A 57671-nucleotide genomic window follows, 5' to 3' on the forward strand; every position below is an offset into this window, starting at 1 on the left:
GCAGGCTATCCATCTCACCTCTCCACCATTGAAGCCGAATCTGACATCGTGGCCGCCGTGCACCATTTTCGGCTCACCCATCGATTCGTACTGTTTCCCATTACCTTCAAATATGCCGGCCCCGATGAGTCGCGCTCCAAAATTCTTCGCAGGACAGTCGATTACCGCTGCTTGCACGGCACCAGAAACCAAGATAATTGCGAGCAACGCTGCCTTCATTTGGAAACCACCACGTAGAACTGGTCTGCGTTATCTAAGTCGGAATAGGGGCTTCCCTCGGCCTTACTTTTGCCCGCGCGACGATTTCCCGCTGCCTAACGGTATTTGGGATGCGCGTGCGCCACTGGTCCATGACCCGTGTATACAGCCGGGTGTAGAGCACGCTTTTAAATGTCAGACCTGATCCCGGCTTTTACTCTTGCATGAAGACGGTTCAGGTCTGGCCGAATTCAGGCCCCAACAAAGCGATCAATTTAGTGACCAGAACCAGATCGGCTTTACCGCCCAAAAGCAAGTGCGCGCGCAATCCTGGAATCTGCTTCCGGGTCGATGCACGATCAGGTCTATGTGACCTACCGCGCCCCCTCCGATGCGAAAAAAGGACACGACGCCGTTGCGATTGCCGATACCTGCGCGCGCCTCGTCTTCGTCGGTGTAGACCTCGGGCCACCCCCAGATCATCTTGAGAATTTCCGACAGCTTTTCCTGTCCAGGTTCGATGAGCTTGCCAGCAAGCACACCAGCCTTCGCTTTCATACGAGCACCAGGCAATGGCACCCCAGCCCGTAGCAGCCCGTAGCTCATACGCACTGCACATGTATTCATATAGCTCTGATTGTCAATCAGGTCGTTCCAGCCGATCTCGCCATGTAATTCCTCGCGTGAAGCTTGCGCCGGGTAGTGTTTGAGCAACTGTATAAATGCCGGCTTCATGGCTTGGATCCTGGCGTTGGGCATGGATAGATCTTGCTCACCATCGACAGGGCCAATTCAGCCGCGCTCCCTGTAAGTTGATGTGGGGGCAGACGCTTCATCTGTTCGGCAGCTTCATAGCTGAGCTCGTGCGCGACGGGCTGACCATTTGGGCACCACCGTACGCCGACGGTGCCGTCGAGCAGTCCATCCATATATCCCATCGCCCGCTCGCGGCGGAGCGACGCTAGATCGTTTTTTGGCATTGCCACCATGTCGCGCACGAACTGTTCGCCGGTCATGGCCGGTGGATGCGGCTCCGCTGACGCCCCTAAAGGCACTAGGGCTAACAACAGGATCAGAGGACATAAGCTGACCTCCATTGATTCGGTTGCGGCAGAGTGAATAGCGCGACATTGATACGCACTGCTGGTGTTCCATCGTCCCTGTAACTGCGCACACACCGGGCGCCTAATGCTTCGCCAGACTCTCTGTGACATCGTGTCACCCCACTGCCGTTCTTGCCTCATCGTGACCTCCGTATGTGAGAGGTCATACTGACAAAGTATGCATTACAGCAAGCGGACTCCTATCAAGGACTGGCACAGCCGTCACTAGTAAAGCCCATGGAAGCCAGAAAAGCCAGGGCAGGTCTGGAGTAGGGGGTATTCGGAAGCGAACTCAGGCTTCACGTAGCGTCAAGAGCCAAGGAAGTTTGCTGAGTAAAGAAATTCGATGCCGTGCAGGAATGATTACAGGCTTAATGTTGAGGACGTGTCCGAATGTCAGACCTCGTATATTGAAGATGCCAGCGCACCAGTAGATAATATTGTTGATGTGGCCGGTCGGGGTGACACTGTTCAGACTGAGTGCCATTGAGCACGTGGGTCAGATTGGTGCCCCCGCCCGTTTCATTTTATTAGTCCGAACGGTATCTTGGGCCATCGCTGTTCTTTGCGTAAGCCCGCATACGAGAGAGGTCAAAATGGAAGCGATGCGCGAGGTTTTGGGAATCGACGTTAGCAAATCAAAGCTCGACATCGAGTTGCTAAAGAACGGAAAAGTAAAAACGAAGGTGCTGCAGAACACGCCTGCAGGGCACAAGAGTTTGCTGGAATGGATCGACAAGTCGAAGGCGTCACGTTCTTCGCTGCACGTGTGCATGGAGGCGACAGGCGTGTACCACGAGGCCTTGGCGTTGACATTGTACGACGCTGGTATCAAGGTAAGCATCGTCAATCCTGCCTGCATCAAGGGCTTCGGACACGGTGAAAATATCCGCAATAAGAACGATGAAATCGATGCTGGTCTCATTGCTCGCTATTGCCTGGCCATGAATCCCGAACTGTGGACGCCACCGCCGCTGGAGCAGCGCCAGCTACGGGGATGGACATTGCGCGTTCAAGCACTGAAAGACATCCGGCAGCAGGAAGAGAATCGGCTGGAAGCTCACACAATCGGCGGAATGGAAGACGTTGCGACGCACGTGAAGACGCACATCATATGGCTCGACGTCGAAATCAAAAAGCTGGAGAAGGAGATCGACGATCACATCGATCGGCATCCTAATCTCAAAAATGACGCCCAGCTCATTGCCAGCATTCCTGGCTTGGGAATGACGACGATAGCCCGTGTCCTTGGCCACATTGGCGACATTCGCCGCTTCAAGAACGCCAAGGCCTTCGCTGCCTTCCTCGGCGTGACGCCAAAGCAGCGTACCTCCGGTAGTTCAGTGAGGGGACGAACGGTGATGAGCAAGACTGGAAGTTCGTCACTGCGAGCTGCGCTCTTCATGCCCAGCATGGTAGCGCGCCGCCATAACCCCATCTTGCGCCAATTTGCCGACCGCTTGCTTGCAACCGGCATGGCGAAAAAAGCCGTCATCGGCGCTGTCACGCACAAATTGGCGCATCTGATTTACGGCGTCATTCGAACAGGCAAGCCATTCGACGCAAATTTCTTATCGAATAGGCTTGCAATTCAAGACGGTATCTGACCCCGGCTTTTGTTCGGATGAGAACGCAAAAAGCCCAGTCCGAAGACTGGGCTTTTTACTTGCATTCTGTGGGGTGGCTGATGGGGCTCGAACCCACGACAACAGGAATCACAATCCTGGACTCTACCAACTGAGCTACAGCCACCACTGAACTACTACATCTGTCTCGTTGTTTCCGCGACAGAACAAGATTATATAAACTTTAGCCCATGCTTGCAAATTTAATTGCATGTCGAAGCAGAGGGCGCTTGCGGCTCGGCAATGTTGACCGCGTACACGGGCGGATCGATCCCCAGCAGGCTGCGAAACGCCGCCGTCAGCGCCACCGCACTGGCCGTCGTATAGCCCGTCAGGCTAGCTGGCAGCCCCTCAGTGCCCACAGTCCGCGCCAGCCCACCAGCCACTAGCAAGCGTGCCAACTGCCGCGCCACGGCATCCCCCGTATCTACCAGCGCCACGTCACCACGCCCCATACCCACCAGCAGCCGCTCGATCGCTCCACGCACCAGCGGATAGTGCGTGCAGCCCAGCACCAGCGTATCGGCTTCCTGCGCCAACAGTGGTGCAATGAAGTGGTCCAGCGTGGCCATCATGCCGCTGGAGTTCAGCTCACCCAGCTCGATCTGGTCCACCAGGCCAACACACGGCTGCAGCAGGAAATCCACGCCGGTCTCACGATGAATCTGGTCGCGCAGCAGCAAGAACTTTGCCCCTTGCAGCGTGCGCGCCGTCGCCAGCACGCCCACCTTGCCACTGCGGGTGAGTGCAGCAGCCGGCTTCAACCCCGGCTCCACCCCCACGACCGGCATCCCCGGATGCGTCTCGCGCAGCACGCGCACAGCCGCCACGGTGGCCGTATTGCACGCCACAACAATCGCCTTCGCACCTTGCGCAATCAGAAAATCAGCAATCGCCAGAACACGCGCAATGACGAGCGCCTCCGGCTTGTCGCCATACGGCGCATAGCCGGAATCGGCGACATACAACAGGTGTTCATGCGGCAGCTGCGCCTGGATGTGGCGCAGCACCGAGAGACCGCCGACGCCCGAGTCGAAAATGCCGACCGGGGCGTCGTGGGAAAGCGTGGTGGAAACCATGCTGAAGGGGAGAGGTGTTATGCGACGTTGATCGGCACGCCGCGCAGCGATTCGATCTTGGCCGACCATTCCTTCGGGCCGGTCGTGTGGACCGACGTGCCGGTCGAGTCGACGGCGACGGTCACTGGCATGTCGGTTACGTCGAACTCGTAGATCGCTTCCATGCCCAGGTCCGCAAAGCCGACCACGGTGGCCGACTTGATCGCTTTCGAGACCAGGTACGCCGAGCCGCCGACCGCCATCAGATAGGCCGACTGGTGCTTCTTGATCGACTCGATGGCAGCCGGGCCGCGCTCGGCCTTGCCGATCATCGAGATCAGGCCGGTCTGCTCGAGCATCATGTCGGTGAACTTGTCCATGCGCGTGGCGGTCGTCGGGCCAGCCGGGCCGACCACTTCGTCGCCGACCGGGTCGACCGGGCCGACGTAATAGATCACGCGGTTGGTGAAGTCCACTGGCAGCGATTCGCCCTTGGCCAGCATGTCCTGGATGCGCTTGTGCGCGGCGTCGCGGCCCGTCAGCATTTTGCCGTTGAGCAGCAGCGTCTGGCCCGGCTGCCACGAAGCGACTTCTTCTTTGGTGAGCGTGTTCAGGTCGACGCGCTTGGATTTCTGCGTGTCCGGCGTCCAGTTCACGTCAGGCCAGCTCGACAGTGCAGGCGGTTCGATGTAGACCGGGCCCGAGCCGTCGAGCACGAAGTGCGCGTGGCGCGTGGCGGCGCAGTTCGGGATCATCGCCACGGGCTTCGAGGCCGCGTGGGTCGGGTACATATTGATCTTCACGTCCAGCACCGTGGTCAGGCCGCCCAGGCCCTGCGCGCCGATGCCCAGCGCGTTGATCTTGTCGCACAGCTCGATGCGCAGCTCTTCGAGTTTGTTGTTCGGGCCGCGCTGGCGCAGCTCGTACATGTCGATGTCTTCCATCAGCGACTCTTTGGCCATCAGCATCGCCTTTTCGGCGGTGCCGCCGATGCCGATGCCGAGCATGCCCGGCGGGCACCAGCCCGCGCCCATCAGCGGCACGGTTTTCAGCACCCAGTCGACCAGCGAGTCGGACGGGTTGAGCATGACGAACTTGGTTTTATTTTCCGAACCACCGCCCTTGGCCGCGACTTTCACGTCGACGGTCTCGCCTTCGACCAGCTCCATGTGGACCACGGCCGGGGTGTTGTCCTTGGTGTTCTTGCGCTCGAAATGCGGGTCCGCGACGATCGAGGCGCGCAGCTTGTTGTCGGCGAAGTTGTAGGCGCGGCGCACGCCTTCATTGACGGCGTCCGTGACGGTGCCCGTGAAGCCCTCGAAGCGCACGCCCATGCCGATTTTCAGGAACACGTTGACGATGCCGGTGTCCTGGCAGATCGGGCGCTTGCCTTCGGCGCACATGCGCGAATTGGTCAGGATCTGGGCGATCGCGTCCTTGGCAGCCGGGCTTTGCTCGGCCTCGTAGGCGCGCGCCAGGTGCTGGATGTAATCCGCAGGGTGGTAGTAGCTGATGTACTGCAGTGCTGCCGCGACCGATTCGATCAGGTCGTCTTGGGTAATCACGGTTGCCATGTTCGCTCTTTCAGGGGTACCAGGAATGTTTGTTTTAAGCGTGCTTGTCGTTGTGCGTGCTCATCACGATGCGGTCGGTGTAGGCAATTGCCATGGCCGAGAGCAGGAACGCGAAGTGGATCAGGGTCTGGAAGAACAGCGTCTTCACATCGTATGACGACGCGTTGATGAAAGTCTTGAGCAGATGAATCGACGAAATGCCGATGATCGCCATCGCCAGCTTGGTCTTCAGGACCGACGCGTTCACGTGCGACAACCATTCTGGCTGGTCCGGGTGACCATCCAGATGCATGCGCGACACGAACGTCTCATAACCCCCGATGATCACCATGATCAACAGGTTCGAGATCATCACCACATCGATCAGGCCGAGCACGACCAGCATGATGATGGTTTCATTGAGCCGGGTAGGGCGCGCGGCGCCCGGAACGCTGACGGCATCGATGATGTGTTTGAGCGAATCGGCGTTGCCCATGGCGGCGCCGATCAGGTCGACGAGTTCGACCCAGAAGTGAAAGACGTAGACGCACTGGGCCAGGATCAGGCCCAGGTAGAGCGGCAGTTGCAGCCAGCGGCTCGAGAAAATCAGTGAATTGAGGGGCGACAGCTTGCGAAAAGGCTGGTTCGGGGGCAGAGACGACATCGGGATGGAACTCCAGGAAATGCGAGAAAATTCAGCACGGCATTTTACACCGGCGCTGACGTTACGGTGTCGTCGGAAGAGCACTTGCCCGCTTTGCAACGGACGGCGTTAGAATGAATCGGGCGGCGCAGGCTGGCCCAACGCCTGGTCGCCGGGGCGATGTGTAAGGGCTCAGTAAGCGAGCGCCCCTATGGTATCGGCATAACCCACTAACTAGAATGGAGACTGACATGTCCGAGAACGAGACGACGCAAGAGCAATCCCAGGGCCTGCAAGAACACCGCGTATTCCAGCCGCCGCACGACTTTGCCGCCAACGCCACCGTCAGCGGGATGGCCGCCTACGACAAGCTGTGCGCTGAAGCCGCCAGCGACTACGAAGGTTTCTGGGCCCGCCTGGCGCGCGAGAACCTCGACTGGCACAAGCCATTTACCAGCACCCTCGACGAGTCTGACGCGCCATTCTACAAATGGTTCGGCGACGGTCAGCTCAATGCGTCGTACAACTGCCTTGACCGCAATCTTGAAAACGGCAACGCCGACAAGACCGCGATCATCTTCGAAGCCGACGACGGCGCCGTCAACCGCGTGACCTACCGCGAGCTGCATGAGCGTGTCTGCAAGTTCGCCAACGCGCTCAAGTCGCGCGGCATCAAGAAGGGCGACCGCGTCATCATCTATATGTCGATGTCGGTCGAAGGCATCAGCGCGATGCAGGCCTGCGCCCGTATCGGCGCGACCCACTCGGTGGTGTTCGGCGGCTTCTCCGCCAAGTCGCTGCAGGAGCGCATCATCGACGCCGGCGCAGTTGCGGTCATCACGGCCGACGAGCAGCAGCGCGGCGGCAAGTCGCTGCCACTGAAAGCCATCGTCGACGAAGCCCTGGGCATGGGCGGCTGCGACACCGTCAAGGACGTCATCGTCTACCGCCGCACGGGCGGCGACGTCGCTTTCAAGGAAGGCCGCGACCTGTGGCTGCACGAGCTGGTCGAAGGCCAGTCGGCCGACTGCGAGCCGGAATGGGTCGACGCCGAGCACCCGCTGTTCATCCTCTACACGTCCGGCTCGACCGGCACCCCGAAAGGTGTGCAGCACTCGACCGGCGGCTACCTGCTGTGGGCCGCGCTGACCATGAAGTGGACGTTCGACCTGAAGCCCGACGACGTCTTCTGGTGCACCGCCGACATCGGCTGGATCACCGGCCACACCTACATCGCCTATGGCCCGCTGTCCGTCGGCGGCACACAGGTCGTGTTCGAGGGCGTGCCCACCTTCCCGAACGCCAGCCGCTTCTGGAAGACGATCGAAAAGCACAAGGTCAGCATCTTCTACACGGCGCCAACGGCGATCCGCTCGCTGATCAAGGCGTCGGACGTGGACGAAAAGGTCCATCCGAAGAATTCGGACCTGTCGAGCCTGCGCCTCTTGGGTTCGGTCGGCGAGCCGATCAATCCGGAAGCCTGGATGTGGTACTACAAGAACGTCGGCGGCGAACGCTGCCCGATCGTCGACACCTTCTGGCAGACCGAAACGGGTGGCCACATGATCACGCCGCTGCCGGGCGCGACGCCGATGGTGCCGGGTTCGTGCACGCTGCCGCTGCCGGGCATCATGGCCGCGATTGTCGATGAAGCCGGCGCCGACGTGCCGAACGGGCAGGGCGGCATTCTGGTCGTCAAGCGCCCATGGCCGTCGATGATCCGCACCATCTGGAATAACCCGGACCGATTCCGCACCAGTTACTTCCCGGACGAGCTGGGCGGCAAATACTATCTGGCGGGCGACGGCGCGATCCGCAACAAGGACACGGGTAACTTCACGATCACGGGCCGCATCGACGATGTGCTGAACGTGTCGGGGCACCGCATGGGCACGATGGAAATCGAATCGGCGCTGGTGGCCAATTCGCTGGTGGCCGAAGCGGCGGTGGTCGGGCGGCCGGACGACACGACGGGCGAATCGATCTGCGCCTTCGTCGTGCTCAAGGGCGCGCGACCAACCGGCGAGGAAGCAAAGAAAATCGCCAATGAACTGCGTGCGTGGGTGGGCAAGGAGATCGGCCCGATCGCCAAGCCGAAGGAAATCCGCTTCGGTGACAACCTGCCGAAAACCCGTTCGGGCAAGATCATGCGCCGCCTGCTGCGCGTGCTGGCCAAGGGCGAGAACATCACGCAGGATGTGTCCACGCTCGAAAATCCAGCAATCCTTGAGCAGCTAAAAGAATCGGCATAAACCGCACCCCGTCGTTCCCGCGAAGGCGGGAACCCAAGTTTCTCTGCGCAGCTACATCAGCAAAATCAGGTGGCCACGCAAGCATGCTTGGATTCCCGCCTCCGCGGGAATGACGTTTTTTTTAGGGCGCGGGCCACTGGTCCGCCGCCCCATCACAACTTCTGCAACTGCTCCTTCGCATACGCCGCACCCGCACCGGTCGGCGCCAATTCGAGATACGTGGTGAACGCCGCCCTGGCTTTCTGCGGCTGCTTCGACCTCACGTACGCATCGCCCAGATTGCGATACGCGATCGCCCGCGACGGATCGATCTTGACGGTGTTTTCAAACCAGCGCGCCGCCTCGACAAAACGATCCTGCTTGTAAAACACGAAGCCCAGGTTATTGGCCGCCAGCGCAAAGTCAGGCCGCAGCTTGAGCGCTTCGGTAAACTGCGCCTCGGCCTGCGCATACTGCTTCTCTTTATACAGCTGCAAACCCAAGTCGTTGGCCCGCTGCGCCTGCTGCCGGCTTGACACCGGCACCGCCGCCGGCGCCTTGAGCCGCGTCTCGCCACCCTGCAGATCCTTGACCACGACGGTGCCTGTTGCCTTCGATGCCTGCGCATCGAGCCGCGTATTGAGCGCAATCGCATCGTTTGACAACTGCACCGTACCGGCCGTGAGGAACTCCGTTTCTTCCGGCAGCTCGAACACGAAGTCGCCGCCTTCCGAGCCCGGCAAGCTGCCGAAGGCCGGCGTCTGCTGCGACACGCTCGACACGGCCGGGGCCACATACGCCGCCAGCTCGGTGGCGGTGATGAGGCCATCGCCATTCAGGTCGCCCTTGCCGCCCAGGCCCTGCATCAGCGTCCAGGTAAAGACCGAGTGGCCATTCGGCCCGCCATCGGCCACGAGCTGGTCGGTGCCGCCGGCCGTGAGCATCTGCCGGCCCATGCGGCGCGCGTTGTCGCGCAAGAACGACGCGTTGGCCGCGCCGCGTGTCAGGCCAAGGCCGCTGTAGCAGGCGTCCATCACGAACAGCGCGTGCTTGGCCGGCAGGCTCTCGGCGATGTTCTGGATTTCGGTCATCGGAATCGCATCGGTGGCCAGGTTGTTCGGGTCGGCGTCAAACGGCACGATGTAGCCGAGGTCGCGCCCCGAACTGAGTTTGCGCGTGGCGCCGTGCCCGGCAAAGAACACGAACACGCGATCGTTCGGCTGCAAGCCGCCGTGCGCCAGACGATCGTGGAACGCAGCCAGGATGCCTTGGCGCGTGGCCTGTTCATTCTTTAGCGTGATCACGCGCTCCTGCGCGAACCCGAATTTTTGCACCAGCAGCCGCTCGACGCCCTCGGCATCGCGCACCGCATATTCCAGGCGCGGCCACTTCGGATAATTGTCGATGCCCACCAGGATTGCCCACGAATTGGCGTAGCCAGTGGCCGCCGCGCGCGGTGCCGGCGCCGGCGCTGCCTTGTTGTCGGCCTTTAGCGTCGCGCCATCCCAGCCGGCAAATTGATACCCCTCGGCTGCCAGGCGTTCGAGAATCATCGGCAGCGCCTTGACGGTGCGCTCGTGGATATCGTGGAACAGGATGATGCCGCGGCCTTCCTTCTCGACGCTGCGCAGCACGCGGTCGGCGATCGACGACGGCACCGGATCGGCCCAGTCGAGCGAATCGATATTCCACATCATCGACGTGAGCTGCGCATCGGCCAGCAATTGCATGCCTTCGCGATTGCGCGCGCCATACGGAAAGCGAAACAGCGACGAGCGCTGCGGATCGACCGCCTTGAGCAACGTGTCGGTATCGAGGATTTCGGACTTGAGCTTCGCGCCCGTCTGCTTGGACAGCTGCGCATGCGTGAGGCTGTGATTGGCCAGCACGTAACCGGCGTCCTTGAGCTTGCGGCTCACCTGGGCATTGGCACTCAGTTTGGCGGCACCCTGCGCATCGAGCGCGCCCAGGTTGCGCCCGACGTTGAAGAAGATCGCCGGCGCGTTGTACTGCTTGAGGATCGCGGCGATTTCTTCGCTGTAGCGGCGGTGCGGACCGTCGTCGAAGGTCAGCAGTACGGTCTTTTTAGGAAGTGACTTGCCGAAGATTTCTGCGCCTTCGCGCCCGGCCTGCGCTGGGGCGCCCGGCTCAGGAGCAGCCGGTTCCGGTTCGGGCGCGGCGGGGTAGGGGAGCACGACGCCGTATTCCTTCAGGATGCGTTCGCGCGTGTAGAGTTTTTTCAGGTAGGCGATGTAGCTGTCCCACTTCTCGCGCTTCAGCTCGATCGCGCGGGTGTCGTAGCGCCCGAAGATCGCGCGGATCTCCTTCTCGTAGTTGCGCTCGATCTCGGCCAGCGCGTCGAGGTCTTCCGAAATCCGCTTGTGCAGCTTGATCGCCGCGAGCGACGAATCGCTGGCGATCTGCGCCTGCAGGCTGCGCAGGGTTTCGCGAAACGCCAGGCGGTCGGCGTCGTACAGGCCATCGCCCGACTCGATATAGTCGAGCAGGGAGCTGATGGCATCGAAGCGGCGTGGGTTGTTCGACGCGATCAGCGTGGCCAACGCCGTCTCGACGCGGCCGATGCGTTCCTGGTTTTCGTGGAACAGCTGCTGGCCGATGCGGTTTGCCTGGGCGCGCTCAGCGGCTGGCAGCGTAGCCTCGTCGTGGGTCAGCACGATGATCTTGCGGTAGGCGTCGAGCATGGCGCGCAGCTCGGTTGCGATGGCGCTGGCGTCCTGGGTGCTGGTGGCGGTTGCGGTTGCGGTTGCGGTTGCGGGGGCAGGCTTTGTCTCCGGCGCCCCGGTCGGGGTGCGGTTTACGAGCCAGGAGCCGGCGCCGGCGCCAGCGGCGGCCACGGCGAAGATGATGAGATAAAGTGATGTGCGTTTCACGACGTATCCGTTGCGGGTAGCGTGCCGGATGGGCAGGCCAGCCGGGAACGATACCATTCGCGGGTGGTTGGGGGGAAGGGGCTTGCCCGACCGTTGTCAGGTCGGTCTTGTACTACCAGGAATTGTTGTTATAATGAGCGGCTTCGTGGAATGCACACGTCGATCATCAGGAGAGATGGATGAGTGGTTTAAGTCGCACGCCTGGAAAGCGTGTGTAGGTTCATAGCCTACCGGGGGTTCGAATCCCCCTCTCTCCGCCAAAAATACTGAAAAGCCCCTGTGAAGGGGCTTTTTCAATTCTGCCTACCCACATCTTTACCCCCATACCTCACTGAGCCGATCATGGACCCCGGCGACACATCTCCGGCTTTTTCTACACCGCGTCCCTCGACGGCGGTTACTCGAATGCTTCAGATGAGCCTACCTGTCATGTCGCAACAAACAGGTGACGTGTCCGGTCTAAATTGACAGCCTTTACCCACTGACCAAGGCAAGCCAATGACCAAACTTGCACAGGTAGCCGCCACGCCCTCTGTCAATGCCGGGATGAAGATGAGCCCTGAAGTGCGGGTCCGAATGCGTCGGTTGGAGCGGGATGTATTCAAATACTACGACGATATGGGCACTGGAAAGGGAAACTGCACATGGGGTCCCGACATCCTTGCCCACAGAGGTCCTTGTAGCAAAGAGGAACTGGCGAGGCCGGTCAGCGCAGCTGCCGTCGAGGCTGAGTTCGCCCGCCGGGTCGTGGGAGCGGAAGGCGGCGTTATACGCATGGTCCGCGTGCAGAAGCTACCGCAAGACCAGTTCGATGCGCTGGTCAGTCTGACCTATAACGCGGGTGTCCACGGGTCACGCAACGTGTACACACTGGTAGACACTGGCCGTTTAGCTGAAGCCGCCCGTCAAATTCGCACGATGACATCAGCACGGGTCAACGGTAGAAGTGTGGTGGCGCGAGGCCTGATTGCGCGTCGAGCAGAAGAGAGTGCGCCGTTTGACGCAGCTGCCAAATCCGCCGCGATCGCAAAACAATAAACCAAGGAGCCGAATATGTCGCTTTTCCCCATCGTTGGAAGATTGGTCGCCATGACTACCCTGTTGGCATTGGTCGCCCATACAGGGCATGCCAAGAAGCCAGAAAAGGACGCCGACATTCTTGGGACATGGACGCTGACTAAAGTCCTGGATTCGGCTGACATCGCCTCGCTGACTGATCAGCAAGCTGCGGCACTGGTCGGCAAGGTCCTGGTTGTCCGGCGTGACGGCGTCACGATCAATGGAGAACCCTGCCGGGCACCAGAATTGACGCGTCGCCGCCATGACGCAGCCAAATACGTCCGTGAAGGCTATCACGCTCGAGTCGGCGGTCTCGGTTTGCCAGACATCGTCACGGTAGTAGACCTGGACTGTACTGAAGCGTTTTTAAAAGAGAGAGAAAAGATCGTCGTGTTTTGGCAAGGTTACTTCTATGACGCAGTGAGGCAACCGCAGGCAAAGCGCTGACGTTCACGGCCTGCATAAGCTTCAAGGGCTCCCATATGCTGACTTGACTCAGCGTGGCGCACAACGCGTCCGCGTTTTCCGGCATACCTTCGCGCGATACTGTGCCGAGACGGTGTTCTCCCCGCAAAGAGTGATCAACTGAAGGTCAGCGCAGGCTCGAGGTTCGCGCAAGATGGGGTGTAGGTCGAGGCGGGCGATCGCATCACGCCACCATATATAATTGCAAAGTAGCCAACTTTGCCAATTATATGAATATTTCTAATCCTGTCTTCGCTGTAGCTTTAACGCTGTTGGCATTCTTGGCGATAAAAGGTACGTTTCTATTCGAAAACAAGAGTCCTCCGCCGATGCGGTTTGCCACGATCAATGGTTTGCGTGGCTATCTCGCACTCTTCGTGATGTTGCACCATGCGTGCATGTGGTTCGTCTTGGTTCAGACAGGAAAATGGGATGTGCCTCGGCCAAATTTATACGGACCTCTCGGCCAGGCCAGCGTTCTCATGTTTTTCATGATTACGAGTTTTTTATTCTATGACAAACTACTGAATGCGCGAGGGCGCAGGTTTGACTGGAAAGCATTTTTCATCGGTCGTTTCTTCCGCATCGCACCGCTTTATTATGTGGTCCTGGTATTTGTTTTTCTAACCGTTGCCTACCTATCAGACTGGCGCATCGTCGACAGCCTGCAGGCGATTTTCGTCGCCGTCGGGAAATGGTTGCTGTTCACGATTCCCAATGCTGCACCGCTCAACGGCCAAACCGATGCCTGGATCATCATGGCTGGCGTGACGTGGTCACTCCGCTACGAGTGGTGTTTCTATCTGGCGCTGCCGTTGATTTCGCTGGCCGTGGGGCAACGTCCGGGTTGGCTCTTGCTGCTGGTCTCGGTCGCAGTGCTGATCATCGGTTGGCGGATCGGATTGAACAGTCGATTTGCAGCCGTATTTGCAGGTGGCATCCTGACCGCGTATCTGGTGCGTGATCCGAGATTCACCCGATTCTGTGAAAAAAAGATCGCATCGGTATTGGTGCTGCTTTGTTTTGCTGCAGCGCTTCAATTCGACAATCTTCTGCAGATTGCGCCGTGCATCGCGCTGATCGCTGCCTTTTGCGTGATTGCCGGCGGTGCCGATATGTTTGGCCTGTTCTCGTTGCCGACGTCTCACAGGCTCGGCGAACTCGCTTACGGCATCTATTTAATCCACGGCATCGTGCTGTTTGTGGCGATCAATTTCGTTGTCGGCAAAGATGTGGCGGCTGATATGTCGGTGTCGATCTACTGGATGTTCATTGCGATACTGGCGCTGGTTACTCTCGCGCTGTCTGGCATGGCGTACCACTACATCGAGAAGCCAGGAATCGCTCTGGGCAAGCGGCTTGGCAAGCGAAGCACATGATCCCTGGATGGCCCTAATGGTCTCGGGCCTTCGATTCATTCAAACAGACTGTGGATAGAACGGTGGCGCGCGTGAATCAATGATCGGCGCGCGCCAAAAACGTTATGACCGCTTGTAACGCAGCCACACGCCGCCGCCGTCCTGAACCTCGGCCGATTCGAGTTTCAGATAACTCGGCTGCTTCCAGGAATCTTCGGCAATTTCAAACGACGCAGGATGATGGCCACGCCCATCGACCAGCGGCAATATCAGCACGCTGACTTCATCGACCAGGCCGGCGTTGACGAAGGAGCCGCTGACGTGCGGGCCGCCTTCCACGATCAGTCGCTTCGTGCCCAGCTCATCGGCCAGGGTCTGCACGACCTGCGCCAGATCGATATCGGTTTTGCCTGCAAAAAAATACGACACTTCGATTGACTGCAGATAGGCCAGATAGTCGTCCGACACGGCTTCCGTCAGAACCGCGACGACGTGGGAGCCGAGTGCCTCATTGCTCTTCCACGCAACCTTGCCGTGACCATCGATGGCAATGGCGTAGGTCTTCGCATCACGCTTGGCGAAATAGGGTGTGCGCGGGATCGGCTCCTTCGCCAACCCTTTCGGATACCCTTCGCCATGCGCGATTTCTTCCATGGTCGTGCGGCCGCAAATCCAGCCATCGAAGTCAAACTTTGCGGCGAGCTTTTCATACAGCTCGCCCGCAGCGTTCTTGAAGGGCCGATCCCAGCCATCGGTCAGCGCGTGGCCGTCGATGGATGACATCATGTGGCAGATAACATAGGGTTTCATCAAATTCTCCAGAACGAGACATCAGCAAATTGCTCGTCAATTAAAAGGGTCATGCCTCGGCATCAAAGTCGGCAGACAAGCTCAGATCCCGTTGCATCGAAATGTCGCGAACACGTTCCTCCAGTCGCTCAACAACCGCGTTGAAGCCCCAGGCGCCGAGCACGAGATGCCGTGGTGCGTCGGCGCCATTCGCAATCGTGACCATGGCCTGCGCGGCCTCGACCGGGTCACCGGCCTGCGCGCCGCTGGTTTCTTTGGTGACGGCCAGGCGCTTTGCGGCCGTATCGGCGTAATCGGCAATCCCGCTCGTTGTCTGACGCAAGGAGCGGCCCGCCCAATCCGTGCGAAACGGGCCAGGCTCGACGCAGGTGACGCCAATCCCCAGCGGTAGCACTTCGGCGCGCAGCGCGTCCGACCAGCCCTCGACCGCATGCTTGGATGCGGCGTAATAGCCGGACCCCGGATAACCGATCAGGCCAGCGACTGAGGTGATATTGATGATGTTGCCCTTGCGCTGTTCGCGCATCAGCGGAAGGACCGCCCGCGTCATGGCAAACAGGCCGAAGACGTTCGTGTCGAACTGCGCACGAATTTCATCTTCTTCACCTTCTTCGACGGTGCTCTGGTAGCCATAGCCGGCGTTGTTGACCAGGGCATCGATGCGTCGGAAGCGTTCGCGCGTCGCGGCAATGGCTGCATCGATGTCTGCAGGGCGCGTCACATCGAGAGACAGCGCGAGTACGCGCCCCGGTGCGCTGCGTTCGATGTCTGCGATGGCGTGCTTGTCGCGCGCGGTGACGACCACGCGCCAACCGCGCTGAACGATCAGTTCAGCCAGAGCCCGACCCAAGCCGGTTGAACAGCCGGTGATGAACCAGACCGGCGTGTTGTCGTGCTCCGGAAAGCCCGGCATCACTTGTTCAAGTGCTCGCGCACCTTGGCCGCACTGTTGCCCACTTGGCCAACCACGCGCTCCAGCTCGTCTTTACTGATGCCCAGGGCTTCAGTCCAATAACGGACCTCATGCGCCTCGGTGAGGCTGATGAGGTTGCGGTCCGGGTTGCCTTTGTTCGAAAGATTATCTGACATGGGTATCTCCTCAAAACTGCAGGATGCGCGGCCAGAGAGTGGTGAGTCAGTGCGTGACTTCACGAACCGCTTAACAACTTCATCATGGCTTGACGTTGTCTTGTGCGGATAGGCCATGTAAAACACAGCCAAGGAATGCCGCCATCCGGGGGCACATCGCTGCCCATGTGTTGTTTTCGCTGCATGCTGTTCGTCTGATGTTTTATGCAATTCGTCCACCGTGGGTGCCCTGCGGCTGTGCTTTGCTGGGCGCATGGCCAAAAACCCCTCGGAAATGCATGGAAGACAACAACATTGCAATATAAATATTGATTTTGCACATGAAGAACCTGCTAGAATATTTACAGTAATAGAAATTGATCAAAATCCACAAAAGTTTCATTTTCCGGGCTGTGTCGGGCACAGGAAAATGCGGCTACCTGTCACTAATGTCCATATTCCACGGAGTCCGTCCCATGCGCATCAAGTCAGTTCTGCTGTTTCTGTCCGCCTTCATCACGTTCAGCGCGGGCATTGCCCACGCAGGCCCGATTCTGGTCAAGAACGGCGACTTCGAGTTGACTTCCAAGGGCGGCAACAAGAAGGTCAACGGTATGCATCTTGAATCCGACCGCACAACGCTGACCGGCTGGACCAGCAGTGAAAACGGGGGCAAGGGCGGTGGATATAACTTCGTGTTGGATAGCACGATCGCGAATACTCCCCGATCAGCGTTGTGGCTCGAAGGGAAGGGCAATGGCTACACGGCATCGCCAACCGGCGGCAATTTCTTTGCGTCGGATTCCCAGTACCATCCGGGCATGCTGTCGCAACTCATCAGTGGCCTGACGATCGGCACCAGCTACTTGCTGACGTTTGATTACGCGTTGGCGCAGCAGGTTGGTTTCTACGGCGCCAACTACGACAACTTCTGGGAAGTGGGTTTCGGCACTGCCGCCGCCAGCACCGCGCCTTTGACCATTGCCGACAATGCATTTAGTGGATGGAAAACGGCCACCATGGCGTTCACCGCGACCAACGCCAGCGAAATGCTGTCGTTCCTGGCCCGGGGCACCGCACCAGGCGCTCCACCATTCATGCTGCTGGATAATGTCGCGTTGAATGCAGAAGTACCGGAGCCGGCAACGTGGATGCTCATGATCGGTGGCCTGGGCCTGCTAGCCGTCAACGCACGCCGCCGCCGCAACGCACGGGTGTGATTTTGCAGCCCCGGTAGCATCAAGCTTGCCCGCAAGGGCACTTCCCGCTACCGGGTTGCTGTTGGTTGTTCCTTATTTCGTACGCTGCATTCGCCATGAACGTCTCTCCCGCCGAATTTGCCGCCACCGCCCTGCGCCTGTGCGTCTGGCTGATCCTGCTCACGGCCCTGTTCGTGCCGCTGGAGCGCTGGTTCGGCGTGCGCCACGACGGGCCAAACGGCGAGCTGCGGCACAACCTCGCGTATTACTTCCTCAGCAGCCTGGTGCCGATCGTGCTGCTCAGCGCGCTAATGGCACTGCTGGCCGCGCTGGCCGCCTGGGTGGTGCCGGATGCATTGACCGCCACGGTTGCCGGCTTGCCGCTCGCCGTGCGCATGGTGCTTGCCTTCGTGATCGCCGAAACCGGTTTCTACTGGGGCCACCGGCTCAGCCACGAGCTGCCGTGGTTATGGCGCTTCCACGCGCTGCATCACAGCACCGAGCGCATGCACTTTCTGGCCAATACGCGCAGCCATCCCGTCGACATGGTCATCACGCGCCTGTTCGGCATCGTGCCGCTGTATCTGCTGGGGCTGGCCAGCCCGACAGCGGCGGGCAGCGCCGCGCCCGCCGCACTGATCGTGCTGGGTACGTTGTGGGGCTTCTTCATCCACGCCAACCTGCGCTGGCGCTTCGGCCCGCTCGAATGGTTTGTTACGACGCCGGCCTTTCATCACTGGCACCACAGCCGGCACGAGCACATCAACCGCAACTACGCGTCCACGCTGCCGTTCCTGGACCGCCTGTTCGGCAGCCACTACCTGCCGCGCCACTGGCCGGCCGAAGTAGGGACGGACACACCGCTCGCGCCCACGTTGAGCCGCCAGTTGATCGAGCCGCTGCTGCCGGCGCCGCCAGTCAAACCGGCCGCCGAACAGTCATTTTGAAGGACGACGCCAATACAACGGCGGCCCCCCGAATCTGGTTGATTGACGGCGTGATCGCTTACAATGACTGGCCAATCACTACCAAACACACCTAATGGAATGGCTTTTTGACCCAAATATCTGGGTCGGCTTGTTCACCCTTGTCGTGCTCGAGATCGTCCTTGGCATCGACAACCTGATCTTCATCGCCATCTTGGCGGACAAACTCCCCCCGCACCAGCGTGACAAAGCCCGCCTTGTCGGCCTGTCGCTCGCCATGATCATGCGCCTTGGCCTGCTCACCGTCATCGCCTGGCTCGTCAAACTTACCGCGCCCCTGATTGTCCTCGGTCCGCTGACGTTCTCCGGGCGCGACCTGATTTTGCTGGTGGGCGGCTTCTTCCTGCTGGCCAAGGCCACGATGGAGCTGCACGAACGCGTCGAAGGCAAGCTGCACGTGGCCACCGGCAAGCGCGCCTACGCCAGCTTCGCCGCCGTCGTCGCGCAGATCATCGTGCTCGACGCCGTGTTCTCGCTCGACGCCGTGATCACTGCCGTCGGCATGGTGGACGAGCTGGGCGTCATGATGGCCGCCGTCGTGATCTCGATGGGCGTCATGCTGTTTGCGTCCAAACCGCTCACGCGCTTCGTCAACGCGCATCCGACTGTCGTCGTGCTGTGCCTGAGCTTCCTCTTGATGATCGGTCTGTCGCTGATCGCCGAAGGGCTGGGCTTCCACATTCCCAAGGGCTACCTGTACGCGGCGATCGGCTTCTCGGTCGTGATCGAGCTGCTCAACCAGCTGGCGCGCCGCAACTTCGTCAAGCAGGATGCGCACATCCCGCTGCGCGACCGCACGGCCGATGCGGTGCTGCGCCTGCTGGGCAGCACGCGCGGGATCGAGCCGGGCGACGAGCCGGATCCGGTGACGAGCAAGCAGCAGAAGCAAAAGCCCGACGAGCCGACCTTCGAGCTTGAAGAGCGCAATATGGTCAGCGGGGTCCTGAGCCTGTCGCAGCGCTCGGTGCGCTCGATCATGACCAACCGCTCGGACATCTCGTGGATCAATATCGAGGACGACGCCGACACGATCCGCGCCCAGCTCCTGGCCACGCCGCACGGCTTCTTCCCGGTCTGCCGGGGCGAGCTCGATGAAGTGATCGGCGTCGCACGCGCCAAGGATCTGATTGCCGACCTGACGCTGTCGGGCGCGATCGATGCGAACCATATCCGCGTGCCGATCATCGTGCCCGACGCCAGCGGCGTGCTCAAGGTGATGGACCGCCTGAAGCGCTCGCACGGCCAGCTGGTCCTTATCGCGGACGAATACGGCACCTTGCAGGGCCTGGTCACGCCGATCGACATCCTCGAAGCCATCGCCGGCGAGTTCCCCGACGAAGACGAGCAGCCCGTGGTGCAGGACCTCGGGGGCGGGCGCTGGCGCGTGGATGGCACGGCCGACCTGCACTACCTGGAGCAAGTGCTCGAAGTGGACGCCCTGGTGGGCGACACCGACGATTACACGTCGCTGGCCGGCCTGATGCTCGAGCGCTTCGGCACCTTGCCACTGGTCGGCGACGGCATCGAGATCGAGGGGCTGCGCATGGAAGTCGAAGAGGTGCTGGAACGGCGCATCGCCTCGGTGCTGGTTACCCGCATCGCCGATCCGCTTTGACGACAAGTTGAACGACCGTTTTTGACAGGGATACGATCATGCAAGCACTCTCCCGGGGCCAGCGCCTGCCCCTGTCCACCCTGGCGCCAGACGGCGTGCTGCAGACGGGCGTGTCGGCCCAGGGCCTGGCGCTCGATGTCGCGTGCTTTGCACTGGACGCCGGCGGCAAGCTGGCGGACGAACGCTACATGACCTTCTTCAACCAGCCTGCGACGCCGTGCGGCGGCGTCGCGCTGGATGCGGCCGGCCAGGATGCTGCGGGCTTCAGTTTTCAGCTTGCGCGGCTACCTGGCTGGGTCGAGCGCGTGAGCATCGTCGCCAGCACCGAGGGTGCCGCGACGATGGCGCAACTGCAGGCCGGCTACCTGCGCCTGGTTGGCCCGCAAGGTGAGTTCGCGCGCTTCACGTTCAGCGGCAGCGACTTTGCCGGCGAACGCGCCGTCATGTTGGGCGAGCTGTATCGCAAGAACGGCGGCTGGCGCTTCATGGCAGTGGGGCAGGGCTTCAACGGCGGGCTGGATGCGCTGGTGCGCCACTTCGGCGGCGCAGTGGCGCAGGAGACACCCCCGGCGCCTTCAACACCATCGGTCGACCTCGAAAAGCGCGTGGCCCAGGCTGCGCCGCAGCTGGTCAATCTGGTCAAGTCGGCTGCCGTGTCGCTCGAAAAAGCGGGGCTCGCGCAGCATCGTGCCAAGGTCTGCCTGGTGCTCGACATCTCCGGTTCGATGAGTGCCTTGTACAGCAAGGGTCTGGTGCAGAAATTCGCCGAGCGCATCCTGGCGCTGGGCTGCCGCTTCGATGACGACGGCGAGATCGACGTGTTTCTGTTTGGCCGCAACGTCCACCAGGGCGAGGCGATGGGCCTGTCGAACTGGTCGAACTACATCAAGGGCATCATCACCCGGCACCCGCTCGAAGGCGATACCCGCTACGGCGCCGCAATCGAAGCCGTGCGCCGCCACTACTTCCCGGATGCGCGTGGCGGCGAACGCCGTGCCGTCGCCAAGGCTGCGGTGCCCGTGTACGTGATGTTCGTTACCGACGGCTCGACATCCGACAAGCCGCTGACCGAACGGCAGCTGCGCTGGGCCAGCCGCGAGCCGATCTTCTGGCAGTTCATGGGCATCGGCAAAGGGCGCAAGTCGAAAGCCAAGGCGCTGGCCAGCTTCGCCGACTCGGATTTCCCGTTCCTCGAAAAACTCGACGAGCTCGATGGGCGCCTCGTCGACAACGCCGATTTCTTCTCGGTCGCCTCGCCCGACGAGCATCCCGACGCCGCGCTGTACGACCTGTTGATGAACGAGTACCCGCAGTGGGTGAAGCAGGTCAGGGCGCTTGGCATGATCGGCTGACGCGCGGTAGAAGAGGGCGAATTTGTCATGCAAACAGGCCCCGAAATACCGCTCTTCTCAGTCAATAGAAACCAGTAGTCGCACGTTACTCTTGTCGCATCGTCAGGACGTCAATACGTTCACAGACCGTGTACAACAGGGAGAAACAACGTGTTTGAAGGATTCATCCAGCTCACCCCAACGGGCGTCGCGCTCACCATGGCCGCGTCGTACATCATGACCGTGTTTGCCAGCGAACTGTATCTGCACCGTTCGCGCAGCCACCGCGCAATCACGTTCCACCCGCTGCTGTGCCACCTGTTTCGCCTGTGGATCTGGCTGACGACCTACGGCGTGACCGCCAAGGCCTGGGTGGCGGTGCACCGCAAACACCACGCCAAGTGCGACACGGTCGACGACCCGCACAGCCCGCACATCCACGGCCTGTGGACCATCCTGACCAAGGGCACGCTTCTGTACCGCAAGGCTGCGCGCAACGCGGACCTGATCAAGGCCTACGGCGTGGGCATCAAGGAAGACTGGATGGACGCGCACCTGTACACGAAGCACCGCTTCCGCGGCGCGTTCCTGTTCCTGGCGCTCGAGATGCTGGCGTTCGGCGTGACCAACGGCTTTTTGATCTGGCTGTTCCAGTTTTCGATCCTGCCATTCTGGGCCTCGGGCTTCATCAACGGCATCTTCCACGTGGTGGGCTACCGTAATTTCCAGACCAAGGAAGGGTCACGCAACTTCTTCCCGATCGGGATCATCTTCGGCGGCGCTGAACTGCACAACAACCACCACGCCAACCCGGCGTCGGCCAAGCTGTCGATGAAGTGGTGGGAGTTCGATGCGGGCTGGCTCGTCATCCGCATCCTCTCGTTCGTGCGCCTCGTGACCATCAACCATGTCGACCGGCTGCCGGCACCGGATGCGGCGCAGGCACGGCGGCACGCGGCGGGTTGACGCCCGCCGGGCGCAGCTTTCTGCCAAGCCGGCGCCACCCGATCACCACGCCCGTCACGCTGAGCAGCAGACCACCGAGGCTCAGCACGACGAGCACGATGTCCCACAACGGGCGCCGCTCGAGCAGCGGCAGCCAGTCCCACGAATGCAGCATCGCGAACAGCCAGCGGCTGGTGCGCTTGCCGCTGTCGATGTGGCCCAGCACCGCGCCGGTACGTGGGTCGAGATGGACCCAGGTCGCGTGCGGATCGGCGAACACGAGGCGCAGCACGGGCAGCGGCTTGTCGGCGCCGCCCATCATCGTGTGCGCATCGCGGGCGTAGTAATACAGGTCGTAATCAACCAGTTGCTCGACCCGCGCGACGGGTGCGTCGACCAGGTGCGCGGCGGCAGCCTGCAGCGCAGCCGCGTCGAGCGTCAGCGGCCGCGCGGCGTGACTATCCAGCACCTGCGGCGCGCCGCCCGCGCGGTAGGCCAGCACGCGGTTCTGGCCCAGCACGCGCACCCAGCGCAGCTCGCGCACGGCGCCCGTGCTGGCGGCCAGCAGCGCTGGCGGCGCGGCGTCCTGGCCCGTCAGTGTCAACGGCCCACCCTGCAACGCCTCCATGCGCAGCTTTGGGGCGCCCGTGTCGAAGATATGCCACGGGTTCATCGACATCAGGCCGCTGAAGATCCATGCGATCGTCACCAGTGCAAACAGCAGGCCCGTCACGTGGTGCCAGCGCATCATCGCAGTCGGGTAGGGCGTGCGCGCGCCACTGCGGTAGGGCGTGCGAAAACGCCAGCGCAGGATGCCGGCCACGGTGCCCGACAGTGCAGCAGCGATGCCGGCGATGGCCAGGTAATTGACGATATTGGTCCAGTAAGACTGGAACATATTGCCGCGAAACGGATACAGCCAGTGGATCCAGGCGCCAGCGTAATTCCACAACTGTTCGCTGCGCGTTGCGTCGCGCACGACTTCGCCGGTTTTCCCGGACACGTACAGCAGCGTTCGATCTGCGTCATCCACCTCGACCCGGTGCAGCGGGCGCTGCGCATCGAGCCCGCGCGAATGGGTGAAGGCATCTTCGTCGATGACGTCCTGGTAATGCACGTTCACGCCGGGGCCGGCCCAGGCGCCAGCGCTGGCCAGCGCATCGGCCGCGTTCACGGTCTCCACGCGCGCGCCGCTGATGGCGTCGACGACGATGGCGCCGCGCTTGCCGCTGGCAATCGGCGTCGCCACATACACGGCGCGCCCGCCACTGGACGCCGCCAGGCGCAACCCGTCCAGCGGCTTGGTGACGCCGGCCCTGGCCAGCGCCACGTCTGGTGCCAGCAGCGGCGCTGTTTGCGAGAGCGCCGGCAGATGCGCCAGCCGTTCGGCATCGGTCAGCTTCGGGTAGCCGACATACATCATGACGATGCCCGATGCGAACCACATCGCAAACAGCACGCAGCCACCGATGCCCAGCCAGCGGTGGGTCAGGAACAGCCAGCGTTTGAGTTGTGCCTTCATGTCGGTCTCCCCGTCAGAACGCCACGCGCAGCGACACGTCCGCCGTGCGCGCGGCGCCCAGGTACGCCATCGTGCTGTTCACGTTGGCCGCGTAGATCCGGTCGGTCAGATTGCGCACGCGCCCGACCAGCGTGACGTCGCGGTTGATCTGGTAGGCCAGGCCAAGGTCGACGAACGTATACGCCGGCCAGTACAGCGTGTTGGCGGCGTCCGCATATACCTTGCCGACGCGGCGCACGCCGATGTTCGTCTGCAGCGCCGGCGTGATGGCGTATGACAGCCACACGTTAGCCACGGTCGCTGGCGTGTTGACCGGCGTCTTCCCGGCCAGCGACACGTTGCCCTGGCGGTAGTTCTGGTATTCGGCATCCACGTAGGTGACGTTGCCCTGCAGGCCAAGGCGGCGCGTCGGCTGCAGGCCGATGGCCAGCTCGACGCCTTGCGATGTCTGCTCGCCCACGAGCAGGGTCAGGGCGCTGTTGTTCGGGTCTTGCGTCGCGATATTCTTGCGCGTGATGTGGTACGCGGCCAGCGTCGCCGTGCCCTTGCCATCCCAGAATCCCAGCTTGCTGCCCACCTCGAACTGGCGCCCGGTGGTCAGCTCGCTGTTGGTGCGCACGTCCGCAAACGAAGCGGTCGACAGCACGCCGGACGGTGGATCGGCCGCTGTCGCGTATTGCGCATACAGGTTCATGTCGGGCGTGACGTCCCATACCAGGCCTAGGCGGCCTGTCGTCGGCGTGTAGCTGCGTGCGAAGCTGGCCGGGTTGGCGCTCGTCACCTCGCGGCGGTTGGTCAGGTCGAGTTCAATGCGCTCGTGGCGCAGCGCGGTCACCAGGTTCAGGGTGGGCACCAGCGCCGTGCGGTTCTCGATATACAGGGCCGTCGTCGTGACCTTGTTGTCGCGGTCCGGCCGGAAGCCAGGGCTCATGCCCGGCACCGCAAAGAACCGTTCGGTGACGAAGTCGTACGGGTCGACCGTGCTGACCGTGGCGGGCAGGCTGTTCGGGAAGCGCGTCTGCTTGTTGACGCTGACGTCCAGGCCAAAAGCCCAGTCGCTGCGGCTTGCGCCGATGCGGCTCTTGTACACGCCATCAAGGCGATCGCCCACCATGCGCTGGTCGTGGCGCTGGAGCAGGGCGGCCGAGCGGATCACGGCCGTGTTGGACGGGTTGAAGCGGTAGGTCTCGACGTTGCGGTAGTCGCGCAGCGCATCGTACAGATACAGCGTGTTGGTGAACTGCAGCGCGTCGCTGACCTGCCACTTGCCGATCGAGCGCAGCCAGTGCACGCGCTGATCGTAGACGCCGTCGGCGCTGTTGTAGTTCTTGAAGCGCGTGGCCTCGAGAATGCGCGCCTGGCCAGCGATCGGGTTGGCCAGCGGCGTACCCCAGTACGGCCGGTCCACGTCTTCCTGCTGGAATTCATAGGCCAGCGTGTGCGTCACGCCGCGCCCGAACTGCGACAGCAGGGAAGCCGCCAATTGGGTCGAGCGGCTGTCGACGCCGTCGATCGGGCTGCCGGTGTCGCGGTGGTTGATGTCGATCCGCGCGTACTGGCCATCGCTCAGTTGGCGATTCAGACCGGCCGACACTTCTTTCAAGCCATGCGCGCCAAGCCGTGCCTGGGCTTCTGAAAATTCGCGCGCCTCGGCCAGTTTGGTGATGTAGTTGATCGAGCCGCCCACGGCGCCCGAGCCGAACAGGAAGCTCGACGGCCCGCCGATGGCTTCGACCCGGTCGATGATCCAGCTGTCGACAGGGCGCGCGGCGATCGCATACTGGACGTTGATACCGTTGAACAGCTGGCTGATCGAGCCGCTGCCAAAGCCCCGGTAGCTCACGCCGATATTGCCCGGCGCATTGTGGGCGGTCACGCCGGGGATCGCGCGCAGGATTTCCTGCGTGTCCTGGGCGCCGCGCACGTCGATCAGTGCGCGGTCGACAACGGTGACGGTGGCCGGGGTTTCGCGTGCGCTCAGGCCAAGGCGGCTGGCGGTATCGAGTGGCGTGTCGAGGTCGAGCAGGCTGCCAGCGCGTGGTGCATCGGCCGTGATCTCGACGGTGGGGATGGCCTGGGCGTGCACCTGCCAGGGTGCGACGAAGGTAAAGCCCAGAGCGAGCGCGATCGTGCGCGGCCGGGCGTGAAGACATGGGGTCATTGCATTTCCTGTGCGCGCGACGAACGGCGATGGCGCGTCGCGCATGGTCCGCCGGTGCTGCACGGGGATGCAGCGCCGGAATCAAGGGGTATGACGGATCAGGAAAGGGCGGCAGGTGGCCCGCGCGATTGCGCAGGCGTCCAGGCAAATTGCGGGCGTGGTGCGTGGTAAAACAGTGGCGGATAGGGATCGCGCTCCAGGCTGACGACTTGCAGCGTGCCGGCATACGGCGGCGGCGCGATGGCCGCATGCTGGTGCGAGCAGCACAGGTCACAGTGCGACATGTCCGGCACCGGCGGCGCCGTTGTCTGGCCCGCGTCGTCCACGACCAGGATGTGGCGGGTGCCGGTGGCGCTGCAAATCTCGGACAGATAGGCATTGGCTGGCTGCGCGGTGGCCAGGGCCATCGCATGCGACAGCACGGGCGTGAACAGGCCAAACAGGAACGCCACGAGGACGGTCCAGCCATACAGCGCGCGGGTTGTGCGGAGCCTGTGCATATGAAAATTATAGTCGGGGCAGCGCGCCGCGGCGCACGGGTGGTCAATTTGTCCATCTTACCGGCCGACGCGTGGTTGGGGTATCAGCGATACCGCGTGCGATTGATATAATCGCGGTCTACCATTCCCGCTACCGACGACCAACACGATGCAGCGCACCCTTGTGATTTCCCCCAACTGGATCGGCGACGCCGTCATGGCCCAGCCCTTGCTGCGCCGGCTGCGGGAGCGTCATCCCGACCGGCCGATCGATATCGTCGCGCCCACCTGGGTAGCCCCGGTCTGGCGCGCAATGCGCGAAGTCGATACGGTGCTCGAGTCGCCGTTCAAGCATGGCGCGCTGCAGTGGAAAGAGCGCAAGGCGTTCGCAAAAATGCTCAAGGCGCGCGGCTATGCCGACTCGTACGTCTTGCCCAACACGCTCAAGTTCGCGCTGATCCCGTGGCTGGCCGGCATCCCGCGCCGCGTGGGCTACAAGGGTGAGATGCGCTATGGCCTGGTCAATGTCATGCACCACGACGACAAGACCGCGCCGCGACCGATGGCCCAGTTCTATCAGGCGCTAGCCGACGCGCCGGTGCGCGACCTGGCGCGGCCCGAGCGCCTGCCCGAACCCGTGATGGCGGTGGCACCTGAGGAAGCACAGGCCGCGCTGGCGCGCCTGCAGCTGCCGGGCGGTGCGCATGTGGTATTTGCGCCGGGCGCCGAATTCGGCCCGGCCAAGCGCTGGCCGTCCGCGTACTTTGCCGAGCTGGCGCAGACGATCCTGGCCCATCGCCCGGATGTGCAGATCCTGCTGCTCGGCTCACCGAAAGACCGCGCGGTCTGCGACGAGATCACTGCAATCGCGCCGCAGGCGCACAACCTGGCCGGCTCGACCTCGCTGGCCGAAGCCATCGCGCTGATCTCGCGCGCCGCCGCCGTGGTCACGAACGACTCGGGCCTGATGCACATCGGCGCAGCGCTGGGGCGGCCCGTCGTGGCCATCTACGGCCCGACCGATCCGCGCCACACGCCGCCGCTGTCGCAACTGGCGCAGATCCTGTGGCTGCACATCGAATGCTCGCCCTGCCAGCAGCGCGAATGCCCGCTGGGCCACCAACACTGCATGAAGCAGATCCTGCCGCAGGCTGTCTGGCAGCCCTTGCAATCCATGCTTGCCGCCGCGTGATGCGGGCAAGCCAAACGATTTAACAGAGGACCCCATCATGATTCTGGTTACCGGCGCCGCAGGTTTTATTGGCGCGAACCTCGTACATGCACTGTCAGCGCGCCAGCCGTTTAGCGTGTTCGCCGTCGACAATATGTCGCGGCCCGAAAAATTCAATAACATCGTCGACGCCGAAATCGCGGACTACGCCGACAAGGAAGACTTCCTGGTGCGCTTGAAGGCCGGTGAATTCGACAACAAGTTCACGGCAGTGCTGCATCAGGGCGCGTGCTCGAACACGATGGAGACCGATGGCCGCTACATGATGAAGAATAACTACGACTACACGGTCGCGTTGTTCGAATTCTGCCAGCGCCAGGACATCCCGTTCATCTACGCGTCGTCGGCCGCCGTGTATGGCGCTGGCACCGTGTTTCGCGAAGAGCGGCCGCTCGAGCGGCCACTGAACGTGTATGGCTACTCGAAATTCCTGTTCGATCAGTACCTGCGCCGTTACTGGGCCACCAAGGGCAAGGATGCGGGCAGCCAGGTCGTCGGCCTGCGCTACTTCAATGTCTACGGGCCGCTCGAAGGGCACAAGGGCACAATGGCATCGGTGCCGTTCCACCAGTACCACCAGTTCCTGAAGGACGGCAAGGTGCGGCTGTTCGGCGCCAACGATGGCTACGAAGCCGGCGCGCAGATGCGCGACTTCGTCTATATCGACGACGTCGTCAAGGTCAACCTGTTCTTCCTGGACCATCCCGAGCAGCGCGGCATCTTCAACCTGGGCACCGGGCGCGCGCAGCCGTTCAACGACCTGGCGGTGGCCACGGCCAACGCATTGGCCAACGAAGGCAAGCCGGCCTTGACGCTGCAGGAGATCGTCGACCAGGGCCTGCTCGAGTACCTGCCGTTCCCGGACAAATTGAAAGGCAAGTACCAGAGCTTCACGCAGGCCGACATCTCGGCGCTGCGCGCGGCCGGCTACAACGAACCGTTCACGGACGTGGCCACCGGCGTGGCCAGATACATGGACTGGCTGCGCGCGCAGCCGGCGCGCTGAAGGTCAGGGGCGCGTGAACTGCATGCCCTGTGCGGTTTCACCTGCCACCTGCGCCTTGTTTTCCGGGCTTTCGCTGAATTCGATCAGCAGTCGCTCGATCGGCAGGCCGTTGTTCAGCTGCTGCAACCAATACGCTGCACCGACCTCGTCCGGCGCCCGATGCAGCACATTGCGGTACATGGCAGTGATAAGCTGTGTGGGCGTTGGCGCCGCCCCATACAAGGCGGCGAACTCGCCGGAGCGCGCGAATTCGCGCCCCATGTCGTCAAGTGACGAACCACCATCCATCGCGCGAATCCAGAATCCAAGCCCCCGGTCATCCGGCTGGCGATTGAAGGCAGCGCGGTACAGCCGGTAGGTCTTGCCGGCGCTGCCTTCGATGTCGAAGGCCAGCGTCACATCGGCAAATTCCAGACGATACGAGTCGCGTACGGTCTGCGTACCGTCCCGGCCAGTGTTATCGACGATGGTCAGGACATTGTCGCTGCGCGTGAGCGTATAGGCCGAGCGTGGTCCGTTAAGCACAGCACCACGCACGGTCACGAATGCTGGCGCGCCGGGATCGGAATCGTACAGGTGCGCCAGTTCTACCCGCGGAATCAGCAGATAGGCGCCCGGCCTGGCGTGACTGAGCGTGAAGGCCCCATCCGCGCTGCGGTAATTGCCCGCATCACTCGGCGTCAGCGCATCGAGCCCTTCGACGGTGACGGCGCTCACACGCCACCCCGTGTCCGGTCCGAGGTAGGCAGGACCCGTGGCATCCATGACCAGTCGCAGCCGGATGATCTGCCCGCGATAGGCGCTCAGTGCAACCGGCAGCGTACCTGTCAGCGGTGCCATCGAGCCCGTGCCAGCCTCGCTGTAGGCATCCTTCCAGCTCGCACCGTCGTCGCCGGATACCTGCACCCGGAATCGCTGTCCGCTCGATGCCAGTTGCATGGTACGGCTGACCAGCACCCGGGCGCTGTCGCTCGCGACGAACAACGGTTTGCCGAGCGTGGCGCTTTGCAGACCCCAGTCGTTTTCGCCGACATGAAAGCGCAGCGCGCCAGCGGCAATGATGTCGTGGTGCCCGGCGTTCGCGCTCATCCAGTTGGCGGTATCGAGTGGTGCCCGGGTGGTGCCGGTGGCGGCGCGCAGCATGGCCGTCACGCTGTAGCCGGTGGCACCGGGCAGCGCCCCGATGCGGACCTGGTACGGTGTGTCTGGCCGAGTGTCTGCTGGTGCGGTGAGCACGGGCTGCAACCGGTTGATGCTGGCAACGGCCGGATCGATGACCGTGACGTCGTAGTCGAAGCTGCGCACCCCCTTCGCGGTCATGACGTTGGTGATGCTGACGCGGTAGCGCACATCGGTCGCCGGCTGCGCATGGTGGCCAGCGGGGTCGATGTCCGCCATTTTCCAGACAAGGGTGTTTTCGCCATAACCGTTTTTCACCGGTTCGAGCGTGACCCTGACCGGCGCGCCGTCGCGCGTGACGTTCACCATGGCCTGTGTGAAGTCGGCGTCGGGATACGACAACGACCAGCGTTCGTACACGGTCGCGTAAGGCACGTAGCCCTTCGCCGGCCATGCGACGAAATCGTCGCGTACGGCCGACCTGGCGCCGAAATAATCGGTATCGGTCACCCACAGCGCATTCGCTCCCCACACGGTCTTGCCGTCGATTGCGCCTGCTGGCACGTCGCCGGTGCCCATAGTGCGTGTGTTGGGATGGAAGATCCAGCGCCGGTGCCCGACCGGTCCATTGTCGGTGCCGGGATCCTGGATATACCCGTCGATCGCCGCGGGGCCCATCGTGCCGAGCGCCAGATTCGAGGCAATCGCCGCATCGGCGCCTTCCTGCGTGTAGAACTTCCAGGTCGGTGGTGGCGTATGCGACAGCTGGCCGGCCGCACTCATGATGAGCGCCGCGTGCTGTGCCTTGGCGCTGTTCTGCTCCGAGAGCCGGACGGCAGCCGGGAGGCCCGCCATCGCCCGATACCAGTTCACTCGTTGTATGACGGCTGCCCTGAACGCAGGAGTCGTCGTGCCTGGCGCGCCAGCCGCATGGTTGCCGGTCCAGCCGATCGGCGGCGTCGGTTCGCGGTGGATACGATTGTAGAAAAGGCGCACCGCCTCGCGGTCGCTCGTATCGATCGTCAATGGCGTGCCATCGACAACCAGCGCGGACTCCTTGCGCTGGTAATCCACGCCCGGTGCGAAGCCTTGCGCGGCCCGTGCCGCCTCATTGGTGACGGGCGTACCGAGCTGTATTGCAGTGCGCGGGGAAACCATGGACGCCGCACTGCCTGTCTCCAGTACTGGCGCGTCGGATTGACCTCCGCAGCCAGCCAGCAAGAAGACCAGAAGACCAGCAACAACACGTGAACGGCTGAACATAAATATTGCCCAATGGAAAATTACAATAATTATGCCGTAGGGAAACAGGTGTGTATAGCAAAGAAGGCTGGGTACTCGAGGATATGCGCGTGGCATGAACGGCAGCGGCGTTTACATCGTGTTTACAACTGGTGGCAGCTTTTATATCCGGTTTTTATGCCCGAATCGCTAACCTGCTGGTGTTCCATGCGGCGCCATCGTGCGCTGCATGGGTTTCAACACAACCACGAGCAGAAACCATGAATGCATCGATCCAAGCGCGCCGCGCCGGCCTGATGGCAGCCGCCATCTTCGCCATCAGCGGCGCCGCGCACGCCCAGACCACCGGCGCCGTCGAGGTGGCAGAACCCGCCGCTTCCGCATCACCCGTCACCTTCAACGCCGCCGTCACGTCGGACTACCGCTACCGTGGTATTTCGCAGACGCGCCTGCAACCGGCAGTGCAGGGCGGTCTTGACTACGTCCACGCCACTGGCTGGTATGTCGGCGCCTGGGGCTCGAGCGTCAAGTTCGCGAAGGACGCCGGGGGCGACGGCGACGTCGAGATCGACCTGTACGCCGGCAAGCGCGGCGAGCTCGCGGTCGGTTTGTCTTCCGGTCTGACGTACGACGTTGGCGTGCTGCGCTACCTGTATCCGGACAATGGCCTGGGCCAGGTCGCCGGCTTCGTCAACGCCAACACCACCGAGGTGTATGCGCAACTGGGCTACGGCCCGGCCTACATCAAGTATTCGCACGCCACCACGAACCTGTTCGGCTTCGTCGACAGCGAAGGCAGCGGCTACCTCGACATCGGCGCCAGTCTCGACGCCGGCCATGGCGTCACGGTGCAGCTGCACGCTGGCCGCCAGCGCGTAGACAACAACCCGGCAGCCGATTACACCGACTGGAAGATCGGCGCCTCGCGCAGCTTCGCGCTGGCCACGGTCGCCGTCGCGTATGTCGGCACCAACGCCAGCAAGAGTGCGTACGCCTCGCCGAGAAACGGCAAGTTCACGGGCCGCGACGCGCTGCAGCTGACCCTCAGCCGCACCTTCTGAATCCAACCACCAGAATAACAACCACGCTGAAAGCGAACGTCCATGGATCTTATCTATATCGGCGCGCTCCTCGTCTTCGTCCGCCTGACTTGCCTGCTGGTGAGCGGTTGCGGACTCCTGGGAGGCAAGCAATGAATCTCTCCTATGCGATCGGCGGCCTGGCCGCCTGCGCGCTCCTGGTCTATCTCCTGATCGCCCTGTTCAAACCGGAGGACATGTAATGGCCACCAATGAACTGATGACGCAGTTCCTGCCGCTGCTGGCGCTGTTCCTGGTCGTGCTGCTGGCGCTGGCCTGGCCACTGGGCGCACTGCTGGCGCGCATCGGCGCCGCCGACATCCAACCGGGCGCTGTGCCCGGCCTGGGCTGGGTCGGCGGCATCGAGCGCGCGCTGCTGCGCGCTGCGGGTCCCGCCGCCGGCGCTGCCCAGACCTGGAAAGCCTATGCGCTGGCGCTGATCGCCTTCAATGCGGTGGGCGTGGTGTTTGTCTACGGCCTGCAGCGTCTGCAGGGCTGGCTCCCGCTCAATCCTGAAGGGATGGCGGGCGTGAGCCCCGATTCGAGCTTCAACACCGCCGTCAGCTTCGTCGCCAACACCAACTGGCAAGGCTACAGCGGCGAGCAGACGATGAGCATCCTGACCCAGATGGTCGGCCTGGCCGGCCAGAACTTCTTTTCGGCTGCCACCGGCATCGCCGTCGCATTCGCGCTGATCCGCGGCTTTGCTGCCCGTTCGGCCGGCGCGATCGGCAATTTCTGGGTCGACGTCACGCGCTCGACGCTGTATGTGCTGCTGCCGCTGTCCGTGATCCTGGCCGTATTTTTGGTGGGGCAGGGCGTGGTGCAGAACCTCTCGCCGCATGTACAAGCGCAGGTGATCGAGCCGGTCGCCTATACGCAGCCGGCCAGCGATGGCCAGGCGGCAGTCGAAACGCGCGCCGACACGCAGGTCATTCCGATGGGGCCCGTGGCTTCGCAGGAAGCCATCAAGATGCTGGGCACGAACGGCGGTGGCTACTTCAACGCCAACTCGGCGCACCCGTTTGAAAACCCGACCGCACTGTCGAACTTCGCGCAGATGATCGCCATTTTCCTGATCCCGGCCGCGCTGTGCTTCGCGTTGGGCCGCATGGTGGGCGACCCCCGCCAGGGCTGGGCCGTACTGGGCACGATGACGCTGATCTTCGTGATCGCGGCCATCGGGGCCTTCGCCGCGGAGCAGCAAGCCAATCCGCTGCTGGCGCCACTGGGCATCGACCAGGCGGCAAGCAGCCTGCAATCGGGCGGCAATATGGAAGGCAAGGAGACCCGCTTCGGCATCGCCGCATCGAGCCTGTTCGCGGTGGTTACCACGGCCGCATCGTGCGGTGCAGTCAACGCCATGCACGATTCGTTCACGCCGCTGGGCGGCATGGTACCGATGGTGATGATGCAGTTCGGTGAAGTGATCTTCGGCGGCGTGGGCTCGGGCCTGTACGGCATGCTGGTGTTCGCGATCCTGACGGTGTTCATCGCCGGCCTGATGATCGGCCGCACGCCGGAATACCTGGGCAAGAAGATTGGCGCGTTCGAGATGAAGATGGTCGCCGTCGTCATCCTCGTCACGCCATGCCTGGTCTTGCTGGGCACTGCGCTGGCCGTTACCACGGGCCTGGGTGCAGCTGGCGTGGCCAATCCGGGCGCGCACGGCTTCTCCGAAATCCTGTATGCGCTCACGTCCGCCGCCAACAACAACGGCAGCGCGTTCGCGGGCTTGTCGGCCAATACGCCGTTCTATAACACCCTGCTAGCCGTGGCGATGTGGTTCGGGCGCTTCGCCGTGATCGTGCCGGTGCTGGCGATTGCCGGCTCGCTGGCCGGGCGCCAGCGCCTGCCCACCACGCCCGGTACCTTGCCCACCCATGGCCTGATGTTCGTCGCCATGCTGGCCGCGATCGTCGTGCTGGTCGGTGTTCTCAACTACGTTCCGGCGCTGGCGCTGGGTCCCGTGGTCGAACACCTGCAATTGTTCGGAGAATGACAATGGATCAATCAGTGATCAACCCAACTGAAGCAACCCCGGTCCAGGCGCCGCGCAAGTCGCTGAATCTGTTCGACGGGGCGCTGGTGTGGCCGGCGATGCTCGACGCGCTCAAGAAGCTCCATCCACGCACGCAACTGCGCAGCCCCGTGATGTTCGTCGTCTACATCGGCAGCATCATCACCACGCTGCTGTGGTTTCAGGCGCTGGCCGGGTATGGCGAAACCAGCGCCGGCTTCATCCTGGCCACCGCCGTCTGGCTCTGGTTCACGGTGCTGTTCGCGAACTTTGCCGAAGCGCTGGCCGAGGGCCGCAGCAAGGCGCAGGCGGCATCGCTGCGCAACCTGCGCCAGACCGTGACCGCGAAGAAGCTCGAGGCGCCGAAGCACGGCGAGCCATGGCAGGCCTGCCCGTCGGGCGATCTGCGCAAGGGCATGTTCTTCCTGGTCGAAGCAGGGGACGTGATTCCCGTGGACGGTGAAGTGGTCGACGGCGTGGCCTCGGTCGACGAAAGCGCCATCACCGGCGAATCGGCGCCCGTGATCCGCGAGTCGGGCGGCGACTTCGGCTCGGTCACCGGCGGCACCCGCGTGCTGTCGGACTGGCTGGTGGTGCAGGTGAGCGCCAATCCCGGCGAGACGTTCCTGGACCGGATGATCGGCATGGTCGAAGGTGCGTCGCGCAAGAAGACGCCGAACGAGATTGCGCTGACCATCCTGCTCGTGGCGCTGACGATCGTGTTCCTGGTCGTGACGGTGACGCTGCTGCCGTTCTCGCTGTTTGCCGTGCAGGCGTCCGGCAGCGGTGCGCCGGTGACGCTCACTGCGCTGGTGGCGCTCCTGGTGTGCCTGATCCCGACGACGATCGGCGGCCTGCTGTCGGCCATTGGCGTGGCCGGCATGAGCCGCATGTTGCAGGCCAACGTGATTGCGACGTCGGGCCGCGCGGTGGAAGCGGCCGGCGACGTCGACGTGCTCTTGATGGACAAGACCGGCACTATCACGTTCGGTAACCGCCAGGCGTCCGCCTTTCTGCCGGCGCCTGGCGTGACCGAAGAAGAACTGGCCGACGTGGCGCAACTGGCCTCGCTGGCCGACGAGACGCCGGAAGGCCGCAGCATCGTGGTGCTGGCCAAGAACCGCTTCAATCTGCGCGAGCGGGCGATGGAATCGCTCGGCGCGGTGTTCGTGCCGTTCACGGCCCAGACGCGCATGAGTGGCGTGGACCTGGGTGAGCGGCAGTTGCGCAAGGGCGCCGCCTCGGCGCTGCGCCGTCACATGGAGTCGCTCGGCGCGGTCTGGCCCGGCGACGTGGAACGCAGCGTCGACGAGGCATCGCGCCGTGGCAGCACGCCGCTGGTGGTGGCCGATGGCAGCCGCGTGATGGGGGTCGTTGAACTCAAGGACGTCGTCAAGGGCGGCATCCGCGAGCGCTTCGCGGAACTGCGCCGCATGGGCGTCAAGACCGTGATGGTCACCGGCGACAACAAGCTCACGGCGGCGGCGATTGCGGCCGAAGCCGGGGTCGATGACTTCATCGCCGAAGCCACGCCGGAAGAAAAGCTCGCGCTGATCCGCAGGTATCAGAGCGAAGGCAAGCTGGTGGCAATGACGGGCGACGGCACCAACGACGCACCGGCGCTGGCCCAGGCCGACGTCGCGGTGGCGATGAATTCGGGCACGCAGGCAGCCAAGGAGGCCGGCAATATGGTCGACCTGGATTCGAATCCGACCAAGCTGCTCGAGATCGTCGAAATCGGCAAGCAGATGCTCATGACGCGCGGCGCGCTGACGACGTTCTCGATCTCGAACGACATCGCCAAGTACTTTGCGATCGTGCCGGCGATGTTTGTCGCCACCTATCCCGAGCTGAAGGCGCTGGACGTAATGGGGCTCACCAGCCCATCGTCGGCGATCATGTCGGCCGTGATCTTCAATGCCCTGATCATCGTGGTCCTGATCCCGCTGGCGCTGCGCGGCGTGCGTTATCGCGCCATCGGCGCGGCGGCCCTGCTGCGCCGGAACATGCTGATCTACGGCCTTGGCGGCCTGCTGCTGCCGTTCGCCGGCATCAAGCTGATCGACATGGCGCTCACTGCACTCAATCTGACCTAGGAGTTTTCATGCAATCGATTCTTCGCCCCGCACTCGTGCTGTTCGCGGTGCTTACGCTGATCTGCGGCGTGCTGTATCCACTGGCCGTGACCGGGATCGCCCAGGCGGCGTTCCCCGTCCAGGCCAATGGCAGCCTGGTGGAACGGGATGGCAAGACGGTCGGCTCGGCGCTGATTGGCCAGTCATTCAGCTCGCCGGGCTACTTCTGGGGCCGGCCATCGGCCACCGGCCCGATGGCCAATAACGGCGGCGGCTCGGGCGGCTCGAACCAGGGCCCGCTCAATCCGGCCCTGCAGGAAGCGGTCAAGGGCCGCGTCGCTGCGCTGCGCGCAGTCGACCCTTCCAACACGGCGCCGGTGCCAGTCGACCTGGTGACGGCATCGGCCAGCGGTCTCGATCCCGAGATCAGCGTGGCGGGCGCGCAGTACCAGGCGGCGCGGGTGGCGCGTGCGCGCGCCATGCCGGTCGAACGGGTCGGCGCGCTGATCGAACGGCATACCGAGCTGCCTTTACCGGGCCTGCCAGGTGCGCCGCGCGTCAACGTGCTGGCGCTGAACCTGGCGCTGGACCAGGCGGCCGGCGTGGCCAGTGGCTCCGAAAGCGGTCATACTCGCTAGATGATGCCCCACGACGACCAGCGACCCGACCCCGACGCACTGCTTGCGCAACTGCGCGAGCAGGACCGGCGCGCCGCGCGCGGCCGCCTGCGCATCTATTTTGGTGCCTCGGCCGGCGTGGGCAAGACCTACGCCATGCTGCAAGAGGCGCGCAAGCTGCAGCGCGATGGCGCCGCGCCGCTGGTAGGCGTCATCGAAACGCACGGGCGCACCGAGACGGCGCGCCTGCTCGACGGGCTAGAACTGTTGCCACGCCGGCGCATCGACTACCGCGGCAAGACGCTCGACGAATTCGATCTCGATGCCGCGCTGGCGCGTGCACCCGGCGTGATCCTGGTCGATGAACTGGCGCATTCGAACGCGCCCGGTTCGCGCCATCCCAAGCGCTGGCAGGACGTTGAAGAATTGCTGGCAGCCGGTATCGACGTGCTCACGACCGTCAACGTGCAGCACCTGGAAAGCCTGAACGATGTGGTGGGTGGCATCGCCGGCATCCGCGTGGCCGAGACGGTGCCCGATCGCGTGTTTGACAGCGCCGACGAAATCGTGATGGTCGACCTGACAGCCGATGCGCTGCTGGCGCGCCTGAAAGAGGGCAAGGTGTATCAGCCGCAGCAGGCCGAGCGCGCTGCAGGTAATTTCTTCAAAAAGGGCAACCTGATCGCGCTGCGTGAGCTGGCGCTTCGGCGCACTGCCGACCGCGTCGAAGGCGACGTGCGCGCCTGGCGCGAAGCGCAATCGATCGACGCGATCTGGAAGACCGGCGCCGGCCTGCTGGTGTGTCTCGGGCCCGGAACGCACGCGGAACACGTCGTGCGCAGCAGTGCGCGCATGGCGTCGCAACTGGGTACGGGCTGGCATGCGGTGTATGTCGAGACGGCGCGCCTGGGCAAGCTGCCCGAGATCGCGCGGGCGCGCATCATGGACACGCTCAAGCTCGCGCACAGCCTGGGCGCCACCACGGCCGTGCTGTCGGGCGAGGACATCGCGGCCAGCACGCTCGATTACGCGCGCGACCATAACCTGTCGCGCATTGCGCTGGGCCGGGATGGTTCGCGCTGGCCGTGGCGCCGGCGCACGGCGCGGCGGCTTGCGCGGCTGGCGCCAGGCGTGGACCTGATCGAGATCGGGCAGCCGGCGGTGCCGCCTGCTGCGGTCAGCAGCGCCACGGCGGCTGCGGCTGCGGCTGCGCCGCCGCGCCAGTCGCTGCTGCCGCACGTGTGGGCTACGGGCGCCAGCCTGCTCACGGTGCTGGTGGCCACGCCGCTGCAGCCATGGCTCGATCTGGCCAATATCGTCATGCTGTTCCTGCTGGTGGTGCTGCTCGTGGCCATGCGCTTCGGGCGCGCGCCATCGGTCACCGCCACCTGCATCGGCGTGGCCAGTTTCGATTTCTTCTTCGTGCCGCCGCGTTTCGATTTCGCGGTCAGCGACGTGCAGTATCTCGTCACGTTTTCCGTGATGCTGGCCGTGGGCCTGATTACCGGACACCTGACGGCCGGCTTGCGTTTCCAGGCGCGCGTGGCGGCGCAGCGCGAGCGGCGCGTGCGCGCGCTGTACGAATTTGCGCGCGAGTTGTCGGGCGCGCTGGCGGCGTCGCAGGTGTTCGAGTCTAGCCGCGCCGTGATCCAGAATGCGTTCGGCGCGCGCGCCACACTGCTGGTGCCCGATGCCGACGAGCGGCTCGGCATGCCAGCGGCTGACGATGGCGCTGCGACCGGACCGGCGCCCGGCAACGTCGACCTGGGCATCGCCCAGTGGGCGTACGACCACGCGCAGCCGGCGGGCCTGGGCACGGACACGCTGCCCGCGTGCCCGTTGTTCTATCTGCCGCTGGTGGCGCCGATGCGCACGCGTGGCGTGCTGGCGATTGAGCCGGAAGGCGGGCGCTGGGTGTTGATTCCGGAGCAGCGGCGCCAGCTCGACGCACTGGCAGCGCTGGCCGCGATCGCGCTCGAGCGCGTGCATTACGTCGAGGTGGCGCAGGCAGCACTGGTGAACATGGAATCGGAGCGGCTGCGCAATTCGCTGCTGGCGGCGCTGTCGCACGATCTGCGCACGCCGCTCACGGCGCTGGTGGGCTTGTCCGAATCGCTGCTGCGCGGCGAGCCGGCGCTGCCTGCCAATTCACTGGCGCTGGCGCAGGCGTTGCATGATGAAGCGGTGCGCATGGGGACCCTGGTAGCGAACCTGCTGGACATGGCGCGCATCGAAAGCGGGGAAGTGCGCTTCAACCTGGAATGGCAGGCGCTCGAGGAAGTCATCGGCAGCGCACTGCGCGCCTGCGGCGCGGCGCTGCGCCAGCACACGGTGACGGTGCGCCTGCCGCCCGACATGCCGCTGGTGCGCTTCGACGCGGTGCTGATCGAGCGCGTGCTGTGCAACCTCGTTGAAAATGCCGCAAAATACACACCGGCCGGCGCGCGCATCGAAATCGCAGCCCTGGCGCGCGGTGCCTGGATCGACGTTACGGTGAGCGACGACGGCCCTGGCCTGCGCGCCGGCAGCGAGGAAGCGATCTTCGAAAAATTCACGCGCGGCGAGCGCGAATCGGCGCTGCCCGGCGTGGGCCTGGGCCTGGCGATCTGCCGTGCGATCATCGGTGCACACGGCGGTATGATCCGCGCCTGCACATCAACCCTGGGCGGCGCCGGCTTTGTGTTCTCGCTGCCGGCCGGCAGCCCCCCTGAACTGGACTTGCTGTCGATGGAGACAAACGATGCTTGACGCGCCTTGCGCACTGCTGGTGGAGGACGAGCCGCAGATCCGCCGCTTCGTGCGCGCCGCGCTTGAACAGGAAGGCTGGCAGGTGCACGAGTCGGTGAGCATGGCGCGTGGGCTGATCGACGCCGGCACGCGCCGCCCCGACCTGATCGTGCTCGACCTGGGCCTGCCAGACGGCGATGGCATCGACTTCATCCACGACGTGCGCAAATGGTCGGCGGTGCCGATCATCGTGCTGTCGGCGCGCGTGGCCGAGGGCGAAAAAATTCGCGCCCTCGACGCCGGCGCCGACGATTACCTGACGAAGCCGTTCGGCACCGGCGAACTCCTCGCCCGCGTGCGCGCCACGCTGCGCCGCCAGCGCCAACCGGCCGCCGGTGGCGACAGCAAAACGCACTTCAGCGACGTGTCAGTGGACCTGCAAGACCGTGTGGTCACGCGAAACGGCGAACACGTCCACTTGACGCCTACCGAATACCGCCTGCTCGCCGTCCTGGTCAGTAACGCCGGCCGCGTGATGACGGCTCCGCAGCTTTTGCGCGCCGTCTGGGGCCCCGGCCACGCCGAAAGCGGCCACTACCTGCGCATCTACATGGGCCACCTGCGCCACAAACTCGAACCCGACCCCACCCAACCCCGCCACCTCCTCACCGAAACCGGCGTCGGCTACCGCCTCTGGCTCGGCTAATAAATCCCCCAATCAATGTTAAATAAATTAGGGTCAGAGTAGAATTAAAAAGCAATTTTCAAAGTTGCCAGTTAATTCGACTCTGACCCTAATTAATTTGCAACGCTTTCCCAAAATCTAAATTAGGGTCAGAGTCGAATTGTTTGACAACATTCGGTAATTGCCCAATAAATCTACTCTGACCCTAATTAATCCTCTCTTTTGACCTGTAATTTTCTTGCGCTGTTGAATTCTATGGAAAAAAGAAATATCCGCGAATCATTTAAATATGCTGCGAATTCGATTTAATGAGATCAGGAATCAAACTATCGAAAAATGGCGATCAATTGCTCAATAATTCGACTCTGACCCTAATTAATTTGCAAGAGTTTCTGCAAGAATAAATTAGGGTCAGAGTCGAATTGTTTGACAACTTTGGGTAATTGCCCAATAAATCTACACTGACCCTATTTGTTGGGGAGGCCTTGGCCGCCGATGGGTTCGGTTTCGAAGCGTTCGCCGAAGCCGGCGATGAGGGGGCGGGCTTGTTTGATGGCGGCTTGGACTGACGGGAGGGTCAGTGAGGCCTTGTGGTTGTCTTGCGAGTCCCAGGTTTCGGTGATCCAGATGGCGTCGGCGTCCTGCTTGTCCTTGGCGATGATGTAGGCCAGGCAGCCGGGCATGGCGGTGGTGCCTTCCAGCAGGATGGCGATGAGGGCGTCGCGTTGGCCCGGAGTAGAGCGCATTTTTCCGATCAGACCGTACATGCGGGGTGTCTCTTTCATCGTGGTGGTGGTGGTGGCGGGTAATGGGGCGGCGCGGGCCTGGGTCAGCGGCAGGGCTGTTAGCGCCCCCAGTACCTTGCGGCGGGATACGGTCATGCCTGTCCTCGCGTGGAATTGTCCTGAGGAAGTATAGGTGTGGCTTCTGGCGCAGCCAAGCACAAACGGGCGTCTTGGCGCATTCGATGCAGGTCGGGTTAAGATGGCTTTTCCATCATCCTGTCACGAAAGCCTCGATGCGACTTCATCCTCTTGCCCTGGCCGTCAGCGCCTGCATTTTCTCCGTCTCCCAAGCTGCACATGCGCAGCAGCCGGCCGCCGTGTCCGAGACCGCACTGCGCGCTCACCTGTCCTTCCTTGCCGATGATCTGCTCGAAGGCCGCGGCACCGGCCAGCGCGGCGGCGACCTGGCCGTGCGCTATCTGGAAACCCAGGCTGCGCTGATTGGCCTCAAGCCCATCCCCGGCGGTGGCTATCGCCAGAAGGTCGAGATCGAGGGCAGCAAACTTCTCAGCGGCAGCGCCACCTTCACCGCCGGCGGCAAGACCTTCAAGCCGGCGCTGGGCAAGGGCATCGTCATGGGCACCAAGAGCGGCAACGAGAACCTGTCGTTCGATGCGCCTCTCGTCTTCGTCGGCTACGGCGCGGCAGCACCGGAAGAAAAATGGGACGACTACAAGGGTCTCGACGCCAAGGGCAAGATCCTCGTCATGATGGTCGACGATCCCCAGCCCACCGCCGAAGAGCCCAACCGCTTTGCCGGCAAGGCCTACACCTGGTACGGCCGCTGGGTCTACAAATTCGAGGAAGCCGCGCGCCGCGGCGCCGCTGGTGTCCTGTTGATCCACACGACGCCATCGAGCTCCTATCCGTGGAGCGTGCCGGCCAATGGCTTTGGCAATGAGCGCTTTGGCCTCAAGGGCCCTGGCAATCCGATGGAAGGCTGGCTGCACGAAGACACGGCGCGCGAGCTGTTCGCGGCGGGCGGCCATGACCTCGACAAGCTGCGCGCGCAGGCCGAGCGCCGTGATTTTCGGCCGGTCGACCTGAAGGTCGCGGGCCATGTTGAATTGCGCTCGGCGATCCGGCCGGTCGAGCAGTTCAACGTGATCGGCATCGTGCCCGGCACCGACGCCAAGCTGAAAGAGCAGGCCGTCGTCTACTCTTCGCACTGGGATCACATGGGCATGGCCGAACTGAAGGCGGGCGACGATCCAAAGGCCGACCGCATCTACAACGGCGCGATCGATAACGCGTCGGGCACCGCGGCGCTGCTGGTGATGGCGGCCGAAGCGGTCAAGAAGCCGGCCAGGCGCACCCAGATCTTCTTGTGGCCCGCCGCCGAAGAGCAAGGCCTGCTGGGCGCGGCCGCGTATGTCGCCAACCCGGTCTGGCCGCTGGCGCAAACGGCTGCCGACCTCAATCTCGACAGCCTGAACTTCGTTGGCCGCACCCGCGATATCGGTGTCGCCGGTGCAGAGCGCAGCAGCCTGTTCGAGACCTCGAGCCAGGTGGCCAAGTCGATGGGCCTGAAGATCGCGCCAAGCACGCCGGACATGTCGGGCGCCTACTTCCGTGCCGACCACTTCGCGTTTGCCAAGGCGGGCGTGCCGGCGTTTAACGTCGGCTCGGCCGTGTTCTCGGGCGATGGCCACTTCGAGTTCGAGCAGCACCAGAACGAATCCAGCACCAATATCAAGGGCTTCAAGGACCACTACCACCAGGTCAGCGATGCGTACCGGCCCGAGTGGGATCTGTCGGGCATGGTGCAGCAGGCGCAGTTCACCCTCAACCTCGGTTACGCGGTCGCGAACGCACCCGGCATGCCGACCTGGAAGAAGGGCGAAGCCTTCGGCAGCGTCAAGCGCAAATAGGTTCTGCGCCGGCCCTCACACGGCTCACACGGCAGCGGCGGCGCCACTGGCCGCCGCTGTCAAAATGCGATCCAGGTCGGTCATGTCCACCGGCTTGACCAGATGGTGGTCGAACCCGGCCTGGCTGCTGGCATCGCGATCCTGTGACTGGCCATAGCCCGTAACGGCCACCAGCAACGCATTCGCGGTCGCCGGTGCTGCGCGCAACTGGCGCGCCAGTTCGTGGCCATCCATCCCGGGCAGGCCGATGTCGAGCAGGCAGGCGTCGGGAACGAACTGCGCAGCGCGCCGCAAGGCGTCAAACGGATCGTGTTCGACCGCGACCTCATGCCCCGCTGCGCTGACGTACATCGCCAGCACCTGCGCCGCGTCGATATTGTCGTCCACCACCAGCACCTTGAGCTGCTGCAGCGTGCTCGCCTCGGGTGTGTTGGCAGCGCTAATGCCGGCGCTGCGCTCCTCGCTGCGCGGCAGCGTCACGATGAAGGTGCTCCCCAGACCCTGGCCCGGGCTCTCCACGCGCACGCTGCCGCCATGCAGCTGGACCAGGCTGCGCACCAGCGCGAGCCCGATTCCCAGGCCGCCCTGCGTGCGGTCGGGCGTGCGCTCGCCCTGCACGAACATCTCGAATGCACGGTCCAGTTCTTCGGGCAGCATGCCGATGCCGTTGTCTACCACCACGATGCGCAGGCGCGATGCGTCCAGTTCGAGCACCACGCGCAGCTTGCCGCCGGCGGGCGTGAACTTGACCGCGTTGTGCAGCAGATTGCCCACCACCTGCACCAGGCGCTTGCGGTCGCCCATCACCCAGGCCGGCGTCGCCGGCAGCGAGGATGTCAGCGTGTGGCCTCGCTGGCGCAGGGGTTCCTGGACCTGTTCCATCGCTTCGGCCAGCACGTCGTTGACATCGAGGCGCACTTTCGACAGCGTCACCAGACCGCGCGTGACGCGCGACACGTCCAGCAAATCGTCCACCAGACCGGCCATGTGCCGCGCCTGGCGCGCGATGATGCCGCTGATCTGGCGCGTGCGCGCCGGGTCGAGCGTGTCATGGCCCAGCAACTGCGCGCCGGAGGCGATAGGCGCCAGCGGGTTGCGCAGCTCGTGCGCGAGCATCGCCAGGAATTCATTCTTGCGCTGGTCAGCCTGGCGCAGGGCTTCTTCGGCGTTGACCCGGTCGGTCACGTCCTGGATCGTGCCGCGCAGCGCCGAGACGCGCGCGTCGCCGTCCTGCACCGCCTCGCAATGCAGGTCGATCCAGATGCGGTGGCCTTCGGCGTGCAGCACCTGCAGTTGCAGCCTGCCGCTGCCGCCGGTGCGTTGCAGCTCCCGGATCAGCGCACTGGCGCGCTGCCACGATTCTTCGGGCAGCACGGACCCCCGCTGTTCGTCGAATGGCGGCAGCTCGCGTCCGTAGATGTGCGGCACCGATTCGGACGTGATCAAGTCGCCGCCCGGCAGTTGCATGTGCCAGGTGCCAAAGCGCGCCATGCGGTGCGCGTCGCGCAGTTCGGCTTCCTTGATGGCCAGCGCTTGCGCGCGTTCGCCGAGCAGCGTCGATGCAGCGCTGATGGCCTCGGCCACTTCGGCCGCTTCCTTGACGTGCACCTGCGTGAAGCGGGGCGGCGTTTCGCCTTTGCCCAGCGCCACGGCCGGCACGGTCAGGGCCTGGACCGAACGCGCGAGGCGTCCGCCAATCTGCCAGGCCAGCCACAGGCCGACGGCAAACAGCAGCAGCACGCCGGTCAGCAGCGCAGCCAGCGGCTCGAACAGCACCTGGTTCAGGTTCGAGCGCGGCATGCCGATGGCGACGTGCCAGCCGGTGGCTTCGGAGCGTGAGTAGAAGGTGAGCAGGGCGACGCCTTCCTGCGACACCGACTGCACGATGCCTTCGCGCTGGCGCCCCATGGCGCGGAACAGCGGATCGGTGACGCGGTTGCCGACGAAGCGCTCCGGGCTCAGGTTGCGCGCGAAGATGGTGCCGCCGGCGTCGACCACCGACGCCCGTGCGCCATCCGACACGGATCTGGGCGTGAGCATGTCATCGAAATACCCGGGCCGTACGCCGATGCTCAGCACGTAGGCCACGCTGCCGTCGATCATCACCGGCACGTCGACACTGACCGTGGGCTCGCCGACGACCTTGCCGATGAACACGCGCGAGATGCCTGGCCGGCCGCTGGCAAAGACTTTTTCCAGCGAGTCGGACGGTTCGAGCGGAAGGCGTTCGCCGTAGGCCACCGCGGTGTTGAGGATCTGCTGGCCGCTGCGCTCCCGCAGCACGGCGACCATGCCGTCGCCGGCCAGTTGCAGTGCCTCGCGCGCCTGGCGGTGCACGAGCGGGAAGTCGCGGTCCTGAAGCGCGTCGAGCGTCGACAGGGTCTGGGCAATGACCTGTGCCTGCAGCAGCTTGCTGTCGACCGTGTGCACGAGCGCGCGCACGGTCTGCATCGTGTTGCGCTCGAACTGGGCGCGGCTTTTCTGGTACTGATGGACGAACAGGAGCGATGCGCCGACCACCCCCGGCAACAGGGTTACCAGGACCAGCCAGAGCAAATAAGCCCGCAGTGGTCTGCGGGGCATGGTGGACGATATGCCAGTCACATTGCTTTCCAGAACGTTTAATCCGGCAAATTCTACGCCACAAACCGGTGGCGCACACATTCGTTCAGGCAACTGGCAGCAGGCTGTGTCGGTCAGCGCCGGTTACGCGTGAACAGTGTCTTGTAATAAATTGCCGTCGCGTGCCAGCGACCATTGGGTGTACACGCGTATTCGGGCAACTCGCCGACCCGTTCGTAGCCACTTTGTTGCACCAGGCGCTCGGCGCCGGAACCCACCGCCGCATCCAGAAACAACAAGCCGCGGCGCAAGGCCAGCGCTTCGATTTCGAGGGCTTGCAGCAGCGCCATCCCGATGCCGCTGCGCCTTACGGTGCAGTGTACGAGCAACTGTTGCACTTCGGCGCGATTATGGCCATTTGGCTTTGTAGTTAATGCTAGCTGGATAGTGCCGACCAGTACGCCCTCACGTTCCGCTGCCAGCAGGACGCGCTGGCCCAGACCGACTTCTTCCGCAATGCCTTGCCAATAGGCGTCGAGCTGTTCCTGGTCGAGGCCGTTGACGAATCCCAGTGAATGGCCATCGGCAACCGCATCGAGGAGCAACGTGCCCAGCGATGGCATGGATTGGGCGATGGTGCGTGGATCGAGTCTGCGGATGATCATAAAACTCCCGGAACGAAGGGTGGGTGGATTGTCCTTTTAGTTGAAGCACGATGCATGCCACCACGCCCATCCGAGATGGTTACTGTGTCATCACCTGTTGTGGACGCGCCATAGTTCAGGCCTTGACCAAGTTTTATTTTCTCGTATTGACATCGATCTATCGACATGACGAAAGGTCGCTTGTAATGTTCTCTCACGGTAACTATTTTCAGCGCCTGGCGCTGTACAAGGATGACCATGACAGAACCAACCAAGAAACGCCGTGCCATGCCATTGGCAAATCTGCGCATCAGCAAGCGACTGGCACTGGGCTTTGGCCTGATCTGCATCATGCTGATCGTGATGATCGTACTGAGCAATGCGATGCTGGCCCGCACCAATGCCGGCACCGACGAGATCGTCAACGGACGCATGCCGCGCATCGCGCTGACCACCCAGATGCAGGACCGGATCAACGATATCGCCATCTCGCTGCGCAATATGATCCTCAGCGAGAGCGGTTCCGACCACCGGCGCCAGGTCAAGGACATCATGGCCGCGCGCGCGGCGATGGACGCCATTCTGGTCAAGCTGCGGGCCTCGCTGCACAACCGGAAGGCGCTCGAGCTGCTGGCCCAGATGGAAAAAGAAACCGCGCTGTACAAGGCCGGGCAGGATGCGATGATCAAGCACCTCGAGGCCGAGGAAGTCGACGAGGCGCGCGCGCTGCTCGGCGAAGACCTGGGCCCGCTGTTGATGCGTCTGAAGCGGGCAACGTCCGAGCAGACCGCGCTGCAGGTTGCGATTGCGGACCAGGCCGCGCGCGACGCGGCGGCCACCTACCGCAATACCAGCCTGCTGATGTGGGGCCTGGGCGGCGTCGCACTGCTGCTGTCGGTATTGGCGGCGTGGGCGATCACGCGTTCGATCACGCGGCCGCTGGCGCAGGCGCTCACCGTGGCCAATACGGTTGCTGCCGGGGACCTGACCAGCCGCATCGAGGTGACCACGCATGACGAAACGGGCCAGCTGCTGCAAGCCCTCAAGACCATGAACGAAAACCTGGCGCGCACCGTCGGCACCGTACGCGTAGGGACCGACACGATTGCCGTGGCCGCGGCCGAAGTGGCGGCGGGCAGCCACGACCTGTCGATCCGCACCGAGCAGCAGGCCGCAGCGCTGGAAGAAGCGGCGTCGTCGATGGAAGAGCTGACGGCGACCGTGCGCCAGAATGCGGACAACGCGCGCCAGGCGAATGTCATGGCAGGCCTGGCCTCGAGCGTGGCCTCGCGTGGCGGCGACGTGATCGAGCAGGTGGTCGGCACGATGGACGGCATCAACGCATCGTCGAACAAGATCAACGACATCATCGGCGTCATCGACGGCATCGCGTTCCAGACCAATATTCTGGCCCTGAACGCGGCCGTGGAGGCGGCGCGCGCGGGCGAGCAGGGCAGGGGCTTTGCCGTGGTGGCGGGCGAGGTGCGCAATCTGGCGCAGCGCTCGGCCGCGGCGGCGCGCGAAATCAAGGGCCTGATCCAGGATTCGAACGGCAAGGTCGCCGAGGGCGGCAAGCTGGTGGCGCAGGCCGGCCAGACGATGCGCGAGATTGTCGACAGCGTGCGCAGCGTGACCGACATCATGACCGGCATCAGTGCGGCGAGCCTGGAGCAGACCGCCGGCATCGAGCAGATCAACCAGGCCGTGGCGCAGATGGACGAGGGCACGCAGCAGAACGCGGCGCTGGTCGAAGAAGCGGCAGCGGCGGCGACCTCGATGCGCGAGCAGGCGGCCCTGCTCGCGCAGGCGGTGGCGGTGTTCCGGATCGATGAGGCGCAGAGGCAGGGGGCGTCGGCGGCAGTGGCAGCAGCAGCGCCGCAGCCGGTGGCGCCAGTGCGGGCAGTCCCGGCGCCTGCACCGGTCGCCGTACCAGCACCGGCACCTGCGCCGGCGCCGACACCGGCCACGCGCAAGGCAATCGCACCGGCCAAGGCACCACCCAAACCAGCGGCCACGTCCGGCCCAACGCCGGTGGCGGCCGGGGATTGGGAAGAGTTCTGACCTCGCGCTGAGCCAGCCCTGGTTTTGCGGTTCAACCGGCGTCGGCATTAAAAAACGGCAAGCTGCGGCTTGCCGTTTTTTTTGCACGAACAACCAACACATGCACAGTTGAAAACGTGCGTATCGTCCAGTATTCATTGCAATCACGCTGGCATTGCCGGTTCGTTAGCGTGCATGCATCGTTATCGTCCGCATTAGAACTTACCCTACTTGCCGAAAAGAAATATAACGAAATCTCACGGCATTGGAAGGTAATCTCATGGAACACGCAGTCAACGATCGCGAAGTGCTCTCTTTCCGCCTCGGCAAGGAAGAATATGGCATCAGCATCCTCAAGGTACAGGAAATTCGCGGCTACGAGGCGCCGACGCGCCTGGCCAACGCGCCCGAGTTTCTCAAAGGCGTTATCAATCTGCGCGGCCGGATCGTGCCGGTGGTGGACATGCGCATCAAGTTCGGTTTTGCCAATCCAGCCTATGACAGCCTGACGGTCGTGATCATCCTGAACATTGCGCAGCACGTGATCGGCATGGTGGTCGACAGTGTCTCCGAGGTCGTCACCCTTGAAGCCGACCAGATCCGCCCGGCGCCTGCCATGGGCACGCTCGATGCGGGCTATCTGCGTGGTCTCGGGACGGTCGGCGAACGCATGCTGATCCTGCTCGATATCGACGCCCTGATGCAATCCGAAGAACTCGGCGTCGTGCCGTCGCTCCCGCTGGCCGCCTGAGCCGCCCCGCAGAAAGAACAACCCCATGAAACTTGGTAATCTGAATATCGCCACGCGCCTGTCGCTTGGCTTTGGCATCGTCGGCGTCATGCTCATCGCGATGATTGTGATGAGCAATGCGTCGCTGCTACGCGTGAACAATGGCACCAGGGATCTCGTCGAGCACCGGATCCCGGCGATCGAGATGAGTAACCGGCTGGAAGGCCAGATCAACGTCATTGCCATCGCGCTGCGCAATATGATGCTCAATGCCGAGCCCACCGACCGCCAGAAGCAGGTGGATGCGATCGGCAAGGCCCGTGTGACGATCACCTCGACCCTGACCGAGATCGAGCCGCTGCTGACGGCGCACCCCGATGAACTGGCCATCCTGCGCACGATGCAGAGCACGAGTACCAGCTACCTGACCGGCGTCACCGAACTGCTGGCCCTGATCAATGCAGGCGAGGAAGAGCCGGCCAAGGTCTACCTGACCAACGAACTGCGCCCGCGCCTGGCCAAGCTGAAAGAAGCCACTGCCGCCGAACTGGCGCTGCAAAAGGACCTGAGCGCAAAAGCTGCGGCAAGCGCGGCAACCACCTATGACAGGACGATGTGGCAAACCTGGGCTCTGGGCGGCCTGGCGCTGGCGTTCGCGGCCCTGGTGGCTACCCTGATTACGCGCTCGATCACGGTGCCGGTGCGCCGCGCACTGGAAGTGGCCAATACCGTCGCCGCGGGCGACCTGACCAGCCGCATCGACGTCACCACGCAGGATGAAACCGGCCGGCTGCTGCAGGCGCTCAAGACCATGAACGAGAGCCTGGCGCGCACCGTCGGCGCCGTGCGGATTGGCACCGATACCATTGCGGTTGCCGCCGGCCAGGTGGCAGCGGGCAGCCAGGATTTGTCTGGCCGCACCGAGCAGCAGGCCGGCGCGCTGGAAGAGACGGCATCGTCGATGGAAGAGCTGACGTCGACCGTCAAGCAGAACGCCGACAATGCGCGCCAGGCCAACAAGCTGGCCGAGACGGCGTCGAACGTGGCCGCGCGCGGCGGTGAAGTGATTCACCAGGTGGTCGATACGATGGACCAGATCAATGCATCGTCGAACAAGATCAGCGACATCATCGGCGTGATCGACAGCATCGCCTTCCAGACCAATATCCTGGCGCTCAACGCGGCGGTGGAAGCGGCCCGTGCGGGCGAGCAGGGCCGCGGCTTTGCAGTCGTGGCCAGCGAAGTGCGCAATCTGGCGCAGCGTTCGGCGGCAGCGGCCAAGGAAATCAAGACGCTGATCGGCGATTCGAGCAGCAAGGTTGCCGACGGCAGCAAGCTGGTGGCGCAGGCAGGTTCCACGATGCAGGAAATCGTCGACAGTGTCCGGCGCGTGACCGACATCATGACCGAGATCAGCGCCGCCAGCGTCGAGCAGACCGCCGGCATCGAGCAGATCAACCAGGCCGTGGCGCAGATGGACGAGGGCACGCAGCAGAATGCAGCGCTGGTCGAGGAAGCGGCCGCGGCGTCGGCGTCGATGCAGGAGCAGGCAGCGATGCTGACGGCCGCAGTGGCCGTGTTCAGGATCGATGCCGGGCAGATGGCTGATGCGGCGCCAGCCGATGTCGCCGTTGTGCGCGCCAAGTCAGCAGCGGCACCGGCACCGGCAGTGAAGAAGGTTGCCATTGCCCATGTCAAGCCGGCCGCGGCGCCGAGCCCGACGCGGATGCAGGCCAAGGCGCCTGTGGCTGAAGACGAGTGGGAAACGTTCTAAACCGGTCCATAGCTATATGCCCGGATGACGGGCGATGAAAAAAACGGCAAGCCGCAGGGCTTGCCGTTTTTTGTTGCCTGGTCTGAATGCAGCAGGCGCTGTTATCGTCAGTGATGGATGAGGCTGGCTGGAATGAACCTGTAACCCGTGACCTCATGAGCTCGTAAGCTCGTAAGCTCGTAATCCCGTGACCCCATAACGCCCAAAATCCCATGAGCCGGTGAGTCCATTATCCCGTCATCCCATGACGCCGTACGCCACGGCTTCCCTCTGAAAACGGTACGCTATCCGGTGCCCCTAATACATCCCCTATCTAACGTTGACAGCGCCAACCGGCAAACCACAGACGTAAAAAAACGGCAGACCCTGCGGTCTGCCGTTTTTATGTCCGTCGCGCACCAGGCGCCATGCGCCCGATGCAGTACGGCGTCGCTTAGAACGAGTGACGCACGCCGACGTTGTAGACCTGTGGGTCCGAACCGAAGGCCGTCGCTGGCAGGGCGATGGTGCCCGATGGCGAGGTCAGCGAGAAGACGCCGTTGTTGTTGTTACGCAGTTTTGCGTACGATGCGTACACGTTGGTGCGCTTCGACAGGGTGTAGGTGTAGGCAACGGTGACTGCCTTGCCTTCTGCGCCGCTGGCCAGTTCTTGCTGCTGGTAGTTCAGGAAGACGCGGTTGGCGCCGAAGCCATACGACACGCCGGCGTTCTTCTGCTCGTACTTGGCGCTTGGCAGGATGCCGGTTTCAGGATCAGCAGCCATGTAGCCAGCGCGCACTTCGAAGTCGCCGAACTTGTAGCCGATACCTGCGTTGTACTCTTTGTCGTCGCCGGTCGCCAGGCGCTCGACGTTCTGGTAACCAGCGCCGATGTACAGGCCAGCGTTTGCGTATTCCAGCGAAACGCCGGTCACGTCGCCCGATGGGTCGATGCTACGCTCGCCGGCGCCGTAGGCAGCGCGCAGGGTGAAGCCGCTCAGAGCATTGCTCTGGTAGTTGACCGAGTTCGACAGGCGACGGGTCAGGCGGTTGGTGCCGAAGGCAGCCAGGTTCGAACCGTAGAAGCCCTGGCCCAGGGTGTCCGATGCGCCGGCAACAGCAGCGATCGGGCCATATTCACGACCGACGGTCACGGTACCGAAGGCGCCTTGCAGGCCCACGACAGCGCGGCGCTGGAACATGTTCGAATCGGTTGCGCCGGTATCGACGGCAACAGCGGCTTCGATGTTGAACAGTGCCTTCAGACCATTGCCCAGGTCTTCGGTACCGCGGAAGCCGATACGGCTTGCCGATTGGGTACCCGACGACACGACGGTGCGGCTGCTCTCGCCAGGCGCATCGTTGTTTTCGACACCGATCGACGCATCGACCATACCGTACATGGTGACGCTGGTTTGGGCTTGGGCGACGAGTGGCAGTGCCGACACGAGGGCGATGGCAAGAATTTTGTGCTTCATGGATGAATCTCCAGTGTTTGTTTGTGAAATAGCCTAGTAATCATGACATGCCCGACGGACATCTGTCACCGGGTTCCCCCAAGCAGAATTGTCGTGACAGCGACCGTAATTGGCACCAAAAAAATCCCCCGAAAGCCAGATTCTCATAGGAGAACCGTGGATTTCAGCGGGCGTTTCGGCGACGCGAATCACGCCTGCGAAGGTCTTAAAATATTGCTGAAAATCAACCTTGGGCGTTGCAGAGACGCCACATTTTCGGCCTTGACAGCTGTTGCAATGCGCAATAACGGTGCACGGACGGGTTCTGGCACCCACCAAGCTACGGGCGCGGCTGTATGACGGTACGACCTATCAGTCCTGACCGCCTGGCGATGCCGCCATTTTTCTTGCACCGCAATAGTGCATCCGGGCGTATGTCCCCGTCACACCGACAGCAGCCGTGATCACTTGCAATGTCGATACGTAAATCGGTATCGGAACTGCGGAAAAATTGATTGGAACGTTCTCAGTGCAACGCCTACCATTCCGTACAGCATCGAAACAATAAAGTCGCACAGCGACGTATAACGACTAAGGAGACATATGACACGGTATTCACCGGGCAGCATTGCGCCCACATTTTCCCCGACCCCCCACATGCACGCCCGCCGCAGGTTTGCCTTGCGTGCCACGGTCGCGGCCCTGGCCGGCGCTGGCCTGATGAGCGCGGCGACGGTTGGCGCCCAGGAAGTCGGCGCCGCCACGGCAGACGTCCCGGCCGCCAGCGCGCCGTCGAATGCCGAAAACAACACGGCGCGCGCCAGCGCCGACCGCGATGCGGCCGTCGTCACCGTCACCGGGACCCGCCAGGCTGCCCAGAGCGCCCAAGCCATCAAGCGCAATGCCGAACAGGTGCTCGATTCGATCGTCGCCGACGACATCGGCAAATTCCCCGACAAGAACGTGGCCGAGATCCTGGGCCGTGTACCGGGCGTGCAGGTCATCCGCCAGAACGGCGAAGCCGGCAACGTCGTCATCCGTGGCCTGGGCGGCATCACGACGCTGTACAACGGCCGCGAGATGTTCACCGCCGCCGGGCGCAGCCTGTTCCTGGCCGACGTGCCGGTCGCGATGCTGCAGCGCGTGGACGTCTACAAATCGCAGGGCGCCGACATGGTCGAAGGCGGCACCTCGGGCGTCATTGACGTGCGCACCAACCGGCCATTCGATTTCAAGGGCGCGCAGGCCGCCTTCAATGTCCGCGCCGAGCACCGCGACAAGGCCGACAAGATCGATCCGAACGTCTCGGGCCTGCTGTCGAACCGCTGGAAAACTGCCATGGGCGAGATCGGGCTGCTTGGCGGCCTGTCGTACCAGCGCGGCCGCTACCATGATGAAACCGCCTTCGTGGGCGAACCGCGCACGATCGACCGCGGCATCATCGGCGCGCCGTCGATGGGCCGCGTGATGAGCGGTGGCGATCGCGAACGCCTGGCCGGCAACCTGTCGGCGCAGTGGCGCCCGTCGAGCGACCTCGAACTCTACGCCGAGAGCTTCTCGACCAAGATCGACCACGACTCGCAAAGCATCTTCTTCGTGGGCGACCTGCCGATCAACAATCCTGGGTCCACCGTCACGCCGATGCCGGGCTCGAACTACCTCGGTTCGATCAGCAATCCCAACGTGAACACGTTCACGCTGAGCTCGACCCAGGCGCGGCGCGACGATTCGGAAACCCACCAGGGCGCTGTCGGTGCGATCTGGAAGGCCACGCCCGGCGTGCGCGTCAGCGGCGAGGTGGTGCGTACGGTCAGCAAGTACAGCCAGAAGAATCCGATCCTCGATACGGTCATGAACATGTCGAAGGCAATCAATGCCGAAGTGCGCGACGGCGGCGGCTACCTGGAATACCCGGGCACCGACATGACCGATCCGGCCAACTGGACGATGTTCGCGCTGTTCGACAACCACAACCGCTCGCGCGGCGCCGCCACCGACTGGCGCGGCGACGTGGCCTGGACGCCTGAAGCCGACGGCTTCTTCAAGGAACTCAGCGTGGGCGCACGGCACGTCCAGCGCGACGCCTCGTTCGTGCACGAGCTGAACGGCTACACGGCCGCACCGAATTCGTTCACGCCGAATGCGATCAAGGTCACCGACTTCCCCGGCCTGAACTGCACCAGCCCGAAAACGGGCGGCAACTACGGGATGAACCAGTTCTATGCCCCGTGTCGGGACTACCTGCTCGACAACACGGGCGCGATCCGCCAGGTCATCAAGGGCAATCCGAATCCGCAACCGGACAATCCGCTGTCGTTCTACTCGGACCGTGAACAGTCGAGCGCCGCCTACATCAAGGCCAACTTCGGCTTCGATGCATGGTCGCTGCCGATCGACGGTACCGCCGGCCTGCGCTACGTGAAAACCAAGCAGCGTATCAGCGGCTTCTCGTCCACGGCCGGCGTGGTTTCGCCCGTCACCGTCTCGAGCACCACCAACGACGTGCTGCCGAGCCTGTCGATGCGCGCCCACTTCAGGCAAGACCTGATCGGCCGCCTGTCGGCCAGCAAGGCGATCGAACGGGCCCCGTTCGGCGACTTCAACCCGGGCCTGACGCTGTTCCCGTCCACCACCACGACGCTGGCCACCGGCACCGCCGGCAACCCGAACCTCATGCCGCAAGAGGCGCGGAACGTCGACGTGGCGCTGGAGTGGTACTTCGCGCCAGCCGGCTCGATCACCGGCACGCTGTTCCAGCACGACTACGAAAACTACCTGCGCCGCAGCGCGCGGCCGGAAACGTATGACGGCCTGACCTACAACGTCAGCCGCCCGTACAACGCGGTCGAGGGCAAGCTCAAGGGCGCCGAACTGGCCTACCAGCAGTTCTACACGAAGCTGCCGGGCTGGCTGGGCGGGCTCGGCATGCAGGCCAACGTGACCTGGATGGATGGCGGCCTGGCCGAAGCCGACGGCACCATCAACACGTTCGCCGGCATGTCCAAGCTGTCGGCCAACCTGGTCGCGCTGTACGAATACGGCAAATGGTCGGGCCGCATCGCCTACAGCTGGCGCGACAAGTTCACTGCCGAATACAACTACCGCGCGCTGCCTTACAACATCGTCGTGGATCCGCTCAAGACGCTCGACGCCTCGGTGTCGTACAAGCTGACCGACAAGCTGACGGTCACGCTCGACGGCAGCAACCTGCTGGACCAGTCGTACCACGACTACCACAGCGTGCCCGAGCTGCCGCGCGACGTGCGCCGCTACGACCGCGTCGTGGGCCTGGCGCTCAGGTGGCGCAATTGAGTCCCGCCCGCCGGCCTTTACTGACGGCCGGCTGACCTGTTCCAACCGGGCGCCGCAGGTTTTCCTGCCGCGCCCCGTCGTTGTTTTGATTGGATGGAAAACGTGCAAACGCAAAAACTCTCGACGCTTGAAAAAGTCGGCTTCGGCGCCGGCGACATGGCGCTCAATGTGGTGATCTCGTCGATGATGCTGATCATCACCTTCTTCTACACCGACATCTACGGCCTGCACGTGCGCGACCTGGCGGTGCTGTTCGTCGTCGTCAAGATCATCGGCGCCGTGGCCGACCTGGCGATGGGGCAGGTGACCGATTCGGTATTGACGCGCTGGGGGCGCTATCGCCCGTGGCTGCTGCTGCTCGCGGTCCCGTATGGCCTGTCGGTGTTCCTCGTGTTTTCCACACCAGGCTGGGCCTACGACGCGAAACTGATCTGGGCCTACTCCACCTACATCCTCATGACCATCATGACCGCCGGTGTGGGCATTCCGTACATCTCGCTGATCAGCGGCCTGACCGCCGATCCCCAGCAGCGCCTGTCGGCCAACGGCTACCGGCTGTTCTTCGCCAAGGTGGGCGCCTTCATGGTGACCATCGTCGTGCCGGTCCTGGCCAGCGCCTGGGACGGCGCGCATCCGGCTGCCGGCTACCAGGCGGCGATGGCGGTGATGGCCGCGGTCGGGGTGCTGCTGTTCGTGTTCTGCTTTTTCACCACCACCGAGCGGGTCGTGCACAAGGTCGAGAAACAGCCGTTGATGGCGCAAGTGCGCGTGCTGCTCAAGAACGACCAGTGGCTGATCCTGTGCGCCGTGTGCGTGACCGGCACCATCGGCTACGTGATCCGCGGCTCGGTGGCGATCTACTATGCCAAGTACTACCTGGGCGGCGACACGGCGGCCGTATCGGCCTTCCTGTCAACCGGCGTGGCGGCGGCGATCCTGGCGATGGTGGTCTCGACCTGGACCACCAAGTTCTATTGCAAGGTCAAGCTGTTCCGGCATTCGCAGATCGCGGTGGCGGTGCTCAGCGTGATGATGTATTTCCTGGTGCAGCCGGGCGACATGGTCACTGCCTTCGTCCTGTATTTCCTGCTCTCGCTGGTCGTGGACCTGCACGCGCCGGTATTCTGGTCGGCCATCGCCGAGACGATCGATTACGGCCAGGTCAAGACCGGCAAGCGCGTCTCGGGCTTCGCGTTCGGCGGCATCTCGGTATGCCAGAAGATCGGCATGGGCGTGGCCGGCTACATGGTCGGGATCCTGCTCGATTACTTCCGTTACGTGCCGAACCAGTCGCAATCGGCGCTGGCGCTGCAGGGCATCGCGCTGATGCTGTCGGTGATTCCGGGCTTCTTCCACTTTTTGATGGGGATGCTGATGTTCAAGTACCGGATCAGCGACGACTATTACACCACCGTCAAGCAGGACATGCAGGCGCAGGGTTACGCCACCACCTGACAATCACACACAGAGAACAACCATGCAAGAAACCATCCTCCAGCCGCTGATCGAACAACGCGCCGATCCCTATATCTACAAGCACACCGACGGCTACTATTACTTCACGGCCTCGGTGCCGCTGTACGACCGCATCGAACTGCGCCGCGCGACCACCATCGCCGGCCTGGCCACCGCGCCCACGGTCGACGCCTGGCACAAGCCCGATACCGGCCCGTATTCCGAGCTGGTCTGGGCTCCCGAGCTGCACTTCAATGACGGCGCCTGGTATGTCTACTTTGCCGCCGCCCCCAGCCGCGCCATCAAGGACAAGCTGTTCCAGCACCGTATGTACGCGATCCGCAACCGCCATGCCAATCCGCTGGAAGGCGAGTGGGAATTCATGGGCCAGGTCGACACCGGCATCGACAGCTTCTGCCTCGATGCGACCACGTTCACCCACAAGGGCCAGCTGTATTACCTGTGGGCGCAGAAGGACCCCGCCATCGAGGGCAATTCGAACCTGTACATCGCGCCGATGAAAACGCCGTGGCAGATCGAGGGCGCGCCGATCCTCTTGAGCAAACCGGAGCACGACTGGGAAACGATCGGCTTCTGGGTCAACGAAGGCCCGTCGGTCCTGCGCCGCAACGGCAAGATCTTCATCAGCTACTCGGCCAGCGCGACCGACCACAACTACGCCATGGGGCTGCTGTGGGCCGACGAAGACGCCGATCTGCTCGATCCGCACTCGTGGACCAAGTCGGCGCAGCCCGTTTTGCGTACATGCTACGATCACGGCGTCTATGGGCCGGGCCACAACAGCTTCACGCTCGCCGAAGACAACGACACCGTGATGCTGGTCTACCACGCGCGCACGTACACCGAGATCGTCGGCGATCCGCTCTGGAATCCGGACCGCCACACCTTCGTGAAGCCGCTGCGCTGGGATGACCAGGGCATGCCGGTGTTCGGCCGACCCT

The 57671-nt window shown here is 63.2% G+C and carries 43 protein-coding genes and 2 tRNA genes (1 of these 45 only partly in view); 27 read left to right on the forward strand and 18 right to left on the reverse strand.

Annotated elements, in window-relative coordinates; translation table 11 throughout:
- Nucleotides 1–468: 468 nt before the first annotated feature.
- Both HD842_RS00705 and HD842_RS00710 read right to left on the reverse strand, forming a co-directional pair.
- Entirely contained in the window at nucleotides 469–933 is a 465-nt protein-coding gene (locus tag HD842_RS00705) for a T6SS effector amidase Tae4 family protein (RefSeq protein WP_183549624.1), read from the reverse strand.
- On the reverse strand, nucleotides 930–1214 hold the full coding sequence (locus HD842_RS00710) for a Rap1a/Tai family immunity protein (RefSeq protein ID WP_183549627.1): 285 nt from the start codon (nucleotides 1212–1214) through the stop codon (nucleotides 930–932). Before HD842_RS00710 ends, HD842_RS00705 begins: the two co-directional genes overlap by 4 nt.
- Nucleotides 1215–1897: 683 nt before the next feature.
- Here HD842_RS00710 and HD842_RS00715 point away from each other — a divergent pair.
- The gene (locus HD842_RS00715) at nucleotides 1898–2908 is read left to right on the forward strand and encodes an IS110 family transposase (protein ID WP_183549630.1); all 1011 of its coding nucleotides are present in this window, start codon (nucleotides 1898–1900) and stop codon (nucleotides 2906–2908) included.
- Nucleotides 2909–2977: 69 nt separating this feature from the next.
- Here HD842_RS00715 and HD842_RS00720 read toward each other — a convergent pair.
- The 4 genes from HD842_RS00720 to HD842_RS00735 all read right to left on the reverse strand — a co-directional run bounded on the left by HD842_RS00720 (nucleotide 2978) and on the right by HD842_RS00735 (nucleotide 6201).
- Nucleotides 2978–3053: transfer RNA gene (locus HD842_RS00720), tRNA-His, on the reverse strand.
- A gap of 76 nt (nucleotides 3054–3129) precedes the next feature.
- Entirely contained in the window at nucleotides 3130–4005 is an 876-nt protein-coding gene (gene murI, locus HD842_RS00725; RefSeq protein WP_183549633.1) for a glutamate racemase, read from the reverse strand.
- 17 nt (nucleotides 4006–4022) lie between these two features.
- On the reverse strand, nucleotides 4023–5558 hold the full coding sequence (locus tag HD842_RS00730) for a fumarate hydratase (protein WP_183549636.1): 1536 nt from the start codon (nucleotides 5556–5558) through the stop codon (nucleotides 4023–4025).
- A gap of 34 nt (nucleotides 5559–5592) precedes the next feature.
- A complete protein-coding gene (locus tag HD842_RS00735) occupies nucleotides 5593–6201 on the reverse strand; it encodes a TIGR00645 family protein (protein WP_183549639.1) in 609 nt (202 codons plus the stop codon).
- Nucleotides 6202–6431: 230 nt separating this feature from the next.
- Here HD842_RS00735 and acs point away from each other — a divergent pair, with 230 nt between their 5' ends.
- A complete protein-coding gene (gene acs / locus HD842_RS00740; RefSeq protein WP_183549642.1) occupies nucleotides 6432–8432 on the forward strand; it encodes an acetate--CoA ligase in 2001 nt (666 codons plus the stop codon).
- Between the two features lie 152 nt (nucleotides 8433–8584).
- Here acs and HD842_RS00745 read toward each other — a convergent pair whose 3' ends face one another.
- The gene (locus HD842_RS00745; protein WP_370660766.1) at nucleotides 8585–11302 is read right to left on the reverse strand and encodes a polysaccharide deacetylase family protein; all 2718 of its coding nucleotides are present in this window, start codon (nucleotides 11300–11302) and stop codon (nucleotides 8585–8587) included.
- A 169-nt stretch (nucleotides 11303–11471) separates the two neighbouring features.
- Between HD842_RS00745 and HD842_RS00750 the strand changes: the two genes are divergently transcribed.
- The 4 genes from HD842_RS00750 (at nucleotide 11472) to HD842_RS00765 (ending at nucleotide 14205) form a co-directional block, all read left to right on the forward strand.
- Nucleotides 11472–11562, forward strand: a tRNA-Ser gene (locus HD842_RS00750).
- Nucleotides 11563–11800: 238 nt separating this feature from the next.
- Nucleotides 11801–12340 (forward strand): glycoside hydrolase family protein, encoded by a 540-nt coding sequence (locus tag HD842_RS00755; protein WP_183549648.1) that lies wholly within the window; start codon nucleotides 11801–11803, stop codon nucleotides 12338–12340.
- A 15-nt stretch (nucleotides 12341–12355) separates the two neighbouring features.
- Nucleotides 12356–12808 carry a hypothetical protein gene (locus tag HD842_RS00760; protein ID WP_183549651.1) on the forward strand — a complete coding sequence of 151 codons (453 nt, stop codon included), beginning with the start codon at nucleotides 12356–12358 and terminating at the stop codon, nucleotides 12806–12808.
- 248 nt (nucleotides 12809–13056) lie between these two features.
- A complete protein-coding gene (locus HD842_RS00765) occupies nucleotides 13057–14205 on the forward strand; it encodes an acyltransferase family protein (RefSeq protein WP_183549654.1) in 1149 nt (382 codons plus the stop codon).
- 102 nt (nucleotides 14206–14307) lie between these two features.
- On the opposite strand, the gene HD842_RS00770 is transcribed toward HD842_RS00765, so the two are convergent.
- Genes HD842_RS00770 through HD842_RS00780 form a run of 3 tightly spaced genes read right to left on the reverse strand, consistent with a single transcriptional unit; the run spans nucleotide 14308 to nucleotide 16083 of the window.
- Entirely contained in the window at nucleotides 14308–14994 is a 687-nt protein-coding gene (locus HD842_RS00770; RefSeq protein WP_183549657.1) for a dihydrofolate reductase family protein, read from the reverse strand.
- A 49-nt stretch (nucleotides 14995–15043) separates the two neighbouring features.
- Nucleotides 15044–15907 (reverse strand): oxidoreductase, encoded by an 864-nt coding sequence (locus tag HD842_RS00775; RefSeq protein ID WP_183549660.1) that lies wholly within the window; start codon nucleotides 15905–15907, stop codon nucleotides 15044–15046.
- Nucleotides 15907–16083: a DUF3606 domain-containing protein gene (locus tag HD842_RS00780; RefSeq protein WP_183549663.1), complete on the reverse strand. Its 177-nt coding sequence runs from the start codon at nucleotides 16081–16083 to the stop codon at nucleotides 15907–15909. Before HD842_RS00780 ends, HD842_RS00775 begins: the two co-directional genes overlap by 1 nt.
- Before the next feature lie 455 nt (nucleotides 16084–16538).
- Between HD842_RS00780 and HD842_RS00785 the strand changes: the two genes are divergently transcribed.
- The 5 genes from HD842_RS00785 (at nucleotide 16539) to HD842_RS00805 (ending at nucleotide 22159) form a co-directional block, all read left to right on the forward strand.
- Nucleotides 16539–17282 (forward strand): PEPxxWA-CTERM sorting domain-containing protein, encoded by a 744-nt coding sequence (locus HD842_RS00785; RefSeq protein ID WP_183549666.1) that lies wholly within the window; start codon nucleotides 16539–16541, stop codon nucleotides 17280–17282.
- A gap of 95 nt (nucleotides 17283–17377) precedes the next feature.
- Entirely contained in the window at nucleotides 17378–18208 is an 831-nt protein-coding gene (locus HD842_RS00790; RefSeq protein ID WP_183549669.1) for a sterol desaturase family protein, read from the forward strand.
- 94 nt (nucleotides 18209–18302) lie between these two features.
- A complete protein-coding gene (locus HD842_RS00795; protein ID WP_183549672.1) occupies nucleotides 18303–19862 on the forward strand; it encodes a TerC family protein in 1560 nt (519 codons plus the stop codon).
- A 38-nt stretch (nucleotides 19863–19900) separates the two neighbouring features.
- On the forward strand, nucleotides 19901–21214 hold the full coding sequence (locus HD842_RS00800) for a VWA domain-containing protein (protein WP_183549675.1): 1314 nt from the start codon (nucleotides 19901–19903) through the stop codon (nucleotides 21212–21214).
- Nucleotides 21215–21364: 150 nt separating this feature from the next.
- Nucleotides 21365–22159: an acyl-CoA desaturase gene (locus HD842_RS00805; protein WP_183549678.1), complete on the forward strand. Its 795-nt coding sequence runs from the start codon at nucleotides 21365–21367 to the stop codon at nucleotides 22157–22159.
- Here the strand turns inward: HD842_RS00805 and HD842_RS00810 are convergent.
- The 3 genes from HD842_RS00810 to HD842_RS00820 form a co-directional block, all read right to left on the reverse strand.
- Nucleotides 22095–23660 (reverse strand): PepSY domain-containing protein, encoded by a 1566-nt coding sequence (locus HD842_RS00810; protein WP_183549681.1) that lies wholly within the window; start codon nucleotides 23658–23660, stop codon nucleotides 22095–22097. The genes HD842_RS00805 and HD842_RS00810 overlap by 65 nt on opposite strands.
- 13 nt (nucleotides 23661–23673) lie before the next feature.
- Complete coding sequence (locus HD842_RS00815; RefSeq protein WP_183549684.1) at nucleotides 23674–25821, reverse strand: TonB-dependent receptor; 2148 nt, start codon at nucleotides 25819–25821, stop codon at nucleotides 23674–23676.
- A gap of 98 nt (nucleotides 25822–25919) precedes the next feature.
- Nucleotides 25920–26321 (reverse strand): DUF2946 domain-containing protein, encoded by a 402-nt coding sequence (locus tag HD842_RS00820; RefSeq protein ID WP_183549687.1) that lies wholly within the window; start codon nucleotides 26319–26321, stop codon nucleotides 25920–25922.
- 148 nt (nucleotides 26322–26469) lie between these two features.
- On the opposite strand from HD842_RS00820, the gene waaF reads away from it, so the two are divergent.
- Both waaF and rfaD read left to right on the forward strand, forming a co-directional pair.
- A complete protein-coding gene (waaF, locus tag HD842_RS00825) occupies nucleotides 26470–27492 on the forward strand; it encodes a lipopolysaccharide heptosyltransferase II (RefSeq protein WP_183549690.1) in 1023 nt (340 codons plus the stop codon).
- Between the two features lie 34 nt (nucleotides 27493–27526).
- Nucleotides 27527–28537 (forward strand): ADP-glyceromanno-heptose 6-epimerase, encoded by a 1011-nt coding sequence (gene rfaD / locus HD842_RS00830; RefSeq protein WP_183553446.1) that lies wholly within the window; start codon nucleotides 27527–27529, stop codon nucleotides 28535–28537.
- A 3-nt stretch (nucleotides 28538–28540) separates the two neighbouring features.
- Here the strand turns inward: rfaD and HD842_RS00835 are convergent, their stop codons facing one another.
- Nucleotides 28541–30814 (reverse strand): DUF4214 domain-containing protein, encoded by a 2274-nt coding sequence (locus HD842_RS00835; protein WP_183549693.1) that lies wholly within the window; start codon nucleotides 30812–30814, stop codon nucleotides 28541–28543.
- 344 nt (nucleotides 30815–31158) lie between these two features.
- On the opposite strand from HD842_RS00835, the gene HD842_RS00840 reads away from it, so the two are divergent.
- The 7 genes from HD842_RS00840 to kdpE all read left to right on the forward strand — a co-directional run bounded on the left by HD842_RS00840 (nucleotide 31159) and on the right by kdpE (nucleotide 40122).
- Nucleotides 31159–31959 carry a TorF family putative porin gene (locus tag HD842_RS00840; protein WP_183549696.1) on the forward strand — a complete coding sequence of 267 codons (801 nt, stop codon included), beginning with the start codon at nucleotides 31159–31161 and terminating at the stop codon, nucleotides 31957–31959.
- Nucleotides 31960–32090: 131 nt separating this feature from the next.
- Nucleotides 32091–32180 carry a potassium-transporting ATPase subunit F gene (locus tag HD842_RS00845; RefSeq protein WP_183549701.1) on the forward strand — a complete coding sequence of 30 codons (90 nt, stop codon included), beginning with the start codon at nucleotides 32091–32093 and terminating at the stop codon, nucleotides 32178–32180.
- A complete protein-coding gene (kdpA, locus tag HD842_RS00850; protein WP_229424537.1) occupies nucleotides 32180–33979 on the forward strand; it encodes a potassium-transporting ATPase subunit KdpA in 1800 nt (599 codons plus the stop codon). The genes HD842_RS00845 and kdpA overlap by 1 nt, the downstream gene beginning before the upstream one ends.
- A gap of 2 nt (nucleotides 33980–33981) precedes the next feature.
- A complete protein-coding gene (gene kdpB / locus HD842_RS00855) occupies nucleotides 33982–36093 on the forward strand; it encodes a potassium-transporting ATPase subunit KdpB (protein WP_183549703.1) in 2112 nt (703 codons plus the stop codon).
- An 8-nt stretch (nucleotides 36094–36101) separates the two neighbouring features.
- Nucleotides 36102–36710: a potassium-transporting ATPase subunit KdpC gene (kdpC, locus tag HD842_RS00860; protein WP_183549706.1), complete on the forward strand. Its 609-nt coding sequence runs from the start codon at nucleotides 36102–36104 to the stop codon at nucleotides 36708–36710.
- Nucleotides 36711–39437, forward strand: a complete 2727-nt coding sequence (gene kdpD, locus HD842_RS00865; protein WP_183549709.1) for a two-component system sensor histidine kinase KdpD — start codon at nucleotides 36711–36713, stop codon at nucleotides 39435–39437.
- Complete coding sequence (gene kdpE / locus HD842_RS00870) at nucleotides 39430–40122, forward strand: two-component system response regulator KdpE (protein WP_183549712.1); 693 nt, start codon at nucleotides 39430–39432, stop codon at nucleotides 40120–40122. The genes kdpD and kdpE overlap by 8 nt, the downstream gene beginning before the upstream one ends.
- Before the next feature lie 446 nt (nucleotides 40123–40568).
- Here the strand turns inward: kdpE and HD842_RS00875 are convergent, their stop codons facing one another.
- Nucleotides 40569–40982: a putative quinol monooxygenase gene (locus HD842_RS00875; protein WP_221290042.1), complete on the reverse strand. Its 414-nt coding sequence runs from the start codon at nucleotides 40980–40982 to the stop codon at nucleotides 40569–40571.
- A gap of 137 nt (nucleotides 40983–41119) precedes the next feature.
- Between HD842_RS00875 and HD842_RS00880 the strand changes: the two genes are divergently transcribed.
- On the forward strand, nucleotides 41120–42757 hold the full coding sequence (locus HD842_RS00880) for a M28 family peptidase (RefSeq protein WP_183549715.1): 1638 nt from the start codon (nucleotides 41120–41122) through the stop codon (nucleotides 42755–42757).
- 24 nt (nucleotides 42758–42781) lie between these two features.
- Here HD842_RS00880 and HD842_RS00885 read toward each other — a convergent pair whose 3' ends face one another.
- Together HD842_RS00885 and HD842_RS00890 are read right to left on the reverse strand one after the other, a co-directional pair.
- Entirely contained in the window at nucleotides 42782–45340 is a 2559-nt protein-coding gene (locus tag HD842_RS00885; protein WP_183549719.1) for a hybrid sensor histidine kinase/response regulator, read from the reverse strand.
- A gap of 113 nt (nucleotides 45341–45453) precedes the next feature.
- Nucleotides 45454–45984, reverse strand: coding sequence for a GNAT family N-acetyltransferase (locus HD842_RS00890; RefSeq protein ID WP_183549722.1), 531 nt, complete (start codon nucleotides 45982–45984; stop codon nucleotides 45454–45456).
- Between the two features lie 267 nt (nucleotides 45985–46251).
- On the opposite strand from HD842_RS00890, the gene HD842_RS00895 reads away from it, so the two are divergent.
- From HD842_RS00895 to HD842_RS00905, 3 genes are all read left to right on the forward strand, one after another.
- Nucleotides 46252–48024 (forward strand): methyl-accepting chemotaxis protein, encoded by a 1773-nt coding sequence (locus HD842_RS00895; protein ID WP_183553452.1) that lies wholly within the window; start codon nucleotides 46252–46254, stop codon nucleotides 48022–48024.
- A 259-nt stretch (nucleotides 48025–48283) separates the two neighbouring features.
- A complete protein-coding gene (locus HD842_RS00900) occupies nucleotides 48284–48754 on the forward strand; it encodes a chemotaxis protein CheW (RefSeq protein ID WP_183549725.1) in 471 nt (156 codons plus the stop codon).
- 25 nt (nucleotides 48755–48779) lie between these two features.
- Nucleotides 48780–50507, forward strand: coding sequence for a methyl-accepting chemotaxis protein (locus HD842_RS00905; protein ID WP_183549728.1), 1728 nt, complete (start codon nucleotides 48780–48782; stop codon nucleotides 50505–50507).
- Between the two features lie 433 nt (nucleotides 50508–50940).
- Here the strand turns inward: HD842_RS00905 and HD842_RS00910 are convergent, their stop codons facing one another.
- Nucleotides 50941–51963 carry a porin gene (locus tag HD842_RS00910; protein ID WP_183549730.1) on the reverse strand — a complete coding sequence of 341 codons (1023 nt, stop codon included), beginning with the start codon at nucleotides 51961–51963 and terminating at the stop codon, nucleotides 50941–50943.
- A 636-nt stretch (nucleotides 51964–52599) separates the two neighbouring features.
- On the opposite strand from HD842_RS00910, the gene HD842_RS00915 reads away from it, so the two are divergent.
- The 3 genes from HD842_RS00915 to HD842_RS00925 all read left to right on the forward strand — a co-directional run.
- Nucleotides 52600–55254, forward strand: a complete 2655-nt coding sequence (locus HD842_RS00915) for a TonB-dependent receptor (protein ID WP_229424538.1) — start codon at nucleotides 52600–52602, stop codon at nucleotides 55252–55254.
- A gap of 93 nt (nucleotides 55255–55347) precedes the next feature.
- Entirely contained in the window at nucleotides 55348–56709 is a 1362-nt protein-coding gene (locus tag HD842_RS00920; RefSeq protein ID WP_221290044.1) for an MFS transporter, read from the forward strand.
- A 22-nt stretch (nucleotides 56710–56731) separates the two neighbouring features.
- Nucleotides 56732–57671, forward strand: partial view of a glycoside hydrolase family 43 protein gene (locus HD842_RS00925; protein ID WP_183549739.1) — the 5' portion only. 11 nt of this gene lie beyond the right edge of the window; the window shows 940 of its 951 coding nt (coding positions 1–940); it begins with the start codon at nucleotides 56732–56734; the stop codon falls past the right edge of the window.

The sequence above is a fragment of the Massilia aurea genome (assembly GCF_014200505.1).
Classification (GTDB): Bacteria; Pseudomonadota; Gammaproteobacteria; order Burkholderiales; family Burkholderiaceae_D; genus Telluria; species Telluria aurea_B.

Bases quoted from the DNA above. Each gene is read 5' to 3' on its own strand.
- HD842_RS00845 (WP_183549701.1), top strand. From the start codon at position 32,091: ATGAATCTCTCCTATGCGATCGGCGGCCTGGCCGCCTGCGCGCTCCTG.
- kdpB (WP_183549703.1), top strand. From the start codon at position 33,982: ATGGATCAATCAGTGATCAACCCAACTGAAGCAACCCCGGTCCAGGCG.
- HD842_RS00705 (WP_183549624.1), bottom strand. From the start codon at position 933: ATGAAGCCGGCATTTATACAGTTGCTCAAACACTACCCGGCGCAAGCT.
- HD842_RS00810 (WP_183549681.1), bottom strand. From the start codon at position 23,660: ATGAAGGCACAACTCAAACGCTGGCTGTTCCTGACCCACCGCTGGCTG.
- kdpC (WP_183549706.1), top strand. From the start codon at position 36,102: ATGCAATCGATTCTTCGCCCCGCACTCGTGCTGTTCGCGGTGCTTACG.
- HD842_RS00835 (WP_183549693.1), bottom strand. From the start codon at position 30,814: ATGGTTTCCCCGCGCACTGCAATACAGCTCGGTACGCCCGTCACCAAT.
- kdpD (WP_183549709.1), top strand. From the start codon at position 36,711: ATGATGCCCCACGACGACCAGCGACCCGACCCCGACGCACTGCTTGCG.
- HD842_RS00780 (WP_183549663.1), bottom strand. From the start codon at position 16,083: ATGTCAGATAATCTTTCGAACAAAGGCAACCCGGACCGCAACCTCATC.
- HD842_RS00910 (WP_183549730.1), bottom strand. From the start codon at position 51,963: ATGAAGCACAAAATTCTTGCCATCGCCCTCGTGTCGGCACTGCCACTC.
- HD842_RS00755 (WP_183549648.1), top strand. From the start codon at position 11,801: ATGACCAAACTTGCACAGGTAGCCGCCACGCCCTCTGTCAATGCCGGG.
- HD842_RS00775 (WP_183549660.1), bottom strand. From the start codon at position 15,907: ATGCCGGGCTTTCCGGAGCACGACAACACGCCGGTCTGGTTCATCACC.
- HD842_RS00710 (WP_183549627.1), bottom strand. From the start codon at position 1,214: ATGACCGGCGAACAGTTCGTGCGCGACATGGTGGCAATGCCAAAAAAC.
- HD842_RS00815 (WP_183549684.1), bottom strand. From the start codon at position 25,821: ATGACCCCATGTCTTCACGCCCGGCCGCGCACGATCGCGCTCGCTCTG.
- HD842_RS00795 (WP_183549672.1), top strand. From the start codon at position 18,303: ATGGAATGGCTTTTTGACCCAAATATCTGGGTCGGCTTGTTCACCCTT.
- murI (WP_183549633.1), bottom strand. From the start codon at position 4,005: ATGGTTTCCACCACGCTTTCCCACGACGCCCCGGTCGGCATTTTCGAC.
- HD842_RS00715 (WP_183549630.1), top strand. From the start codon at position 1,898: ATGGAAGCGATGCGCGAGGTTTTGGGAATCGACGTTAGCAAATCAAAG.
- kdpE (WP_183549712.1), top strand. From the start codon at position 39,430: ATGCTTGACGCGCCTTGCGCACTGCTGGTGGAGGACGAGCCGCAGATC.
- HD842_RS00915 (WP_229424538.1), top strand. From the start codon at position 52,600: ATGCACGCCCGCCGCAGGTTTGCCTTGCGTGCCACGGTCGCGGCCCTG.
- HD842_RS00790 (WP_183549669.1), top strand. From the start codon at position 17,378: ATGAACGTCTCTCCCGCCGAATTTGCCGCCACCGCCCTGCGCCTGTGC.
- HD842_RS00730 (WP_183549636.1), bottom strand. From the start codon at position 5,558: ATGGCAACCGTGATTACCCAAGACGACCTGATCGAATCGGTCGCGGCA.
- HD842_RS00895 (WP_183553452.1), top strand. From the start codon at position 46,252: ATGCCATTGGCAAATCTGCGCATCAGCAAGCGACTGGCACTGGGCTTT.
- waaF (WP_183549690.1), top strand. From the start codon at position 26,470: ATGCAGCGCACCCTTGTGATTTCCCCCAACTGGATCGGCGACGCCGTC.
- HD842_RS00820 (WP_183549687.1), bottom strand. From the start codon at position 26,321: ATGCACAGGCTCCGCACAACCCGCGCGCTGTATGGCTGGACCGTCCTC.
- HD842_RS00770 (WP_183549657.1), bottom strand. From the start codon at position 14,994: ATGAAACCCTATGTTATCTGCCACATGATGTCATCCATCGACGGCCAC.
- HD842_RS00890 (WP_183549722.1), bottom strand. From the start codon at position 45,984: ATGATCATCCGCAGACTCGATCCACGCACCATCGCCCAATCCATGCCA.
- HD842_RS00920 (WP_221290044.1), top strand. From the start codon at position 55,348: ATGGAAAACGTGCAAACGCAAAAACTCTCGACGCTTGAAAAAGTCGGC.
- kdpA (WP_229424537.1), top strand. From the start codon at position 32,180: ATGGCCACCAATGAACTGATGACGCAGTTCCTGCCGCTGCTGGCGCTG.
- HD842_RS00880 (WP_183549715.1), top strand. From the start codon at position 41,120: ATGCGACTTCATCCTCTTGCCCTGGCCGTCAGCGCCTGCATTTTCTCC.
- HD842_RS00905 (WP_183549728.1), top strand. From the start codon at position 48,780: ATGAAACTTGGTAATCTGAATATCGCCACGCGCCTGTCGCTTGGCTTT.
- acs (WP_183549642.1), top strand. From the start codon at position 6,432: ATGTCCGAGAACGAGACGACGCAAGAGCAATCCCAGGGCCTGCAAGAA.
- HD842_RS00885 (WP_183549719.1), bottom strand. From the start codon at position 45,340: ATGCCCCGCAGACCACTGCGGGCTTATTTGCTCTGGCTGGTCCTGGTA.
- HD842_RS00800 (WP_183549675.1), top strand. From the start codon at position 19,901: ATGCAAGCACTCTCCCGGGGCCAGCGCCTGCCCCTGTCCACCCTGGCG.
- HD842_RS00785 (WP_183549666.1), top strand. From the start codon at position 16,539: ATGCGCATCAAGTCAGTTCTGCTGTTTCTGTCCGCCTTCATCACGTTC.
- HD842_RS00735 (WP_183549639.1), bottom strand. From the start codon at position 6,201: ATGTCGTCTCTGCCCCCGAACCAGCCTTTTCGCAAGCTGTCGCCCCTC.
- HD842_RS00875 (WP_221290042.1), bottom strand. From the start codon at position 40,982: ATGACCGTATCCCGCCGCAAGGTACTGGGGGCGCTAACAGCCCTGCCG.
- HD842_RS00765 (WP_183549654.1), top strand. From the start codon at position 13,057: ATGAATATTTCTAATCCTGTCTTCGCTGTAGCTTTAACGCTGTTGGCA.
- HD842_RS00900 (WP_183549725.1), top strand. From the start codon at position 48,284: ATGGAACACGCAGTCAACGATCGCGAAGTGCTCTCTTTCCGCCTCGGC.
- HD842_RS00760 (WP_183549651.1), top strand. From the start codon at position 12,356: ATGTCGCTTTTCCCCATCGTTGGAAGATTGGTCGCCATGACTACCCTG.
- HD842_RS00840 (WP_183549696.1), top strand. From the start codon at position 31,159: ATGAATGCATCGATCCAAGCGCGCCGCGCCGGCCTGATGGCAGCCGCC.